This window comes from Pseudoduganella sp. (assembly GCF_041914865.1).
Lineage (GTDB): Bacteria > Pseudomonadota > Gammaproteobacteria > Burkholderiales > Burkholderiaceae_D > Rugamonas.
This window is the reverse complement of record NZ_JAYSCO010000015.1, coordinates 1-54,571: the sequence shown is the minus strand read 5'-3', so window position 1 is coordinate 54,571 and position 54,571 is coordinate 1. Positions and strand designations below refer to the sequence as shown.

General features: G+C 64.8%; 57 protein-coding genes and 1 pseudogene (1 of these 58 cut by a window edge). 38 read left to right on the top strand and 20 right to left on the bottom strand.

The features are described from left to right. From ACE3TQ_RS09760 to ACE3TQ_RS09735, 6 genes are all read right to left on the bottom strand, one after another. On the bottom strand, positions 1 to 796 hold the 5' portion of the coding sequence (locus ACE3TQ_RS09760; RefSeq protein WP_374581931.1) for a DUF2325 domain-containing protein. Its footprint begins 467 nt before the window's first position; only the first 796 of its 1,263 coding nucleotides appear in the window; its start codon is at positions 794 to 796; the stop codon falls past the left edge of the window. A 7-nt stretch (positions 797 to 803) separates the two neighbouring features. Continuing rightward, positions 804 to 1,145: a hypothetical protein gene (locus ACE3TQ_RS09755; RefSeq protein WP_374581930.1), complete on the bottom strand. Its 342-nt coding sequence runs from the start codon at positions 1,143 to 1,145 to the stop codon at positions 804 to 806. A gap of 73 nt (positions 1,146 to 1,218) precedes the next feature. Beyond that, the gene (gene hemP / locus ACE3TQ_RS09750; RefSeq protein WP_374581929.1) at positions 1,219 to 1,419 is read right to left on the bottom strand and encodes a hemin uptake protein HemP; all 201 of its coding nucleotides are present in this window, start codon (positions 1,417 to 1,419) and stop codon (positions 1,219 to 1,221) included. 140 nt (positions 1,420 to 1,559) lie between these two features. Further along, positions 1,560 to 2,372 carry a Crp/Fnr family transcriptional regulator gene (locus ACE3TQ_RS09745; protein ID WP_374581928.1) on the bottom strand — a complete coding sequence of 271 codons (813 nt, stop codon included), beginning with the start codon at positions 2,370 to 2,372 and terminating at the stop codon, positions 1,560 to 1,562. Positions 2,373 to 2,508: 136 nt separating this feature from the next. Further along, positions 2,509 to 3,153: a response regulator gene (locus ACE3TQ_RS09740; protein WP_374581927.1), complete on the bottom strand. Its 645-nt coding sequence runs from the start codon at positions 3,151 to 3,153 to the stop codon at positions 2,509 to 2,511. Between the two features lie 74 nt (positions 3,154 to 3,227). Beyond that, on the bottom strand, positions 3,228 to 3,695 hold the full coding sequence (locus ACE3TQ_RS09735) for a universal stress protein (protein ID WP_374581926.1): 468 nt from the start codon (positions 3,693 to 3,695) through the stop codon (positions 3,228 to 3,230). Between the two features lie 340 nt (positions 3,696 to 4,035). Between ACE3TQ_RS09735 and ACE3TQ_RS09730 the strand changes: the two genes are divergently transcribed. The 18 genes from ACE3TQ_RS09730 to ACE3TQ_RS09645 all read left to right on the top strand — a co-directional run bounded on the left by ACE3TQ_RS09730 (position 4,036) and on the right by ACE3TQ_RS09645 (position 24,871). Next, on the top strand, positions 4,036 to 4,878 hold the full coding sequence (locus ACE3TQ_RS09730; protein ID WP_374581925.1) for a protein phosphatase CheZ: 843 nt from the start codon (positions 4,036 to 4,038) through the stop codon (positions 4,876 to 4,878). After that, positions 4,878 to 6,764 carry a chemotaxis protein CheA gene (locus ACE3TQ_RS09725; protein WP_374581924.1) on the top strand — a complete coding sequence of 629 codons (1,887 nt, stop codon included), beginning with the start codon at positions 4,878 to 4,880 and terminating at the stop codon, positions 6,762 to 6,764. Before ACE3TQ_RS09730 ends, ACE3TQ_RS09725 begins: the two co-directional genes overlap by 1 nt. Positions 6,765 to 6,944: 180 nt before the next feature. Beyond that, positions 6,945 to 8,348: a 3-isopropylmalate dehydratase large subunit gene (leuC, locus tag ACE3TQ_RS09720; protein ID WP_374581964.1), complete on the top strand. Its 1,404-nt coding sequence runs from the start codon at positions 6,945 to 6,947 to the stop codon at positions 8,346 to 8,348. Positions 8,349 to 8,372: 24 nt separating this feature from the next. Then, positions 8,373 to 8,492, top strand: coding sequence for an entericidin A/B family lipoprotein (locus ACE3TQ_RS09715; RefSeq protein WP_342119701.1), 120 nt, complete (start codon positions 8,373 to 8,375; stop codon positions 8,490 to 8,492). Positions 8,493 to 8,557: 65 nt separating this feature from the next. Then, the gene (gene leuD, locus ACE3TQ_RS09710) at positions 8,558 to 9,205 is read left to right on the top strand and encodes a 3-isopropylmalate dehydratase small subunit (protein ID WP_374581922.1); all 648 of its coding nucleotides are present in this window, start codon (positions 8,558 to 8,560) and stop codon (positions 9,203 to 9,205) included. 20 nt (positions 9,206 to 9,225) lie between these two features. Beyond that, a complete protein-coding gene (leuB, locus tag ACE3TQ_RS09705) occupies positions 9,226 to 10,296 on the top strand; it encodes a 3-isopropylmalate dehydrogenase (RefSeq protein ID WP_374581921.1) in 1,071 nt (356 codons plus the stop codon). Positions 10,297 to 10,322: 26 nt separating this feature from the next. After that, on the top strand, positions 10,323 to 11,450 hold the full coding sequence (gene asd / locus ACE3TQ_RS09700; protein ID WP_374581920.1) for an aspartate-semialdehyde dehydrogenase: 1,128 nt from the start codon (positions 10,323 to 10,325) through the stop codon (positions 11,448 to 11,450). 251 nt (positions 11,451 to 11,701) lie between these two features. Continuing rightward, positions 11,702 to 14,548, top strand: a complete 2,847-nt coding sequence (locus ACE3TQ_RS09695) for a FimV/HubP family polar landmark protein (protein ID WP_374581918.1) — start codon at positions 11,702 to 11,704, stop codon at positions 14,546 to 14,548. Between the two features lie 70 nt (positions 14,549 to 14,618). Next, positions 14,619 to 15,422 carry a tRNA pseudouridine(38-40) synthase TruA gene (gene truA / locus ACE3TQ_RS09690; RefSeq protein WP_374581917.1) on the top strand — a complete coding sequence of 268 codons (804 nt, stop codon included), beginning with the start codon at positions 14,619 to 14,621 and terminating at the stop codon, positions 15,420 to 15,422. A gap of 10 nt (positions 15,423 to 15,432) precedes the next feature. Further along, positions 15,433 to 16,125 (top strand): phosphoribosylanthranilate isomerase, encoded by a 693-nt coding sequence (locus ACE3TQ_RS09685; protein WP_374581916.1) that lies wholly within the window; start codon positions 15,433 to 15,435, stop codon positions 16,123 to 16,125. Further along, a complete protein-coding gene (trpB, locus tag ACE3TQ_RS09680; protein ID WP_374581915.1) occupies positions 16,109 to 17,350 on the top strand; it encodes a tryptophan synthase subunit beta in 1,242 nt (413 codons plus the stop codon). Before ACE3TQ_RS09685 ends, trpB begins: the two co-directional genes overlap by 17 nt. A gap of 89 nt (positions 17,351 to 17,439) precedes the next feature. Continuing rightward, the gene (trpA, locus tag ACE3TQ_RS09675) at positions 17,440 to 18,243 is read left to right on the top strand and encodes a tryptophan synthase subunit alpha (protein WP_374581914.1); all 804 of its coding nucleotides are present in this window, start codon (positions 17,440 to 17,442) and stop codon (positions 18,241 to 18,243) included. Positions 18,244 to 18,331: 88 nt separating this feature from the next. Then, the gene (gene accD / locus ACE3TQ_RS09670) at positions 18,332 to 19,204 is read left to right on the top strand and encodes an acetyl-CoA carboxylase, carboxyltransferase subunit beta (protein ID WP_374581913.1); all 873 of its coding nucleotides are present in this window, start codon (positions 18,332 to 18,334) and stop codon (positions 19,202 to 19,204) included. Between the two features lie 66 nt (positions 19,205 to 19,270). Further along, the gene (gene folC / locus ACE3TQ_RS09665; RefSeq protein WP_374581912.1) at positions 19,271 to 20,560 is read left to right on the top strand and encodes a bifunctional tetrahydrofolate synthase/dihydrofolate synthase; all 1,290 of its coding nucleotides are present in this window, start codon (positions 19,271 to 19,273) and stop codon (positions 20,558 to 20,560) included. A gap of 23 nt (positions 20,561 to 20,583) precedes the next feature. Beyond that, positions 20,584 to 21,561, top strand: coding sequence for an SPOR domain-containing protein (locus ACE3TQ_RS09660; protein ID WP_374581911.1), 978 nt, complete (start codon positions 20,584 to 20,586; stop codon positions 21,559 to 21,561). Between the two features lie 26 nt (positions 21,562 to 21,587). Then, entirely contained in the window at positions 21,588 to 22,076 is a 489-nt protein-coding gene (locus ACE3TQ_RS09655) for a CvpA family protein (protein ID WP_374581910.1), read from the top strand. A 39-nt stretch (positions 22,077 to 22,115) separates the two neighbouring features. Further along, complete coding sequence (gene purF, locus ACE3TQ_RS09650; protein ID WP_374581909.1) at positions 22,116 to 23,642, top strand: amidophosphoribosyltransferase; 1,527 nt, start codon at positions 22,116 to 22,118, stop codon at positions 23,640 to 23,642. Further along, on the top strand, positions 23,642 to 24,871 hold the full coding sequence (locus tag ACE3TQ_RS09645; protein WP_374581908.1) for a cystathionine gamma-synthase family protein: 1,230 nt from the start codon (positions 23,642 to 23,644) through the stop codon (positions 24,869 to 24,871). The genes purF and ACE3TQ_RS09645 overlap by 1 nt, the downstream gene beginning before the upstream one ends. Before the next feature lie 21 nt (positions 24,872 to 24,892). Here ACE3TQ_RS09645 and ACE3TQ_RS09640 read toward each other — a convergent pair whose 3' ends face one another. From ACE3TQ_RS09640 to lexA, 3 genes are all read right to left on the bottom strand, one after another. Further along, positions 24,893 to 26,356, bottom strand: coding sequence for a hypothetical protein (locus tag ACE3TQ_RS09640; protein ID WP_374581907.1), 1,464 nt, complete (start codon positions 26,354 to 26,356; stop codon positions 24,893 to 24,895). A gap of 199 nt (positions 26,357 to 26,555) precedes the next feature. Next, positions 26,556 to 27,176, bottom strand: a complete 621-nt coding sequence (locus tag ACE3TQ_RS09635; protein WP_374581906.1) for a glutathione S-transferase family protein — start codon at positions 27,174 to 27,176, stop codon at positions 26,556 to 26,558. Continuing rightward, positions 27,176 to 27,868 (bottom strand): transcriptional repressor LexA, encoded by a 693-nt coding sequence (gene lexA / locus ACE3TQ_RS09630; protein WP_374581905.1) that lies wholly within the window; start codon positions 27,866 to 27,868, stop codon positions 27,176 to 27,178. The genes ACE3TQ_RS09635 and lexA overlap by 1 nt, the downstream gene beginning before the upstream one ends. Before the next feature lie 129 nt (positions 27,869 to 27,997). Between lexA and ACE3TQ_RS09625 the strand changes: the two genes are divergently transcribed. Then, positions 27,998 to 28,468, top strand: coding sequence for a hypothetical protein (locus tag ACE3TQ_RS09625; protein ID WP_374581903.1), 471 nt, complete (start codon positions 27,998 to 28,000; stop codon positions 28,466 to 28,468). Here ACE3TQ_RS09625 and ACE3TQ_RS09620 read toward each other — a convergent pair. Then, the gene (locus ACE3TQ_RS09620) at positions 28,442 to 29,464 is read right to left on the bottom strand and encodes a hypothetical protein (RefSeq protein WP_374581902.1); all 1,023 of its coding nucleotides are present in this window, start codon (positions 29,462 to 29,464) and stop codon (positions 28,442 to 28,444) included. The genes ACE3TQ_RS09625 and ACE3TQ_RS09620 overlap by 27 nt on opposite strands. A 156-nt stretch (positions 29,465 to 29,620) precedes the next feature. On the opposite strand from ACE3TQ_RS09620, the gene rpsF reads away from it, so the two are divergent. The 9 genes from rpsF (at position 29,621) to ACE3TQ_RS09575 (ending at position 35,923) form a co-directional block, all read left to right on the top strand. Beyond that, positions 29,621 to 30,001: a 30S ribosomal protein S6 gene (gene rpsF / locus ACE3TQ_RS09615; protein WP_374581901.1), complete on the top strand. Its 381-nt coding sequence runs from the start codon at positions 29,621 to 29,623 to the stop codon at positions 29,999 to 30,001. Positions 30,002 to 30,020: 19 nt separating this feature from the next. Next, positions 30,021 to 30,314 carry a primosomal replication protein N gene (gene priB / locus ACE3TQ_RS09610; protein WP_374581963.1) on the top strand — a complete coding sequence of 98 codons (294 nt, stop codon included), beginning with the start codon at positions 30,021 to 30,023 and terminating at the stop codon, positions 30,312 to 30,314. 32 nt (positions 30,315 to 30,346) lie between these two features. Further along, positions 30,347 to 30,637, top strand: a complete 291-nt coding sequence (gene rpsR, locus ACE3TQ_RS09605) for a 30S ribosomal protein S18 (RefSeq protein ID WP_057259638.1) — start codon at positions 30,347 to 30,349, stop codon at positions 30,635 to 30,637. A 34-nt stretch (positions 30,638 to 30,671) separates the two neighbouring features. Then, positions 30,672 to 31,124, top strand: coding sequence for a 50S ribosomal protein L9 (gene rplI, locus ACE3TQ_RS09600; RefSeq protein WP_374581899.1), 453 nt, complete (start codon positions 30,672 to 30,674; stop codon positions 31,122 to 31,124). A gap of 96 nt (positions 31,125 to 31,220) precedes the next feature. Then, complete coding sequence (locus ACE3TQ_RS09595) at positions 31,221 to 32,612, top strand: replicative DNA helicase (RefSeq protein WP_374581897.1); 1,392 nt, start codon at positions 31,221 to 31,223, stop codon at positions 32,610 to 32,612. A 66-nt stretch (positions 32,613 to 32,678) separates the two neighbouring features. Further along, the gene (locus ACE3TQ_RS09590) at positions 32,679 to 33,305 is read left to right on the top strand and encodes a DUF47 domain-containing protein (protein ID WP_374581896.1); all 627 of its coding nucleotides are present in this window, start codon (positions 32,679 to 32,681) and stop codon (positions 33,303 to 33,305) included. Positions 33,306 to 33,323: 18 nt separating this feature from the next. Then, a complete protein-coding gene (locus ACE3TQ_RS09585) occupies positions 33,324 to 34,334 on the top strand; it encodes an anion permease (RefSeq protein ID WP_374581895.1) in 1,011 nt (336 codons plus the stop codon). Positions 34,335 to 34,403: 69 nt separating this feature from the next. After that, the gene (locus tag ACE3TQ_RS09580) at positions 34,404 to 34,964 is read left to right on the top strand and encodes a helix-turn-helix domain-containing protein (protein ID WP_374581894.1); all 561 of its coding nucleotides are present in this window, start codon (positions 34,404 to 34,406) and stop codon (positions 34,962 to 34,964) included. After that, entirely contained in the window at positions 34,952 to 35,923 is a 972-nt protein-coding gene (locus tag ACE3TQ_RS09575; protein ID WP_374581893.1) for a GNAT family N-acetyltransferase, read from the top strand. Before ACE3TQ_RS09580 ends, ACE3TQ_RS09575 begins: the two co-directional genes overlap by 13 nt. Here ACE3TQ_RS09575 and ACE3TQ_RS09570 read toward each other — a convergent pair. Genes ACE3TQ_RS09570 through ACE3TQ_RS09560 form a run of 3 tightly spaced genes read right to left on the bottom strand, consistent with a single transcriptional unit; the run spans position 35,920 to position 39,007 of the window. After that, on the bottom strand, positions 35,920 to 36,312 hold the full coding sequence (locus ACE3TQ_RS09570; RefSeq protein WP_374581892.1) for a VOC family protein: 393 nt from the start codon (positions 36,310 to 36,312) through the stop codon (positions 35,920 to 35,922). The two genes, ACE3TQ_RS09575 and ACE3TQ_RS09570, sit on opposite strands and share 4 nt — an antisense overlap. Then, on the bottom strand, positions 36,309 to 38,117 hold the full coding sequence (locus ACE3TQ_RS09565; RefSeq protein WP_374581891.1) for a GspE/PulE family protein: 1,809 nt from the start codon (positions 38,115 to 38,117) through the stop codon (positions 36,309 to 36,311). The genes ACE3TQ_RS09570 and ACE3TQ_RS09565 overlap by 4 nt, the downstream gene beginning before the upstream one ends. Then, the gene (locus ACE3TQ_RS09560; protein WP_374581890.1) at positions 38,114 to 39,007 is read right to left on the bottom strand and encodes an MBL fold metallo-hydrolase; all 894 of its coding nucleotides are present in this window, start codon (positions 39,005 to 39,007) and stop codon (positions 38,114 to 38,116) included. The genes ACE3TQ_RS09565 and ACE3TQ_RS09560 overlap by 4 nt, the downstream gene beginning before the upstream one ends. 189 nt (positions 39,008 to 39,196) lie before the next feature. Between ACE3TQ_RS09560 and ACE3TQ_RS09555 the strand changes: the two genes are divergently transcribed. From ACE3TQ_RS09555 to cueR, 3 genes and pseudogenes are all read left to right on the top strand, one after another. Next, positions 39,197 to 39,826, top strand: a complete 630-nt coding sequence (locus ACE3TQ_RS09555) for a hypothetical protein (RefSeq protein ID WP_374581889.1) — start codon at positions 39,197 to 39,199, stop codon at positions 39,824 to 39,826. 68 nt (positions 39,827 to 39,894) lie between these two features. Next, positions 39,895 to 42,090, top strand: coding sequence for a heavy metal translocating P-type ATPase (locus ACE3TQ_RS09550; protein ID WP_374581888.1), 2,196 nt, complete (start codon positions 39,895 to 39,897; stop codon positions 42,088 to 42,090). Between the two features lie 4 nt (positions 42,091 to 42,094). After that, positions 42,095 to 42,478, top strand: a pseudogene (cueR, locus tag ACE3TQ_RS09545) (Cu(I)-responsive transcriptional regulator); the annotation flags it as partial. Here the strand turns inward: cueR and ACE3TQ_RS09540 are convergent. Continuing rightward, a complete protein-coding gene (locus tag ACE3TQ_RS09540) occupies positions 42,476 to 43,222 on the bottom strand; it encodes a sulfite exporter TauE/SafE family protein (protein WP_374581887.1) in 747 nt (248 codons plus the stop codon). The pseudogene cueR and the gene ACE3TQ_RS09540 sit on opposite strands and share 3 nt — an antisense overlap. A gap of 42 nt (positions 43,223 to 43,264) precedes the next feature. Further along, entirely contained in the window at positions 43,265 to 43,963 is a 699-nt protein-coding gene (locus ACE3TQ_RS09535; protein ID WP_374581886.1) for an FMN-dependent NADH-azoreductase, read from the bottom strand. 110 nt (positions 43,964 to 44,073) lie between these two features. Between ACE3TQ_RS09535 and ACE3TQ_RS09530 the strand changes: the two genes are divergently transcribed. Together ACE3TQ_RS09530 and ACE3TQ_RS09525 are read left to right on the top strand one after the other, a co-directional pair. Then, positions 44,074 to 44,952: a LysR substrate-binding domain-containing protein gene (locus ACE3TQ_RS09530; protein WP_374581885.1), complete on the top strand. Its 879-nt coding sequence runs from the start codon at positions 44,074 to 44,076 to the stop codon at positions 44,950 to 44,952. Next, positions 44,949 to 45,695, top strand: a complete 747-nt coding sequence (locus ACE3TQ_RS09525) for a glutathione S-transferase (protein WP_374581884.1) — start codon at positions 44,949 to 44,951, stop codon at positions 45,693 to 45,695. Before ACE3TQ_RS09530 ends, ACE3TQ_RS09525 begins: the two co-directional genes overlap by 4 nt. Here the strand turns inward: ACE3TQ_RS09525 and ACE3TQ_RS09520 are convergent. Further along, on the bottom strand, positions 45,679 to 45,879 hold the full coding sequence (locus tag ACE3TQ_RS09520; protein ID WP_374581883.1) for a heavy-metal-associated domain-containing protein: 201 nt from the start codon (positions 45,877 to 45,879) through the stop codon (positions 45,679 to 45,681). The genes ACE3TQ_RS09525 and ACE3TQ_RS09520 overlap by 17 nt on opposite strands. A 19-nt stretch (positions 45,880 to 45,898) precedes the next feature. Between ACE3TQ_RS09520 and ACE3TQ_RS09515 the strand changes: the two genes are divergently transcribed. Together ACE3TQ_RS09515 and ACE3TQ_RS09510 are read left to right on the top strand one after the other, a co-directional pair. After that, positions 45,899 to 46,744: a DUF4349 domain-containing protein gene (locus tag ACE3TQ_RS09515; RefSeq protein ID WP_374581882.1), complete on the top strand. Its 846-nt coding sequence runs from the start codon at positions 45,899 to 45,901 to the stop codon at positions 46,742 to 46,744. Further along, complete coding sequence (locus tag ACE3TQ_RS09510; protein WP_374581880.1) at positions 46,741 to 47,160, top strand: VOC family protein; 420 nt, start codon at positions 46,741 to 46,743, stop codon at positions 47,158 to 47,160. The genes ACE3TQ_RS09515 and ACE3TQ_RS09510 overlap by 4 nt, the downstream gene beginning before the upstream one ends. On the opposite strand, the gene ycaC is transcribed toward ACE3TQ_RS09510, so the two are convergent. Further along, on the bottom strand, positions 47,161 to 47,766 hold the full coding sequence (gene ycaC / locus ACE3TQ_RS09505) for an isochorismate family cysteine hydrolase YcaC (protein WP_374581879.1): 606 nt from the start codon (positions 47,764 to 47,766) through the stop codon (positions 47,161 to 47,163). 104 nt (positions 47,767 to 47,870) lie between these two features. Between ycaC and ACE3TQ_RS09500 the strand changes: the two genes are divergently transcribed. Continuing rightward, entirely contained in the window at positions 47,871 to 48,770 is a 900-nt protein-coding gene (locus ACE3TQ_RS09500; protein ID WP_374581962.1) for a LysR substrate-binding domain-containing protein, read from the top strand. A 50-nt stretch (positions 48,771 to 48,820) separates the two neighbouring features. Here ACE3TQ_RS09500 and ACE3TQ_RS09495 read toward each other — a convergent pair whose 3' ends face one another. From ACE3TQ_RS09495 to ACE3TQ_RS09485, 3 genes are all read right to left on the bottom strand, one after another. Then, a complete protein-coding gene (locus ACE3TQ_RS09495) occupies positions 48,821 to 50,599 on the bottom strand; it encodes a PhoH family protein (RefSeq protein WP_374581878.1) in 1,779 nt (592 codons plus the stop codon). Positions 50,600 to 50,840: 241 nt separating this feature from the next. Further along, positions 50,841 to 51,296 carry a peroxiredoxin gene (locus ACE3TQ_RS09490; protein WP_374581876.1) on the bottom strand — a complete coding sequence of 152 codons (456 nt, stop codon included), beginning with the start codon at positions 51,294 to 51,296 and terminating at the stop codon, positions 50,841 to 50,843. A 24-nt stretch (positions 51,297 to 51,320) separates the two neighbouring features. Then, entirely contained in the window at positions 51,321 to 51,695 is a 375-nt protein-coding gene (locus ACE3TQ_RS09485; RefSeq protein ID WP_374581875.1) for an Mth938-like domain-containing protein, read from the bottom strand. Between the two features lie 143 nt (positions 51,696 to 51,838). On the opposite strand from ACE3TQ_RS09485, the gene ACE3TQ_RS09480 reads away from it, so the two are divergent. Continuing rightward, positions 51,839 to 53,071, top strand: a complete 1,233-nt coding sequence (locus tag ACE3TQ_RS09480; RefSeq protein WP_374581873.1) for a pyridoxal phosphate-dependent aminotransferase — start codon at positions 51,839 to 51,841, stop codon at positions 53,069 to 53,071. 22 nt (positions 53,072 to 53,093) lie between these two features. After that, a complete protein-coding gene (locus tag ACE3TQ_RS09475) occupies positions 53,094 to 54,416 on the top strand; it encodes a homoserine dehydrogenase (RefSeq protein WP_374581871.1) in 1,323 nt (440 codons plus the stop codon). Positions 54,417 to 54,571: the final 155 nt, after the last annotated feature.

Genomic DNA, 54,571 nt, shown 5'->3' with positions numbered 1-54,571 from the left:
CTTCGGCCGCTTCCAGGCGGGCCTGGCGGGCGGCGGCCAGGTCGGCGCGCAATTCATGCACGCGCTGTTCGGTGTCGGCCAGCTGGCGCGCCAGCCGTTCGCGCGTGGCCAGGCCGGGGATGGTGTTGTGCAGTTCTTCCAGCTGCTGGCGTTGCGACGCGATCACGCTGTCGCGCCCGACCAGCTGGGCGCGCAGCAGCATCAGGGCGGAGGCGTGCTGCTCCTGCTCGGCGTGGCGTTCGGCCTGCCAGGCGCTGCTGCGCTGCTGCTGGCGCGCCAGCTCGCGTTCGAGCGCGGCATTGGCTTGTTCCAGTTCGTGCAGGCGGTTGATGTCGGCGCGCGTGGCGGCGCCGGCCTGGTGCTGGATCATGTGCAGGTCGCGGCACATGCGTTCCTGCAGTTCCAGCGTGCAGTGCGGATGGCTGAGGCCGGCCCAGAACGGGCCCGGCACGTCGCCGCTGGCGACGGCGGCCACCCACAGCGCTTCCAGCGCAGCGCTGTCGCGCGCGCTGCGGAAGCGCTGCACCACCACGGCGTAGCGGCGTTCCAGTTCTTTCTGCACGGCTTCCGACAGCTTGTTGCGGTGGCCGCATTCGCTGACGGCGCCGACGTGCACTTCGTAGTCGTCGGCCAGCACCTTGCCGCCGACGGCCTTGGTGACGATCTTGCGCAATACGCCAAGCGGCAGGCCGACGCCGACCAGCGGGCAGTGGCAGGTGTGGGGCAGGTCCCAGATGCGGCGGCGGCGCGCCGGTTCGGCGGCCAGGCTGGCCGCGGGCTGGTGCGTGTCACACATGGCAGCCTCAGGCGGCGAGCGGGGCCGAGTCCGGACGGCGCGGGCGCCCGATCAGGCGCGCCAGGAAGCTGGCGCGTTCTTGCGGAGGACGGGCTTGTTCGACCACGGCAGCCCATTGCTCGCACAGCTGCTGGCAGGTGGCGCGCAGCACGGGCGCCAGGTCCGGCAGGGCGGACAACGCTTTCAGGTGGCGTTCGATGACGGACGCGAGCTTGACGCAGCCGCCGTCGGCGGCGGCATTGGCAGTGTAGTGCGACATCAGGTGCAGCACGGCGGACAGCATCAGTTCCGGGTGTTGCGCGGCAGCGGGCTGGGTCTGGAAGATTGGGTCGTTGCGGTCGATAGCCATGAATCACTCCAAGAGTTCGGGGTGGCTGGCTTACCGCAGGTCACGGCTGGCTGGCGATTGGGGAGGGTAAGCCTCAGGCAGTGAGGATCAGCTTGTTCAGCTGCGTGATGCGAAGACGGTAGATGCGGCCGGCGTGCTCGATTTCCACTTCGCGCTGGTCCTGCATCAGGCCGGCGGTGGTGAAGCGGCGTACCGGTTGGCTGGCTTGCGGCGCGGCGGCAGCAGGGGCGACGGCGGCGGCGGGTTTGGAAGCAGTGGCGGGCGAGGTATGCATTGTTCTTTTTCCTTAAATAAGAATGATTCGCATTTGCATTATGCGCACGCCGTGGAAGGTTGTCAAATAAATTAATCGAATAGGTAGTCACAAAAAAAGAGGCCCGCCGAAGCGGGCCAAAGCTGGGTGAGTAGTACTCTTTACAGGGTCGCCAGCAGCGGCACCGGGGCCTCTGCGGCGGCCGCCTTGGCGCGCGCCGGCAGCTTGCTGCGCGTGCGCGATGGCGGCAGGCGGCGCAGCGATTTCAGGGCGTCGACATCCTTGATGCCGATGGTGCGCTGGTCCACGCTGATCAGACCAATTTCATTGAAAGCCGACAGGGTGCGGCTCACCGTTTCCAGCGTCAGGCCGAGGTAGCTGCCAATCTCGTGGCGCGTCATGCGCAGGTTGAACAGCTTGCTCGAGTAACCCATCTGCGAAAAACGGTCCGACAGCGTGACCAGGAAGCGCGCCACGCGCGCCTCGGCGCTGAGCGCGCCCAGCATGCCGATCATGGCTTGCTCGCGCACCAGCTCGCGGCTCATCACGCCGTACATCATGTTCTCCAGTTCCACGTGGGTACGGCCCAGCGTGGTCAGTTTCTTGAACGGCAGCAGCACCAGGTCGCAGTCCGACAGCGCCACCGCCTCCGAGGAGTAAGTCTTGTTGTGGATGCCGTCCACCCCCATCAGGTCGCCCTTCATCGGGAAGGCCAGCACCTGCTCGTTGCCGAATTCGTCGATCAGCACGGTTTTCAGGAAGCCCGAGTTGACCACGTACAGCATGTCGAACGGCTGGCCGATGGTGTGCACGCGCTGCCCGGTCTTGAACTGCACGTGCTGGAACAGCAGCTCTTCCGAATCGATCGAGATCGGCGGCAGGTGCAGTAAATCGCACACTTCCTTCAGGTTGGACCACAAACGGCCTTGCCGCTGGCGGCCGGCCTCATGGGACACGGGTTGCGTCGAGAGCATGCTGTTCTCCTGGTTCCCAAACGGAATGGTTTCAGTATGCCAACGTGGTTGTGGGAAAAATATCAGCCGTTGCTGAATATGCCCGTAGGAGAGGAGTGGGGAGGGGTAGGAATTATCCTAACGTTAATATTGTCAATCACGCCTTGAAGGGCGTCAGCAGCTTGTGCGCCACAGCGTACTGGACCATTTCCGAGAGCGAAGCCATGCCCATCTTCTGCATGATGCGCGTCTTGTGCGTACTGACGGTTTTCACGCTTAAATGCAGGCCGTTGGCGATTTCGGTGATGGATTTTCCCGACACCAGTAGCGAAAACACCTCAAATTCGCGGTCCGACAGCTGTTTGTGCAACAGCGTTTCGGCCGGCTGCATGATGTTCAGCGCCAGTTGCTCGGCCACTTCGGTCGAGATGTAGGGGCGGCCCGAGGCCACTTTGCGGATGGCGCCCACCAGCTGGGTGCCGGCGCTTTCCTTGGTCAGGTAGCCCTGGGCGCCGGCGCGGATGGCGCGCACGGCATACTGCTCCTCCTCGTGCATGGTGAGGATGAGGATGGCGAGCTTGGGCGATTCGCTGCGGATCTGGCGGATCAGGTCGACGCCGCTGCGGCCCGGCATCGACAGGTCGAGCAGGAGCAGGTCGAAGCCGCCGTTGCGGATGTGGCTGAGGACTTCGAAGCCGTCGATGGCTTCGCCTACGATGTCGATGTCAGGGGCCCCGTCGAGAATGCGCTTGAGACCTTCGCGCATGATGGTGTGGTCGTCTGCAATGACAATGCGAATCATAGTTCCTCAAAACAGTTAACAAAACTTTGCTCCCCGCGCCGGCTCGGCCGGCGCGGGTGGTAGCGCCGGGCCGGTCAGGCCGGGCGCGGGTCCTTGATCAAGCGGTGCACCAGCACCGGGATCTTGGCATGCGACAGCACCTTGTTGGTCACGCTGCCCAGCAGCAGCTGGCCCCAGCCGCTGCGCCCGTGCGAACCGATGAAGATCAGGTCGCAGCCGCACTGGTTGGCGACGTCGACGATCTTCAGCGCCGCGCTTTCGGCAAAGGCCGTCATGCCTTCGGCGCGCACGCCCTTGCGGGCGCAGGACTCGAGGATGGACTGCACATGCTCGTTGCCGGCGCGCTGCATCGCCGCCCGGTACTCCTCCTCGCTGGGATAGCTGGGCGGGATGATCTCGACGTAGATCGGGTACTGGTACTCGGGCGCCACGAACAGGGCCAGCACTTCGGCGCCGAGCTGCTGGGCGAACTCCACCCCGGCACAGGCCGTCTTGCTGGAAACGGCCGAGCCGTCCGTCGTTATCAGGATTTTCCGGTACATCTCAGCCTCCTTTAACTATTAAAAGAGTCAGGTCCTGCCTTCATTGTAGCCCCGTTTAACGGTATTGTTCTGGTGTAAAGAGTTGATAATTGTCAAGAAACTGTTGCGATGACCACGTGATTCCCGTAAAAACCCGCTATTTCAGGGGCTTGCAGCGGGTATTTCACATTGTCCGCAAATACAACAGTACACTTGGCAGACCAAGTGGCTTCGTCTAAGTGATTGAACAGAGGGGGCCGCCCCTGTTACACTCGCGTGAGTGCGGTATTTATTGCCGAGAGTCAAATTTGACAGGATTCCGGCAGCAGGAACTTTTGAAAATTAGGGAGAAGCAGGAATTATGACCGACGCCGCTGATGATTTCGACGCATTATTTGAGGAAGTATCCGCGCAACGGGCCAGTGCGCCTGCACCCGCCGCTGCCCCGGCGGCAGCTCCCGATACCAACGATTCGGACGAGCTGGAAGACCTGTTCAATGAAGTAGCCGCCGCCAGCAAGGGCCCGGCGCCTGCGGCCGGCGCCCCAGCCGCGGCCCCGGCGGCCGCAGCTGCTCCGGCCGAGGGCGGCGAGCACGCCGAAGGCGACCAGGCCGGCATGTTCGAGCGCCTGGGCGGCATCGTGCGCCTGCTGCACGATTCGCTGCGCGAACTGGGCTACGACAAGGCCCTGACCGAAGCGTCGACCCAGATCATCGATGCCCAGGACCGCCTGGAATACGTCGCCTCGCTGACCGAGCAGGCCGCCAACAAGGTGCTGAACACGCTGGACGACGGCATGCCGGCGCAGGAAGTGCTGTCGAAGCAGTCGAAGGAAATGGAAGACCGCTGGGCCGCCCTGTTTGAAGGCAAGCTCAGCATCGAAGAATTCAAAACCCTGGCCGGCGACTCGCGCGCCTTCGCCGCCAAGGTGTCGGAAGCGACCGAGGCGGAGAAAGCGCGCCTGCTGGAAATCATGATGGCGCAGGACTTCCAGGACATCACCGGCCAGCTGATCAAGAAGGTCGTGGCCATCACCAAGAAGGTCGAAACCGAGCTGGCGCAGCTGCTGAAGGACAATGCACCGGCCGATGTGCGCGAGAAGATCGCGCAGAAAGAGGTGTCCCTGATGTCGGGTCCTTCCGTGCCGTCGGAAGCCCTGAACCAGGACAGCGTCGATGACCTGCTTGCCGACCTGGGGTTCTAATGGACGATATGCTCAAGGAGTTCGTTGTCGAGGCCATGGATTTGGCCGTCAACGTCGAAGAGCACCTGCTGCGCCTCGAACGTGACCCCGACAACAAAGAAACGCTGAACGCAGTTTTCCGCTCGTTCCACACCATCAAGGGTGGCGCGGGCTTCATGAACCTGGGCGCGCTGGTGTCGGCCTGCCACCTGACCGAGAACCTGTTCGACGCGCTGCGCACCGGCGCGGCGCCGGTCACCCCGCTGTCGATCGAGGCGGCGCTGCAGGCGTCCGGCTTCGTGGCCGACCAGCTGACCGACCTGAACAACGGCACCGCGCCGGACGCGCTGGCGCCCATGCCGGCCGACCTGGAAGCGATCCTGAAGGATGCGATCGAGGGCAAGGCCAGCTCGGCGGCAGGCAAGGCCAAACCGGCGCCTGCGCCGGCCGCTGCCGCGCCGGTGGCGGCCCCGGCCGCCGCTGCGGCGGCCCCTGCGGCCGCCAGCGCGCCGTCGGCCGACGGCCTGGACTGGGAAGGCATGTACCAGGCGGTGGTGCCGCCAGGTACCTACGTGCCGCCGGCGGCCCCGGCTGCCGACCTGCGCGCCGAAGGCATCGCCGCCGCGCAGGCAGCGATTGGCGCGGCGCCCGCTGCAGCCGCGGGCGCGGCGCCGGAAGCGCGCGAACGCCCGGCCGGCGACGCCAAGCCGAGCAGCGCCCCGGCCAAGGAAGAATCGATCCGTATCGACGCCGTCAAGCTGGACGCGCTGCTGGAAGTGGCGGGCGAGTCGGTGCAGGCCGCCAACCAGGCTGCCGTGCTGCTGGAGCGCCTGCAGCAGTTCAAGTTCGAAGGCCAGGCGGCGACCCTGATGTCGGCCCTGACCGAGACCCTGGAGCGCGCGTCGCGCTACTCCACCGAGCTGCAGCGCGCCACCCTGGCCACCCGCATGCAGCCGGTCGGCCGCCTGTTCCAGAAGTTCCCGCGCCTGGTGCGCGAACTGGCGAAAGACCTGGGCAAGGAAGTCGAGCTGACCATCGAAGGTGCGGAGACCGAAGTCGACCGCGTGGTGGTGGACAGCCTGTACGACCCGCTGGTGCACATGCTGCGCAATGCGCTGGACCACGGGGTCGAGTCGCCGGAAGCGCGCATGGCCATCGGCAAGCCGCCGAAAGCCTACATCTCCCTGAAAGCGTGGCAGGAGGCCAACTCCGTCATGATCGTGCTGCAGGACGACGGCAAGGGCATGGATCCGGTCGCGCTGAAGCGCAAGGCCGGTGAAAAAGGCCTGATCTCGCCGACCGCCAATCTGACCGACGACGAGTGCTACCAGCTGGTGTTCCTGCCGGGCTTCTCGACCAAGGAAGTGGCGTCCTCCGTGTCCGGCCGCGGCGTCGGCATGGACGTGGTGAAGACCGCCGTCGAGAAGAACCGCGGCGCCATCCACATCGAATCGCAGCTGGGCAAGGGCACCAAGTTCGCCATCCGCCTGCCGATCGAACTGTCGATCGTGCCGACCATGCTGGTGTCCACCTCGGGCGCGCTGCTGGCGCTGCCGATGGCGGTGGTCGAGCGCGTGGTGGAACTGCCGGAAGTGTTCATGGAAGTGGGCGGCGCGCCGGTCCTGAAAGACCAGGGCCGTCCGCTGCCGGTGCGTTCGCTGGCCGATGCGCTGGGCTACGAGCAGTGCTCGGAGCGCGTGGGCATCGTCATCAATTCGCCGCAACCATACATCCTGGCCGTGGCCGCCGTGGACGGCACCGCCGACCTGGTGATCAAGCCGATGACCGCGCTGTCGGTGGACGGCATCACCGGTACCGCGCGTTCCGCCGAGGGCGACCTGGTCCTAGTAGTCGGCCTATCGTTCCTGATGGACGGTTGCAGGGGAAGTGTACGCATGGCGGCCTAAAGCCACCAAAGCAAAAAGTTAGACCACAAGCCTGCAGCCTCCCAAAAAGGGGCTGCAGGCTTTTTTTATTCGGCGCTGTATCGCATTTGTTAAGTTGGATTGCTCATAAGGCGAAAAACCGGCTTGCTATTGCATTGCACAAAATATGGCATAATCAATCGGATCACCTTATCAGGCAGCATCATGAAAACGCTTTACGACAAACTCTGGGAATCCCACGTAGTACGCACGGAGGAAGACGGCACCGCCCTCCTGTACATCGACCGCCACCTGGTGCACGAAGTGACAAGCCCGCAGGCCTTCGATGGGCTGCGCGCCGCCGGCCGCCAGCCGTGGCGCCTGTCGGCCAACCTGGCCGTGGCGGACCATAACGTCCCCACCACCGACCGTTCGCACGGCATCGAAGACCCGGTCTCGCGCCTGCAGGTGGAAACGCTGGACAAGAACACCAAGTCGGTCGGCATGACCTACTTCAATATGAACGACAAGCGCCAGGGCATCGTGCACGTGATCGGCCCGGAGCAGGGCGCCACCCTGCCGGGCATGACCGTGGTGTGCGGCGACTCGCACACCTCGACCCACGGCGCCTTCGGCGCGCTGGCGCACGGCATTGGCACCTCGGAAGTGGAGCACGTGCTGGCGACCCAGACCCTGCTGACCAAGAAGTCCAAGTCGATGCTGGTGCAGGTGGACGGCGTGCTGCCGGCCGGCGTGACGGCCAAGGACATCGTGCTGGCCGTGATCGGCAAGATCGGCACCGCCGGCGGCACCGGCTATGCGATCGAGTTCGCCGGCTCGGCGATCCGCGCGCTGTCGATGGAAGGCCGCATGACGGTCTGCAATATGGCGATCGAAGCGGGCGCGCGCGCCGGCATGATCGCGGTGGACGACACCACCATCAACTACGTCAAGGGCCGTCCGTTCTCTCCGGTGGGTCCGCAGTGGGAGCAGGCGGTCGCCTACTGGCGCACCCTGCACACCGATCCGGGCGCCAAGTTCGACTTCGTGGTGACGCTGGACGCGGCGCAGATCCAGCCGCAGGTGACCTGGGGCACTTCGCCCGAGCAGGTGACCTCGATCGACGGCCGCGTGCCGGACCCGGACCAGGAGAAAGACCCGGTCAAGCGCGACGCCATGGAAAAGGCCCTGGTCTACATGGACCTGACGCCGAATACCCGCATCGAGGATATCCGCATCGACAAGGTGTTCATCGGCTCCTGCACCAACTCGCGCATCGAAGACCTGCGCGCCGCCGCCGCCGTGGTGCGCGGCAAGCAGCGCGCTTCGAACGTGAAGCTGGCGCTGGTGGTGCCGGGTTCCGGCCTGGTGAAAGAGCAGGCCGAACGCGAGGGACTGGACGCGATCTTCAAGGCCGCCGGCTTTGAGTGGCGCGAACCGGGCTGCTCGATGTGCCTGGCCATGAACGCCGACCGCCTGGAGCCGGGCGAGCGCTGCGCATCCACCTCCAACCGCAATTTTGAAGGCCGTCAGGGCCAGGGCGGACGCACCCACCTGGTGTCTCCCGCCATGGCCGCGGCTGCCGGTATCGCCGGCCATTTCGTGGATGTTCGATCCATCCGCTAACTATAACTAGTAAGAGTCCAAATCATGAAAAAACTATTCGCTATCGCTATCTCCGCCATCATCCTGACCGGCTGCAACACCATTGCAGGCATCGGCAAGGACGTCCAAAGGGCCGGGCAAGTAGTAGAAAGCGCCGGCAAATAAAAGCTGGACGGCGGGCTGCGCGCACCATGGGTGCCGCCGGCCCGCCGTCGCCATCGCAGAGAATCATGGAAAAATTTACCGTCTATGAAGGTTTAGTAGCTCCCCTTGACCGCGCCAACGTCGATACCGACGCGATCATCCCGAAACAATTCCTGAAGTCGATCCACCGCACCGGCTTCGGTCCCAACCTGTTCGACGAGTGGCGCTACCTCGACCACGGCGAACCGGGCATGGACAACAGCAAGCGTCCCGTCAATCCGGACTTCGTGCTGAACCAGGAGCGCTACAAGGGCGCCTCCATCCTCCTGACCCGCAAGAATTTCGGCTGCGGCTCCTCGCGCGAACACGCGCCGTGGGCGCTCGACCAGTACGGCTTCCGCGCCATCCTGGCGCCGAGCTTCGCCGACATCTTCTTCAACAACTGCTTCAAGAACGGCCTGCTGCCGGTCGTCCTCACCGAAGCGCAGATCGATCATCTGTTCAACGAAGTCAAGGCATTCCCGGGTTACCGCCTGGTGGTGGACCTTGAACAGCAGCGCGTCAGCACCAGCAATGGCTCCATCTCCTATCCATTCGAGATCGACGCCTTCCGCAAGTACTGCCTGATGAACGGCCTGGATGACATCGGCCTGACCTTGCGTCACGCCGATGACATTCGCGCCTTCGAAGAGCGCCGCCTGGTCAACCAACCGTGGCTGGCCAACGTTATCTAATAGAACAGACAGATCGAACAATGAAAATCGCAATCCTGCCGGGCGACGGCATCGGCCCTGAAATTGTCAGCCAGGCCGTGAAAGTCCTGAACGCGCTCGACGAAAAATTTGAGATGGAAAGCGCGCCCGTGGGCGGCGCCGGCTATGAAGCCAAGGGCCACCCGCTGCCGGAGGACACGCTGGCGCTGGCCAAGGCGGCCGACGCCGTGCTGTTTGGCGCCGTGGGCGACTGGAAGTACGACACGCTGGAGCGCCCGCTGCGACCGGAGCAGGCCATCCTCGGCCTGCGCAAGAACCTGGGCCTGTTCGGCAACCTGCGCCCGGCCATCCTGTACCCTGAACTGGCCGGCGCTTCCACGCTGAAGCCGGAAGTGGTGTCGGGCCTGGATATCCTGATCGTGCGCGAACTGACCGGCGACATCTACTTCGGCCAGCCGCGCGGCGTGCGCGAGTGCCCGGACGGTCCGTTCAAGGGCCAGCGCGAGGGCTTCGACACCATGCGCTATGCCGAAGGCGAAATCCGCCGCATCGCCCATGTGGCTTTCCAGGCGGCGCAAAAGCGCGGCAAGCGCCTGACTTCCGTGGACAAGGCCAATGTGCTGGAAACCTTCCAGTTCTGGAAGGACATCGTGACCGATGTGCATAAGGAGTACCCGGACGTGGCGCTGGACCATATGTACGTGGACAACGCCGCCATGCAGCTGGTGCGCGCGCCGAAGAAGTTCGACGTGATCGTGACCGGCAATATGTTCGGCGACATCCTGTCTGACGCGGCCGCCATGCTGACCGGTTCGATCGGCATGCTGCCGTCGGCCTCGCTGGACGCCAACAACAAGGGCCTGTACGAACCGTCGCACGGCTCGGCTCCCGATATCGCGGGCAAGGGCATTGCCAACCCGCTGGCCACGATCCTGTCGGCCGCCATGATGCTGCGCTATTCGCTGGACCGCGCGGAACAGGCTGACCGTATCGAGAACGCCGTGAAGAAGGTGCTGGCGCAGGGCTTGCGCACGCCCGATATTTACGAAGACGGTACGACCAAGGTCGGCACCGAGGAGATGGGCGACGCCGTGGTGCGCGCGCTCGCATAAAGATTTCACACCCAAAGGAAAGCAAAATGAAACTCGTAGGTCTAGTTGGTTGGCGCGGCATGGTCGGTTCGGTCCTGATGCAGCGCATGCAGGAAGAGGGCGATTTCGCCCACATCGAGCCGGTGTTTTTCTCCACTTCGAACACCGGCGGCGCCGCTCCGAAGATGGCGAAGAATGAGACTACCCTGAAAGACGCCACCAACATCGACGAGCTGAAACGCTGCGAGATCATTATTTCCTGCCAGGGCGGCGACTACACGACCGAGGTGTTCCCGAAACTGCGCGCGGCCGGCTGGAACGGCTACTGGATCGACGCCGCGTCGACCCTGCGCATGGACAAGGACGCCGTGATCGTGCTCGATCCGGTCAACCTGAACGTGATCAAGGACGCCATGGCCAAGGGCGTGAAGAACTTCATCGGCGGCAACTGCACCGTGTCGTGCATGCTGATGGGCCTGGGCGGCCTGTTCAAGCAGGACCTGGTGGAGTGGATGACCTCCATGACCTACCAGGCGGCCTCCGGCGGCGGCGCCCAGCATATGCGCGAGCTGCTGACCCAGTACGGCACCATCAACGCCTCGGTCAAGCACCTGCTGGACAACCCGGCGTCCGCCATCCTGGAAATCGACAAGCAGGTGCTGGCCACCCAGCACGGCATGTCGGCCGAGGAAACCAAGCAGTTCGGCGTACCGCTGGGCGGCAACCTGATCCCGTGGATCGACAAGGACCTGGGCAACGGCCAGTCGAAGGAAGAATGGAAGGGCGGCGCCGAGACCAACAAGATCCTGGGCCGCGGCGAAGGCTTCGGTACCCAGGCCATCCACGTCGACGGCCTGTGCGTGCGCATCGGCGCCATGCGCTGCCACAGCCAGGCGCTGACCATCAAGCTGCGCAAGGACGTGCCGCTGGACGAGATCAACGACATCATCGCCAAGGACAACGAGTGGGTGAAACTGGTGCCGAACACGCGCGAGGCGTCGGTGAAAGACCTGACCCCGGCCGCCGTCACCGGCAGCCTGACCATCCCGGTCGGCCGCGTGCGCAAGATGGCAATGGGCGGCGACTACCTGTCCGCCTTCACCGTCGGCGACCAGCTGCTGTGGGGCGCCGCCGAGCCGCTGCGCCGCATGCTGCGCATCGTGCTGGATAAATAAAGTGTTATTCATCAGCTAATACCTGCTGATTAATAAACAAGTTAAGAAGTATTTTCTAAAAGCCGGATTTCAAAAGGAATTCCGGCTTTTTTCTTTGAATCAAAAAATATTTTCGGCATGAACGAAACAGAATAGGGCCTGCCAGAGGGGAAAAGCTGGTGTAATGCTTGCATGCATCATTTGGCGATGTTATGTTAGGACCTCTGGGAAAGTAACTTTTTTTCCACGTTAACTAATTTCGTCGCCCAACTATGCCTGTACAAAAACCTTCCAAGGTCGCTTCGTTCGCGTTGAAAACACTGACCGCTGCCATGCTCAGCGGCGCTGTACTCGCACCTCTTTCCGTCAACGCAGCCGGTCTTGGCAAGCTCACAGTGCTCTCCTCGCTGGGCCAGCCGCTGCGCGCCGAAATCGAGCTGACCTCTGTTTCGCCCGAAGAAGCGTCCGAACTGGTGGCCAAACTGGCTTCGCCGGAAGCCTTCCGCGCCGCCAATATCGATTTCAACCCGGCGCTGATGAGCCTGCGCTTTGAAGTAGAGGCGCGCGGTGCGCGCCAGTTCATCCGCGTGACCTCCACCCAGGCCATCAACGAACCTTTCGTTGACATGCTGCTGGAACTGACCTGGACCAATGGCCGCCTGGTCCGCGAGTACACTTTCCTGCTTGACCCGGCCGACCTGCGCACCGCCCAGGCGCCGCAAGTGGCCGCACCGGTCGATGTGCGCAGCGCGCGCCCGGCCGCCGCACCGGCCGCCGCGCCCAGTGCCGCGCCAGCGCCGGCGGCGCCGCGCGAACCATCCCGCGCCGCGCCGCGCGAGTCCGCCGTAGCCCAGGATGCGCCGGCTGCCGACAGCTACCAGGTCAAGCGTGGCGACACGCTGGGCCGCATTGCCGGCCGCCTGAAGCCGGCCGACGTCTCGCTCGACATGATGCTGGTGGCGCTGTACCGCGCCAACCCGGATGCCTTTGCCGGCAACAATATGAACCGCCTGAAGTCCGGCACCATCCTGTCGGTACCGGATGCGAACACGGTCAAGGGCACCAGCCAGGGCGAAGCGCATGGCGTGGTGGTGGCGCATGCCAACGATTTCAATGCTTACCGCGCCAAGCTGGCGGGGCAGGTGGCTGCGGCCACCCCGGCCAAGGAGGCGGAAGCCCAGCAGAGCCAGACCGGCAAGATCACGGCCCAGGTGCAGGAGCGCCCGACTGCCGTGACCGAGTCGAAAGACCAGCTGAAGCTGTCCAAGGCCGGCGAAGCGGCCAGCAAGCCGGGCAAGACCGGTGCGGTGGAAGACAAGATCGCCAAGGACCGCCAGATGGCCGACGCCAGCGCCCGCGTGAAGGAGCTGGAAAAGAACGTCAGCGACCTTGAGAAGCTGATGGAAGTGAAGAACAAGACCGCCGCCAATGCGCAGGCCAAGGCCAGCGAGCCGGCTGCAGCGGCCGCCCCTGCCGCCAGCCCGGCGGCGGAACCGGTGGCAGCGGCCCCGGCCGCCTCGGCTCCGGCCGCGCCGGCTGCGGCGGAAGCGGCACCGGCCAAGCCAAGCAAGCCGAAGCGCACGATCGCGATGCCGCCACCGCCGGCCGAGCCAAGCCTGGTCGACAGCATCATGGAAAACCTGCCGCTGGTCGGCGGCGCGCTGGCGGCCCTGCTGGGCGGCGCCGGCCTGCTGGTCATGCGCCGCCGCAAGGCGGCCGAACAGATGTCGCTGCCGAAGGCGGAAAACAGCAATGTGCTGGGCGACCCGGGCACCACCGCGCATTCCCTGTTCGCCGAAACCGGCGGCCAGAGCGTGGATACCAGCAACAGCGTGTTCAACTCCAACTTCGCACCGTCGGCCAGCCAGCTCGATACCAATGAGGTCGATCCGGTGGCGGAAGCCGACGTGTACATCGCCTACGGGCGCGACGCCCAGGCTGAGGAAATCCTGAAGGAGGCGCTGCGCGTGCATCCGGAACGCCATCCGGTGCGCCTGAAACTGCTGGAAATCTACGCCGGCCGCAAGGATGCGCGCGCCTTCGAGGCGCAAGCCAGCGAGCTGTATTCGATGACCAAAGGCCAGGGCGACGAGTGGGCGCAAGCCGCGGCGCTGGGGGCCGGCATCGATCCGGATAATCCGCTGTACGTCAACGCGGCGCAGGCGAAAGCCGCAGCCGGCCTGGGCGCCGCCGCTGCCGGTGCTGCCGCGGCGCCGTTCGTGGCCAGCGAATCGAATGAGCTGAACGACTTTGCCGCCATGTTCGCCGAACCGGCGCCAGCCGCTGAACCGGCCGCCGAAGCAGGCGGCCTGGACCTGGACCTGAGCGCGGAAGCGGCCGCGCCGGAAGCCGAAGCCAGCCTGATGGACTTCGACCTCGACCGCGACGCGACGGCGCTGCCGTCGCTGGAAGAAGAGAAGCCGGCGCCGAAAGTCGCCGACAGCAATGCGCTCGACTTCGACCTGGGTGGCCTGAGCTTTGATGAGCCGGCGCCTGCGGTGGCGGCGGAGGAAGAAACGGCCGCCCCTGCGCCCGCAGCGGAAGAAGTGCCGGACCTGGCGTTCGACCTGGGCCTGGATGCTGAGCCAGCCAAGGCGGAAACCGTGGAAGCGGCACCGGTTGCCGACGCCATGGCCGATATCGGCATGGACTTCAACCTGGACCTGCCAGGCGGCGACAGCAAGGAGGAAGCGCCGGCTGCCGCGACGGCACCGGCCGCCGACCCGCTGGCTGAGCTGGACATGATGGACTTCTCGCTGCCAGGTAGTGCGGAAGCGGCCGCGCCCGCCCCGGCGCCAGCGGAAGAGGCGCCGCTGTCGTCCGCTGACTTCGCGCTCGACCTGCCGGCCGAAGCTGCCCCGGCGCCGGCGCCAGCCGACTTCGACCTGTCCGGCATCGACCTCGACCTGGGCGGCGCGGGCCAGGAAACCGCCGCGCCGAAGGATGAGGAAGAAATGTCCGCCCTGCATATGGAAATGGACACCAAGCTCGACCTGGCGGTGGCCTACCAGGAAATCGGCGACAAGGAAGGCGCGCGCGAGCTGCTGGACGAGGTGATCCGCGGCGGCAGCGACGACCAGGTGTCGCGCGCCAGCGCCATGCGCGCCCAGCTCGGCTAATCGCGCTTAGCGCGCGGTTTACGCCGTATAATGCCCGGTCACAGATCAAACTGACCGGGCATTTTTTATTTTGAAACGCATCGCATTAGGAGTCCAGTACAACGGCGCCGACTGGCTTGGCTACCAGATCCAGCCGCACGGCCAGACCGTGCAGAACAAGCTGGAGGAGGCCATCGAGCGCTTCGCCTGCGTCAAGCTGGGCACCACCTGCGCCGGCCGCACCGACGCCGGCGTGCATGCGCTGAACCAGGTGGTGCACTTCGACACCGAGCTCGATCGCGCCGAACACGCCTGGGTGCGCGGCATCAATGCCTTCCTGCCCGAGTCGATCGGCGTGCGCTGGGCGCGCTACCTGCCGGAGGCGCCGACCCCGGAGCAGGAGTTCCATTCGCGTTTCAGCGCGCGCTCGCGCACCTACCACTACCTGCTGTACAACCATCAGGTGCGTTCGCCGCTGCTGGCCGGGCGCGCCGGCTTCACCCACTGGAAGCTGGACGTGGAGCGCATGCGCGAGGCGGTCAAGCCGCTGATCGGCACGCACGACTTCACCGCCTTCCGCGCCTCCATGTGCCAGGCCAAGACGCCGGTCAAGGAGATGCAGATGATCGAGATCGAGCGCCACGGCGACATGATCCTGTTCACGCTGCGCGCCAACGCCTTCCTGCACCACATGGTGCGCAACCTGGTCGGCTCGCTGGTCTACGTCGGCCAGGGGCGCGAAAGCACCGGCTGGATGGGCGAGCTGCTGGCCGGGAAGGACCGCACCAAGGCGGCGCCGACCTTCATGCCGGACGGCCTGTACCTGTCGCGCATCGAATACGACGCCAAATGGGGCTTGCCGTACGAAGAGCCCAGCATCCTGCCTGCCTTCTGAAGGAAAGCCCATGTCCCGTACCCGCATCAAGATCTGCGGCCTGACCCGCGAAGAAGACGTCCTGGCCGCTGTCGCGGCGGGCGCCGATGCGGTGGGCTTTGTGTTCTACGAAAAAAGCCCGCGCTATGTCACGCCGCAGCGCGCCGCCGAGCTGATTGCGCTGTTGCCGCCGTTCGTCACGCCGGTCGGCCTGTTCGTCAACCATGGCGCGGAGCAAGTGGCGGCCACGGTGGCGGTGGCGCCGGTATCGCTGCTGCAGTTCCATGGCGATGAAACAGCCGAGGAATGCGCGGCGGCGGCAAAAGCGGCGGGGCGGGCTTTTGTGCGTGTTTTCCGTGTCAAAACAGACACAAGCGGCGCTGAGCTGCTAGAATATGAGCGACTTTGCCGCGCATCCAGTGGCTTGTTCTCGGGCCTCCTGCTCGATACCTTCGTGGATGCATATGGCGGCGCAGGAAAGGTTTTCGATTGGTCCCTCATCCCAAAAGAACTCGCGCATCGGGCCGTTTTGAGTGGTGGCTTGAGCGTGCAAAATGTGACTGGCGCAGTGGCCAGCGTTCGCCCTTACGCGGTTGACGTCTCTAGTGGCGTCGAGCGCGCCAAGGGTATCAAAGATGCTCGCCTGATCGCGGACTTCATCCGCGGTGTGCGGGCTGCAGATGCCTCCCTAGAGAAAGAACCGCACCATGAAAACCCCGCTTGATGCGCCACCAGCGCACCTGTTCCACGCTTCGTCCTACCACCTGCCCGACGCCACCGGCCATTTCGGCCCGTATGGCGGCTCCTTTGTCGCCGAAACCCTGAGCTACGCGCTGGCCGAGCTGCGCGAAGCCTATGCCAAGTACAGCAAGGATGAGCTGTTCCTCGAAGAGTTCCGCTATGAGCTGAAGCACTTCGTCGGCCGTCCGTCGCCCGTGTACCACGCCAAGCGCTGGTCGCAGCAGCTGGGCGGCGCGCAAATCTACTTCAAGCGCGAAGACCTGAACCACACCGGCGCGCACAAGATCAACAACGTGATCGGCCAGGCGCTGCTGGCCAAGCGCATGGGCAAGCCGCGCATCATCGCCGAAACCGGCGCCGGCCAGCACGGCGTGGCCACCGCCACCATCTGCGCCCGCTTCGGCCTCGAATGCGTGGTGTATATGGGCAGCGAGGACGTGAAGCGCCAGGCGCAGAACGTGTACCGCATGAAGCTGCTGGGCGCCACGGTGGTGCCGGTGGAGTCGGGCTCCAAGACCCTGAAGGACGCGCTGAACGAGGCGATGCGCGACTGGGTCACCAATATTGAAAATACCTTCTACATTATCGGCACGGTGGCGGGCCCGCACCCGTACCCGATGATGGTGCGCGACTTCCAGTCCGTGATCGGCGAGGAGTGCCTGCAGCAGATGCCGGAGATGACCGGGCGCCAGCCCGATTATGTAGTGGCCTGCATCGGCGGCGGTTCGAACGCGATGGGCATCTTCTACCCCTACATCGACCAGGCCGCGACGGCGCTGGTGGGCGTGGAGGCGGCAGGGGAGGGGCTGGACACCGGCAAGCATGCGGCGTCGCTGACGGCCGGCTACCCGGGCGTCCTGCACGGCAACCGCACCTACCTGCTGCAGGACGACGGCGGGCAGATCATCGAAACCCATTCCGTGTCGGCCGGCCTGGATTATCCGGGCGTGGGGCCGGAGCACTCCTACCTGAAGGATTCCGGGCGCGCGCGCTACGAGTCGATCACCGACGACGAGGCGCTGAAGGCGTTCCACGACTGCTGCCATATCGAGGGCATCATCCCGGCGCTGGAGTCGTCGCACGCCCTGGCCTATGCGGCCAAGCTGGCGGCCACCCTGCCGAAGGACAAGATCATCCTGGCCAACCTGTCGGGCCGCGGCGACAAGGACATGCACACCGTCGCCCAGCGCGCCGGCCTGCAGTTCTAACACCAGGAACCCTGGCCCGCGACCGCCGCGTACCAGGGGTCAGGCCCTTGGGTTTGACCCCGGTTTACCGGTTTAAAAAAGGAAAGCAAATGACCCGTATCGCAGCAACCTTCGCCGCCCTGAAAGCGCAAAACAAGAAAGCCCTGGTCACCTTCATCACCGCAGGCGACCCGGAACCTGGCCGCACGGTGGAACTGATGCACGCCCTGGTGGAAGGCGGCGCCGACATCCTTGAGCTCGGCGTACCGTTCTCCGACCCGATGGCCGAAGGCCCCGTCATCCAGCGCGCCTGCGAGCGCGCCCTGGCCAACGGCGTCGGCATCCGCCACTGTTTCGACTATGTGCGCGAATTCCGCAAGACCAACAGCAGCACGCCCGTCATCCTGATGGGCTACGCCAACCCGATCGAACGCCTGGGCGTGGATGCCTACATCGACGCCAGCAGCGCCGCCGGCGCCGACGGTGCCATCGTGGTCGACTACCCGCCGGAAGAGTGCGAGGAATTCGCCGCCAGGATGCGCGCGGCAGGGCAGGACCTGATCTTCCTGCTGGCCCCCACCTCGACCGAGCAGCGCGTGCAGCAGGTGGCGCGCGTGGGCAGCGGTTTCACCTACTACGTCTCGCTGAAGGGCGTGACCGGCGCCGGCCATATCGACACGGAAGACGTGGCGCGCCGCCTGGACCTGATCCGCAAGCACGTCCAGCTGCCGCTGGGCGTCGGTTTCGGCATCCGCGATGCGCACACCGCGCGCGCGGTGGCCAGCGTGGCCGATGCGGTGGTGATCGGCAGCCGTATCATCCAGGAAATCGAGGCGCATGCCCCGGCCGAGGCGGCAAAATACGTACGTTCGTTCGTTTCCGGCATCCGCTCTGCACTGGACGAAAATCGTTGATCTGTAAGCAATTTTCTGCCTGTTTTGTTCGACAGAGCAGGCAGAAACGGCTACACTTCGGGCCTAAGTTAGTGCAAGAGGAGAAATTATGAGCTGGTTGGAAAAATTGCTGCCGCCGCGTATCCAGCGCTCGGAAGCTGCCGCTCGCAAGACAATGCCTGAAGGCCTGTGGGTCAAATGCCCATCCTGCGAGGCTGTGCTGTACCGTACCGACCTTGAGTCGAACCTGCATGTCTGCCCGAAGTGCGACCACCACATGCGTATCCGCGCCCGCGAGCGCCTGGACGCGCTGCTGGACGCCGGCGGCCGTTATGAAATTGGCCAGGAAACCCTGCCGGTCGACACGCTGAAGTTCAAGGACAGCAAGAAGTATCCGGACCGCCTGAAGCAGGCAATGGAAGCGACCGGTGAAACCGACGCCCTGATCGCCATGGGCGGCTCGATCATGAGCCTGCCGGTGGTGGTGGCGTGCTTCGAATTCGAATTCATGGGCGGCTCCATGGGTTCCGTGGTGGGCGAGCGTTTCGCCCGCGCGGCCCAGGTGGCGCTCGAGCAGAAGGTGCCGTTCATCTGCATTACCGCCACCGGCGGCGCGCGCATGCAGGAAGGCCTGCTGTCGCTGATGCAGATGGCGAAAACCACCGCCATGCTGACCAAGCTGGCCGAGAAGAAGCTGCCGTTCATTTCCGTGCTGACCGACCCGACCATGGGCGGCGTGTCGGCCTCGTTCGCCTTCATGGGCGACGTGGTGATGGCCGAGCCGAAGGCCCTGATCGGCTTCGCCGGCCCGCGCGTGATCGAAAACACCGTGCGCGAGAAGCTGCCGGAAGGCTTCCAGCGTTCCGAGTTCCTGCTGACCAAGGGCGCGATCGACATGATCGTGGACCGCCGCCAGATGCGCGAGGAAATCGCGCGCCTGCTGGCCCTGATGCAGAACCAGGCCGTCGAAGTGCTGGCCTAAGCTTTACGTTTCACCCGGCGCGCGCAGCCTCCTGCGCTGCGCGCCCAAAAATCCCTCCCTGGCGATATGTCCCAACTCCCGAATACCCTCCCTGAATGGCTTGCGCTGATCGAGTCGCGCCATGCCGAAACCGTCATCAACATGGGCCTGGACCGCGTGCGCGCCGTCAAGGAACGCATGGCGCTGGCTTTCAAGTGCCCGGTCATCATGGTGGCGGGCACCAATGGCAAGGGGTCGACCTGCGCCATGCTGGAATCGATCCTGCTGCAGGCGGGCTACCGCGTCGGCCTGTACATCAAGCCGCATTTCCTGCACTTCAATGAGCGGGCGCGCATCAACGGCGACATGGCCAGCGACGAGCTGCTGGTGGCGAGTTTTAATTTCGTGGAGCAGGCGCGGGGCGATATTTCGCTGACTTATTTCGAATTCACGACCCTGGCCATCATGCACCTGATGACCCAGGTGGAGCTCGATGTGGCGATCCTGGAAGTGGGCCTGGGCGGCCGCCTGGATGCGGTTAATGTGATCGATGCCGACGTGTCGATCGTGACCAGCGTCGACATCGACCACGTCGACTACCTGGGCGGCACGCGCGAGCAGATCGGCTTTGAGAAGGCCGGCATTTTCCGCACCGGCAAAGCGGCCATCTGCAGCGACCCGGTGCCGCCGCAGTCGCTGATCGACCACGCCACCGAGATTGGCGCCGACTTGTGGCTGATGGGGCGCGACTTCAACTACGCGGGCGACAAGCAGCAGTGGAATTACGGCGGCCGTTCGATGCGCCGCAATTCGCTGGCTTACCCCGGCCTGCGCGGCGCCAACCAGCTGCTGAACGCCTGCGCGGCGCTGGCGGCGCTGGAGGCGCTGAAGATGCAATTGCCGGTCGGCGCGCAGGATGCGCGCACCGGCCTGGTGACCGTCGAGCTGCCGGGCCGCTTCCAGGTGCTGCCGGGCCGCCCGACCGTGATCTACGACGTGGCGCACAACCCGCACGCGGCGGCCGCCCTGGCGCAGAACGTGGGCAATATGGGTTTCGCGCCGTACACCTACGCGGTATTCGGCTCCATGCACGACAAGGACATCGATGGCGTGATCGCGGCCATGGCGCCGTGCGTCGACCACTGGTGCCTGGCCAACCTGCCGTCGCCGCGCGCGGCCACGGCGTCCGAGCTGGCGGCCAAGGTGCAGGCGATCGAGCCGAAAATGGATGAAAAAACTGCCAATATTTTCGACGATCCGGGCGCGGCATTCGCAAATGCGATGAGCCGGGCGGGCGAGAATGATAGAATTGTGGTCTTTGGATCATTCCTGACCGTCGCCGGTGTCATGGCGGCGAAAAAATCCTCACTCCACTAAGCACTCGACTGAGAAGAGCACGCATGGGCTTGTTATCGAAATTTGGCAAAGACAAGCAAGATGCCGCTGGTGAAGACAGCGGCTACTACCGCGCCCAGGACGACCGCTCCCTGAGCGATAAAGCCCGTTCCAAACGCGCCTCCAGCGCAGGCGCCGACGCCGGCGCGCGGCGCAGCAACCGCAAGGATGCCGCCGATCCGGTACTTCCCGAGAAAAAACGCGCGCGCCGCCGCCTGGTGGGCGCCATTGCGCTGGCACTGGCCGTGGCCATCGGCCTGCCGATGCTGCTTGACTCCGAACCGAAATCGTCGGTGGCCGATATCGCCATCAATATGCCGTCCAAGGACAAGCCGGGCGAGCCGCTGAATGGCGGCCCGGCCGCCGCGCCGGCGCCTGCCATCGAGCAGCCGGCCGCACCGGCGCCGGTGGAAGCACCGGCCGCCAGGCCGGCCACGCCGGCTGCACCGGCGCCGGCACCGGCTGCGGCACCTTCCGCGCGGAGCGTGGCGCCGGTCGCCACCGGCGCTGCGCTGGACAAGGGCGAAGAGATTGTCCACGTGCCGAGCAAGCCGGCCGTGACGGAACCTGCCAAGCCGCCAAAAGCGGCGGAAGCGAAAGCGGCCGAGCCGAAGGTCGCCAAGCCGGAGCCCAAGCACACCGAGCCCAAGCCCGAGCCGAAAAAGGAAAGCAAACCGGACGCCAAGCCCGCCCATACCGACGAGGCGCGCGCCATGGCCATCCTGGAGGGCAAGGCGGCCGACGCCGCGCCGGCCACCAAATATGTGATCAAGGTCGGCGCCTTCGCCGCCAAGGACAAAGTGGACGAGCTGCAGCGCAAGCTGGGCGAAGCCGGCATCAAGTCCTATGCGCAGAAAGTCAGCACCGCCAACGGCGAACTGACCAGCGTGCGGGTCGGTCCCTTCCCGAACAAGGAAGAAGCCGAAAAGGTCAAAGCCAAGCTGGGCAAGCTGGGCTTGAACGGTAGCCTGACCCCGGCCTGAGAACGACGATTTGAGGCTGTGCTGACGTGACGATTTTCGATTACCTCGTGATATTCGTGCTGATCGCCTCCATCGTCATCAGTACCATGCGCGGCCTGGTCAAGGAGATCCTGTCGCTGGCCGGCTGGATCGTCGCCTTCGTCGTCGCCAACGCCTACAGCGCCGCCCTGGCCGGCATGCTGCCGGAGGCGATCCCCGGCGATGTGGTGCGCCTGATCGTTGCTTTCATTGCCCTGTTCATCGGTGTGCGCATCCTCATGGCCCTGCTGGCCATGGCGGTCGATGCGCTGGTCACCGCCGGCGGCCTGACGCTGGCCGACCGCGGCCTGGGAGGCCTGTTCGGCCTCGGCCGGGGTATTGTGATCGTGCTGGCCGGCGTCATATTGTGCGGGATGACTTCCATCCCGCAGCAGGATTTCTGGAGAAATGCGCTGTTGAGTCCCGTGGCGGAATCCGGCGTGCGAACGGTGAAACCCTTCCTGCCCGACGCGATGGCGCGGCATGTCCATTTTTAGCATTCTTTAAATCCGCAGTACCAAGTTTAGGAGCACACCATGTGTGGCATCGTCGGCGTCGTATCCCACCAACCAGTCAACCAGATGCTGTATGACGCGCTGCTGCTGTTGCAGCACCGCGGCCAGGATGCGGCAGGCATCGCAACCAACCAGAGCAACACGTTCTCCATGCACAAGGCCAACGGCCTGGTGCGCGACGTGTTCCGCACCCGTAACATGCGTTCGCTGAACGGCACTTCCGGTATCGGCCACTGCCGCTACCCGACCGCCGGCTCGTCCAGCGAGGAAGAAGCGCAGCCGTTCTACGTCAACGCGCCGTTCGGCATCACCCTGGCGCACAACGGCAACCTGACCAACTGGGAACAGCTCAAGGACGAGATGTTCCGGAACGACCGCCGCCACATCAACACCGATTCCGATTCGGAAGTGCTGCTGAACGTGCTGGCGCACGAGATCCAGAAGGCCTCGACCGACGTCACCCTGACCCCGGCCAATATCTTCCAGGCCGTGACGGTGCTGATCAAGCGCGTGCGCGGCGGCTACGCGGCGGTGGCGCAGATTGCCGGCAGCGGCATGCTGGCCTTCCGCGACCCGTTCGGCATCCGCCCGCTGTGCCTGGGCATCAACGAGACGCCGGAAGGCGTGGAATACATGGTGGCCTCCGAGTCGGTGGCGCTGGAAGGCATGGGTTTCCGCTTCGTGCGCGACGTGCTGCCGGGCGAAGCCATCTTCATCGACATGGACAACAAGCTGCACGCGCAGGTGTGCGCCGACGCGCCGAAGCTGAACCCATGCGTGTTCGAATACGTCTACCTGGCGCGTCCTGACTCCGTGATCGACGGCGCCTCCGTGTACAACACCCGCCTGAAGATGGGCGAGTACCTGGCCGACAAGATCAAGCGCGAAGGCCTGGCCGACGATATCGACGTCGTGATGCCGATCCCCGATTCCTCGCGTCCGGCCGCGATCCAGCTGGCGATGCGCCTGGGCGTGGATTACCGCGAAGGCTTCATCAAGAACCGCTACATCGGCCGCACCTTCATCATGCCGGGCCAGGCCATGCGCAAGAAATCGGTGCGCCAGAAGCTGAACGCCATCGGCGACGAGTTCAAGGACAAGGTCGTGCTGCTGGTGGACGACTCCATCGTGCGCGGCACCACCTCGCGCGAGATCGTGCAGATGGCGCGCGAAGGCGGCGCCAAGAAAGTGATCTTCGCATCCGCCGCGCCGCCGGTGCTGTACCCGAACGTGTACGGCATCGACATGCCGACGCGCGACGAGCTGATCGCCCACGGCCGCACCGTGGAAGAAGTGTGCAAGGAAATCACCGCCGATGCGCTGGTCTACCAGGACCTGGAAGACCTGAAGAAGGCCATCGCCGACGTGAACCCGGCGCTGACCGAGTTTGAAGCCTCCTGCTTCGACGGCAAGTACATCACCGGCGACGTGTCGGCCGAGTACCTGGACCGCATCGAGCAGGCGCGCCACAACCCGAAAAAGGCCAAGGTCGCGGAAGACGCGGCGCGCACCCAGCTGAACCTGAACACCGCCAATACGGAATCCTGATGAAGAACTACGGCTTCACGACCACCATCCTGCACAACGACCGCCAGAAGGGCATCGAACACGGCTCGCTGCACAAGCCGATCCACACTTCGGTGACGTTCGGCTATGCCGACGCGCGCCAGCTGGCGTCGGTGTTCCAAGGCAAGGAGCCGGGCTTCCGCTACGGCCGCCAAGGCAACCCGACGGTTGCCGCGCTGGAGGACAAGGTCAGCAAGATGGAGCAGGGCGTCGGCACGATCTGCTTCGCCACCGGCATGGGCGCCATCGGCGCCGTGTTCCAGGCGCTGCTGCGGGCCGGCGACCATGTCGTGTCGTCGTCGTTCCTGTTCGGGAACACCAATTCGCTGTGGCAGACCGTGGCCGGGCAGGGCGTGGGCGTCGATTTCGTCGACGCCACCGACGTCGCCAACGTGGCGGCCGCGCTGAAGCCGGAAACGCGCATGGTATTCGTCGAAACCATCGCCAACCCGCGCACCCAGATCGCGGACCTGAAGCGCATCGGCCAGCTGTGCGCCGAGCGCGGCATCCTGTACATCGTGGATAACACCATGACCTCGCCCTACCTGTTCCGCCCGAAGGACGTGGGCGCGGGCCTGGTGGTGAATGCGCTGACCAAGTCGATCGGCGGCCATGGCAATGCGCTGGGCGGCGCGCTGACCGATACCGGCGCCTACGACTGGACCAGGTTCCCGAACATCTTCGAGAACTACAAGAAAAACGCGCCGGCGCAATGGGGCCTGGTGCAGATCCGCGCCAAGGCGCTGCGCGACTTTGGCGCCTCGCTCGGGCCGGAAGCAGCGCACCACATCGCCGTCGGTGCGGAAACGCTGGCGCTGCGCATGGAACGCACCTGCGCCAACGCGCGCGCCCTGGCCGAGATGCTGGAGGCGGACGAGCGCGTGGCTGCGGTCTACTACCCCGGCCTGAAGTCGCACCCGCAGCATGGCATCGCGGCGGAACTGTTCAAGGACTTCGGCTCGCTGCTGAGCTTTGAACTGAAGGACGGCATCGACTGCTTCGACTACCTGAACAAGCTGAAGCTGGCGATCCCGACCTCCAACCTGGGCGACACGCGCACCCTGGTAATCCCGGTGTCGCACACCATCTTCTACGAGATGGGACCCGAGCGCCGTGCCTCAATGGGCATCGCCGATTCGCTGATCCGCGTTTCGGTCGGTATCGAGGACACGGCCGACCTGATCGCCGATTTCCGCAACGCCCTCGACTGACCCACTATTGCCCAGCCGTGATCAATATGGCTGGCCGAAGATGGCGCGGAAGCGCGCCTTCTGTTCGGCTGTCGCGGCTGGGTCGCGCAGCAGGTAGGTTTCCAGCATGCCGAATTGTTCCAGGCGCAGGCCGATATCGCGGAACAGGGGCGCCAGGTCGGGCGCTTTGCTGGTGGCGACGATGTTGTTAAGCAGCGGGTCGAGGTCGACGCCGCTGATCGCCTTGCCGATGCGGACAATGTCGGCCTGGTCGTAGGCCTTGCCCTTGTGGCCGAATTCCTTGTACATCTCTTTCAGCAGGGTATCCAGGCTGACCTTGCCCTTGCTGGCCTTGCGCAGTTCGACATCCATCGCCAGGCCGGCAATCGTGCCGCCGCCGTAGACCAGCAGCCAGTTGCGGTGTTTGTCCTTCACCGCTTCGCGCACGGTGACGGTCAGGCCCTGGACATTGCGGGCGACGTTCTGGCCGCGTGCGAGGTTTTCCAGCTGCTGGATCAGCATGCCGCGGTCGAGCAGCTTGTTGCGCGCCATGGTGATGACGGTGACGTAGTCGTTCACGCCTTCCTTGAACCATTCCTCGCTTTCATTTTTCGGCACCAGCGAGTGGCCGTCCCAGAAGTGGGCCAGTTCGTGCGCCATTACCTTGCCCCAGACCGGGCGCGACACCTCGCTGCCGTCGTCTTTCAGGTATTGGCTGAATGAGCCGGAGAAGGCGCCGCCGTCGCCGCTGTCGCCCTGGTTGATCACGACCAGGAAGCGTTGCGCCACCGGGCCGCGGCCGTACAGTTTCTGGTAGCTGTTCATCTGCTTGTCGATCATCGAGATGAAGGCTTCGCGCCGTTTCCAGTACTGCTTGCCCATCACCAGCGTCATTTCGACGCCGCCGGTTTTGAAGGTTTCGGCGCGCGCGGTGCCGAAGAACAGGGCGTTGTTGACCAGCTCGCGGCGCGACTCCGCGATGAAGACGCCGGGCTTGCCGCCGCTGCGCCATGGCGTGTTGGCCTTCCAGCCGGCGGGCAGGTCGAAGGCGACTTCGGTCTGGCCGTGCATCGCCACGCCGGGCACGATGAACAGCGGGTAGCCAACCGCCATCAGGCCTTCGTCGGTGTGGTAAGACACTTCTTCATTCCCGCCCGGCCACTGGTATTTGTCGTGCTCCAGGCGGATGTCGTAGGACAGGCGCAGGCGGCGGTCGCCATCGACCTCATATTCGCCTTCGCCTTTGTCATGCAGCTGGACGGCGTTGCCGGCCATATCGCGCACGGCCAGCTTTTCGATCAGGTCGGCCTGGCCGTTCTTCAACTGCGGAATCGGCATGACGTTGAACAGCACGAGCTCGCGGCCCTCGACCCAGACGTCGGCTTCGACGTGGGCGCGCCGCGCATCCTTGTCGATGCTGAGGCGGTAGTGGTTGGCCTGCTGGTCGAAAGCGGACGCGGACTGCGCTGCCAGCAGCGCCGCGGCGATGCATAAAGGTTTGAACATCTGGTCTCCCCGTGGGTGTTATCGGTATGTTGTGTAACTTTATGTTGCAAGCAGCCATGCGGGGAACATGCCTGCGACGAAATGCAGGAATCGCGGAACAGGCTGCGGGTTTAGCGTAGCGCTTTTTCCACAGCGGTTTTCGGGGCCGTGCGCGCCGCAGGCGATGGCGACGGGCTGCAAAAAGCCAGGGGCGGGAGGGTTAAAACGGCACCACGCCGGGCATGTCGTAAGGATGGCGCCAGCCCGGCAAGCTGCGGATGCGCTCGAGCCATGCCGCCACGTGCGGCGGGTAGCTGACGCTGGCCTGTTCCGGCCAGAACATGTAGCCGCATAGCGCGAAGTCGGCCACGCTGGGCGCATCGCCCAGCAGGAAGGCGCGGCCGTCGGCCAGCTCGTCATCGAGGCGGGCGATGTCGGCCGTGAAGCGGGCGCGCATCCATTCCAGCACGCCGGGCGGGTAGCCTTGCGGGTCGAAGCGCTGGCCGAAGCGCAGGTGGGGCAGGGAGGTGCCGATGCGGTTGGCTTCCCAGAACAGCCATTCGCGGCTGCGCGCCAGGCGCTGCGGCGTTTCCGCGCCAAAGGCTTGCGTGTGCTGCGCCAGGTGCAGGAGGATGGCGTTCGATTGGACGTAGGGCTGGCCGTCATGCACCAGCAGGGGCACTTCGCCATAGCGGGCGAGGCTGCGGAAGGGTTCCGGGCGCGCGGCGCGCTCGAGGCGTAAATCGATCTCCTGGTAGTCGTACGGCAGCGCTGCCACTTCGAGCATCAGCCGCACCTTGTAGGTGTGGCCGGATTCGGCGCTGCCGTACAGCGTCAGCATCAGTGCCAGGTCCGCATCAGGCCGACGGCCAGGCCTTCCAGGGCGAAGTCGTCTTCCGGGGTGACGGTGATGACCTTGAAGTCGGGGTTTTCCGGCAGCAGTTCGATGGTGCTGCCGGTCTTGCGGTAGGTCTTCACGGTGACGTCGTTGCCGATGCGGGCGACCACGACCTGGCCGTTGCGGGCGGTATCGGTCTTTTTCACGGCCAGCAGGTCGCCGTCCATGATGCCGATGTCGCGCATCGATTCGCCGCGCACTTTCAGCAGGAAGTCCGGTTTGGCGGAGAACAGGTTGGGGTCGACGCTGTAGGTGGTTTCCAGGTTTTCCTGGGCCAGGATGGGCGAACCGGCGGCGACGCGGCCAATCAGGGGCAGGCTGACCAGCATGCCGGCGGGGACCGCCGGCATGTCGTCGAATTCGACCTTGGCGCGCGGGGCCGGCGCGCTGGCGGCGCCGGTGCCGGTGGCGGTGCCGCCGAAATTGCCGGTCAGGCGGATACCGCGCGAGGTGCCGGCGGTGATTTCAATCGCGCCCTTGCGCTGCAGCGCTTTCAGGTGCTCCTCGGCCGCATTGGCCGATTTGAAGCCCAGCTCTGCCGCAATCTCGGCGCGGGTCGGCGGGAAGCCGGTGTTTTCGATCGCATCCTTGATCAGGTTGAGGATTTCTTCTTGGCGTGCTGTGAGCTTGATCATGGCGCTATGGTGAACTGTGAATATAGACAGTCTGTATTTTTGTACAGTATGAAACGAATTGCAAGCAATTTGTTGCACACGCAGAAAAATTTCGGCTTAATGTCGATTCGACAACCAATGGAGGGCGGGATGGGACGGTGTGCTTTCTTGCTGGCGGCGGGGATCTGTTTGTTCGGCGCCTTGATCCATTTTGTGGCGCCATTGCTGGGGCCTGACTGGTATGCCTTCCTGCAGGCGCCGCCCAAAGTCGTGGCGTCGGCCCAGGCCGGCGGCTTGCTGGCGCCGGCGGGCGCGCTGGTGATCGGCTTGCTGATGCTGGTCTGTGCGCTGTACGGGCTGGCCGGTGCCGGCTACCTGCGCTGGCTGCCGTTCGCGCAGATGGTGCAGGGGACGGTGGCGGCGGTGTGCCTGCTGCGCGGCTTGCTGGTGTTGCCTTATTTGTACAAATTCCCGGATCGCTTGCTGGCGTTTGATGTGGTGGCGTCGGTGGTCTGGTTCGCGGCCGGGCTTGGGTTCCTGGTGGGCATTTTGCGCTCGGCCCGGCACCCGGGGCTGGCCGATGCGGCAGGGGCATCAGACGCGCAGGCCCGCGGCGCGTAAGGCTTCGGCGGCCGATTCCGCGTCGAGCAAAGCGATTGCCAGGCGCTCGAGCTGGGCGGCGTTGGCGCGATCAATGGCGCGCAGCACGTTCTTGCCGGGCGGGCCGAATTTCACTTCCAGCTGAAGTTTGAGGGTCTGCGCCTGGCCTTTTGCCAATCCTATGGCTTCGCCCTTGGCTTTGCCCATCGCTTCACCTTTCGGGAAGCCATGCTTCATGCCTTGCTCGATGCCTTGCTCGATACCTTGTTTGATACCTTGCTGGATGAAGTGTTCGGCAATTGCGTAGTTGAGGCTGTTTTTATCCCACTTCTTGTGGTCTTCAAGAAAGTTATCGACGTCCATGGTGAATCTCCTTTGCCAGGCGGGCGGTAGCGGCAACAACCAGTCTAAGACCTCCTGTATCTCGGTAAGTTCCTTTAATTTTCCCCGCAAGGCATACAGGGGAAGCATCAATTGGAGCTTGTCGGCGCAGCGCCGGCCTGGGTTGCGGCGGGTCGCCAGGGCAATCAGGTGTGCGGCGATGGCGATCGATACCGGATCGAACGTGCGGCGCAAATCGCTGAGCGCGGCGCGATAGTCGAGCAACTTCGCAATCTGGAACTGGAACGCCATGCCGCAATGGTCGTCGCTCGAGTAGGGCCGCCAGCCCGGGCTGGGGTCGCCCAGGATGGCGAGGCTGATGACCGGCATGCCGAAGCGGTCGACCAGGCGCGCATGGTATTGCGCCACGCGCGCGGGGAATCGTGCCTGCCGGGAGCATTGGATTTCACAATGCAGGCATGCCTGGCTGCCGTCGCGCAGCGTCACAATGGCCACGAAGTCGGGCTCGCGTTCGCCGCTGTGGCTGTCGGCGCTCCGGGGCAGCAGGCACTTGTCTGGAAGGTAATATTGTTCGCCCCAGTCGATCAGGGCGTGGAGCGCCGGGAACAGGCGCGCCAGCACCGTGGGCAGGTGGCGCTGCAGAAGCAGTTTCCAGGCGCGGTCGGGGTGGTCCATGGCTTAGCATGCCAGCGGCGGCGGCGCGGCGGTTTGCGCGGCGTCAGTAAAGCTTGAGCTGGCCGGCAAAACCTGCTATATTTGCGGGCTTACCTCTTCCCACACCCGTCTTGACGCCGGGGTGGGCTATATTCACAGTCCTTAAGGGAGTTATTAATGCGTCACTACGAAATCGTATTTATCGTCCACCCGGACCAAAGCGAGCAAGTGCCCGCGATGATCGAACGTTACAAAGCCAGCGTGACCTCGCGCGGCGGTAACGTGCACCGCGTAGAAGATTGGGGCCGCCGTCAAATGGCTTACTCGATCCAGAAACTGGCCAAGGCACACTACATCTGCATGAACATCGAGTGCGACAACGAGACCCTGGTCGAACTGGAAACCGCATTCAAATTCAATGATGCCGTGCTGCGTCACCTGACCGTCAAGATGAAGAAAGCGGAAACCGCTCCTTCCCCGATGATGAAGTCGGTTCAGCGTGAAGACGCGGCCAAGAGCCATCGCGCCGAAGCCCCAGCAGCTCCTGCAGCGGCCTGATTCCTGAACAGGAGACGGTCTGTACAACCAGCTCCGGGTTACCGCCCTGATCGCCGAACGGGATGAAATACGTTACACCCCGGCCGGCCTGCCGATTGTGAATGCAAGCTTGCAGCACAGTTCGCAGCAGACAGAGGCAGGTATCGCCCGATTGACCGAGTTTGAAATCCCTGCCGTTGCGGCAGGCGAGCTTTCAAGACGATTCAGTCAGGCGCGCCTCGGCGGTTTGTACGAATTCACCGGTTTCCTGGCCAAGAAGAACCGCAATAGCAGAACCCTGGTGTTTCACATCATTGATTTTCGTGCTGTCTAAACAGCGCACTTTTTTAGATACAGGAGCCAAAAATGGCATTCGGTAAAAAGTTCGACAAAAACAAGCTCAAGCTGAAAGAAAAGCGCAAGCAACAAAACCCTCTGTTCAAGCGCAAGAAGTTCTGCCGCTTCACCGCCGCTGGCGTTGAGCAAGTGGACTACAAAGACGTAGATACCCTGAAAGATTTCATCCAGGAAAACGGCAAGATCATGCCAGCACGCCTGACCGGCACCAAGGCGCACTACCAGCGCCAAGTTGACACCGCGATCAAGCGCGCCCGCTACCTGGCCCTGCTGCCATACACCGATCTGCACCACGCTTAATTAGCGGCTCAGATCTAAGTACCTGGAGAAAACTATGCAAATCATCCTGCTGGAAAAAGTTATCAACGTCGGCAACCTGGGCGACGTGGTGAAAGTGAAAGACGGCTACGCCCGTAACTTCCTGATCCCTCAGAAACTGGCACGCCGCGCTACCGCTGCTGCCGTGGCTGAATTCGAAGCCAAGCGCGCCGAACTGGAAAAAGCTGCTGCCGCCAAGCTGGCCGCTGCCCAAGCCCAAGGCGAAAAGCTGAACGGCATGACCGTGACCGTATCGCAGAAAGCCGGCGTTGACGGCCGCCTGTTCGGTTCCGTGACCAACTTCGACATCGCTGAAGCCCTGACCAAAGCCGGCTTCGCAGTGGAAAAAGCTGCTGTGCGCCTGCCAACCGGTCCGCTGAAGACCGTGGGCGAGTTCCCAGTGGCCGTGTCCCTGCACACCGACGTGGTGGCTGAAGTGACCGTGGCTGTGGTTGGCGAAGCTGCTTAATCAGCGTCGTAAATACAGCAAAAAAGCCGGGTTCTCCCGGCTTTTTTTATTTCCAGGGATTATTCCGACCCTGCCGAAGCAGGTATAATGCGCGCCATGAACGCCGCACCCCAGTCCGACCCACAAGTCGATTCCCTCCGCATCCCGCCGCACTCGATCGAGGCAGAGCAATCTGTTATCGGTGGTTTGTTGCGCGATAACGCGGCGTGGGACCGTATTGCGGACTTCATGCGGGCGGAGGACTTTTACCGCTACGACCACCGCATCATCTTCGAGCAGATGATCCGCCTGATTAACTCGGGCAAGCCGGCCGACGTGGTGACCGTGTCGGAGGCGCTGAACATGCTGGGCAAGGCGGAAGAGGTGGGCGGCATGGCCTACCTGAACGCCATGGCGCAGAACACGCCCTCGGCCGCGAATATCCGCCGTTACGCGGAAATCGTGCGCGACCGCGGCGTGCTGCGCAAGCTGATCACCGTGGCCGACGAGGTGTCGGGCAACGCCTTCAACCCGCAGGGCAAGGAAGTCAAGCAGATCCTGGACGAGGCCGAGGCGAAGATCTTCGCCATCGCCGAAGCCGGCGCCCGTGGCGCGGCGGGCTGGCTGCCGGTGCAGCCGCTGCTGACCCAGGTGGTGGAGCGCATCGACGAGCTGTATTCGCGCGATTCGAGCTCCGAAATCACCGGCGTGCCGACCGGCTGGACCGACCTGGACAAGATGACCTCCGGCCTGCAGCCGGGCGATATGGTGGTGGTGGCCGGCCGTCCATCGATGGGCAAGACCGCCTTCTCCATGAATATCGCGGAGAACGTGGCGGTGGAAGCCGGCCTGCCGGTGGCCGTGTTCTCGATGGAGATGGGCGGCGTGCAGCTGGCCATGCGTATGCTCGGTTCGGTCGGCCTGCTGGACCAGCACCGCCTGCGGACCGGTAAACTGATCGACGAGGATTGGCCGCGCCTGACGCACGCCATCCAGAAAATGAACGATGCCCAGGTCTATATCGACGAGACCCCGGCCCTGAACCCGATCGAGATGCGCGCCCGCGCGCGCCGCCTGGCGCGCCAGTGCGGCAAGCTGGGCCTGATCGTGGTCGACTACCTGCAGCTGATGCAGGGCAGCCAGCCGGGCGACAACCGCTCGGCCGAAATTTCCGAGATTTCGCGCTCGCTCAAGGGCCTGGCCAAAGAGCTGCATTGCCCTGTCATTGCCCTGTCCCAGCTGAACCGCTCGCTGGAACAACGCCCCAACAAACGTCCCGTCATGTCCGACCTGCGCGAATCCGGCGCTATCGAGCAGGACGCGGACGTGATCATTTTCCTGTATCGCGACGAAGTCTATAACCCCGACTCGCCGGATAAAGGCACCGCCGAGATCATTATCGGCAAGCAGCGTAACGGTCCAATCGGCGCGGTGCGCCTGACCTGGATCGGTGCGTATACCAAGTTTGGCAATTACACCGGTAACCTGTCGATCTACCAAGGCGACTGATTACCAGGCTGGCCACGCTGGGTGGCCTTGCTGCAGTATCTACGAATCAACCAACGGAGAACAAAAATGTTTGGACGCTTGATGCCCACCGAGGGCAAATTCTTTGACATGTTTAACCAGCACGCCGAACTGTGCGTGAAGGGCGCCAAAGAAATGCTGGGCCTGATGACCAACTTCGACGACCTGGAAAACCGCGTGCACGCGATCGAAAGCATCGAGAAGGAAGCCGACAAGATCACCTACACCGCCGTCGACCTGCTGCACAAGACTTTCATCACTCCGCTGGACCGCGACGACATCCACAAGCTGATCACCAAGATGGACGACATCCTGGACCTGATGGAAGACGCAGCCCAGACCGTGTCGCTGTACGACCTGCACTCCGTGACCCCGGAAGCCAAGCGCCTGGCTGAACTGGTACTGGCCTGCTGCGAGAAGGTGAAAGCCGCCGTGGCCATGCTGTCGAACATGGACAACGCCTCCGCCATCGTCGGCATCTGCGAAGAGATCGACCGCCTGGAATCGGACGCCGACCACGTGATGCGCGCCGCCATGTCCAAGCTGTTCCGCGACGAGCCGGACGTGCGCAACCTGATCAAGATGAAAGCTATCTACGAAATCCTGGAAACTGTCACCGACCGCTGCGAAGATGTTGCCAACATCATCGAAGGCATCATCGTCGAAAACGCATAACTAAAAAAAGACAATTTCATGAGCCATATCGAAATTAGCTTCTGGGCGCTGTTCGCACTGGTCGGCCTCGCCCTGATCTTCGACTTCATGAACGGCTTCCACGATGCCGCGAATGCGATCGCCACGGTGGTTTCCACCGGCGTGCTGAAACCGCAGACCGCAGTGGCGATGGCCGCCTTCTTCAACTTCATCGCGATTTTCGTGGTCGGCCTGAAGGTGGCAACCACCATCGGCAAAGGCACCATCGAGCCTTCGGTGATCGACCATTACGTGATCTTCGGGGCGCTGGTCGGGGCCATCGTCTGGAACGTGATCACCTGGTACTACGGCATCCCGTCCTCGTCCTCGCACGCCCTGATCGGCGGCCTGGTAGGCGCGGCGGTGGCCAAGTCGGGTACCGGCGCGCTGATCTCCGGCGGCCTGATCAAGACCGTCACCTTCATCGTGGTGGCGCCGCTGCTGGGCTTTGTGCTTGGTTCGCTGATCATGCTGATCGTCTCCTGGGTGTTCGTCAAATCGACGCCGCGCAAGGTCGACACCTGGTTCCGCCGCCTGCAGCTGGCTTCCGCGGCCGGCTACTCGCTGGGCCACGGCGGCAACGACGCGCAAAAGACCATGGGCATCATCTGGATGCTGCTGATCGCTTCCGGCCACGTGGCGGCGGACGCCAAGGCGCCGCCTGACTGGGTCATCATCTCCTGCTATGGCGCGATTGCCTTCGGCACGCTGTTCGGCGGCTGGCGTATCGTCAAGACCATGGGCCAGAAGATCACCAAGCTGAAACCGGTGGGCGGCTTCTGCGCCGAAACCGGCGGTGCGATCACCCTGCTGATGGCGTCCTTCTGGGGCGTGCCGGTCTCGACCACCCACACCATTACCGGCGCCATCGTCGGCGTCGGCTCGGCGCAGAAAATGTCGGCCGTGCGCTGGGGTGTGGCGGGCAATATCGTGTGGGCCTGGATCTTCACCATCCCGGCGTCGGCCTTCGTGGCGGCGGTGGCCTGGTGGGTTGGCAAGCACATCATGTAATACGGAACCCGGCTGCGGCCGGGTTTTTTTTCGTGGCGCGCATCCCATAATTGGGATATATTCCCAATTATGGGAAATTCATTCGAAGACCGCCTGGTGCGGCGCCTGGCGGCCTTGCGCGAAGAACGCGCGCTGTCGCTGGAAGAACTGGCCACGCACAGCGGCATCAGCCGGGCCACGCTGTCGCGCCTGGAGCGCGGCGAAACCAGCCCGACGGCCGAGATGCTGGGCAAGCTGTGCGCGGTGTACGGCATGCCGATGTCGCGCCTGATCGCGGAAGTGGAGGCGGCGCCGGTGCAGCTGATCCGCCGCGCCGAGCAGGCCGAGTGGCACGATCCGGCTACCGGTTTCGTGCGGCGCATGGTGTCGCCGCCGGCGCGCGGCTTCGCGGCCGAGCTGGTGGAAGGGCGCCTGCCGCCGGGCGCCGTGATCGACTATGCCCAGCCGCCGGTGCGCGGCCTCGAGCAGCATATGTGGATGCTGTCCGGCGTGCTCGATTACACGGTGGATGGCGCCACCCACCGCCTGCAGGCGGGCGACTGCCTGCGCTTCCACCTGTACGGCGCGACGCGCTTTTCCTGTCCCGGCCCGGATGCGGCCCATTACCTGATCACGCTATGCGAACCGTAGAAGAACTGGACGCGGCCGGCCTGCGCGCGCACGCCGGCGAACTGGCCGATATCCTGCGCGCCTGCGTGCTGGGCGGCGCCAGCGTGGGCTTTGAGCTGCCATGCCCGCAGGCGGAGGCGCTGGCCTTCTGGCTCGGGCTGGAGGGCGGCGTGGCGCGCGGCGAGCGGCGCCTGTTCGTGCTGCGCGATGGCAGCGGCGCCCTGGCCGGCACCTTGCAGCTGGTGCTGGCCGGCATGCCGAACGGGCGCCACCGCGCCGAGCTGTCGAAGATGCTGGTGCACCCGCGCGCACGGCGGCAAGGCCTGGCGCAGGCCCTGCTGGCGCATGCGGAGGCGCTGGCATGCGCCTTGGGCCGCACCCTGCTGGTGCTGGACACCTGCAGCGGCGAGCCGGCCGAGCGCATGTACCTGAAGCTGGGCTACCAGCGCTGCGGCGAGATCCCGCAGTTCGCCACCATGCCGGACGGGCGCCTGGGCGCGACCACCTTCATGTACAAGCTGCTGCCGCGGGTGGCGGCGGCCGATCCGGACGAGCCGGACGCGCGGGCGCTGCTGGCGGAGCTGGACGACACGCTGCAGGCCATCACCGGCGACAGCGGGCGCACCCAGTTCAGCGCGGCCGACGTGCGCAGCGCCGCCGGCCGCTTCGCCCTGGCGCGCGATGCGCAGGGCCGCGCGCTCGGCTGCGGCGCCTTGCGGCCGCTGGCGGCGGGGGAGGGCGGCGTGGCCGAAGTCAAGCGCATGTATGCGCGGCCCGGCAGCCAGGGCGTGGGCAGCGCGCTGCTGGCCTGGCTGGAGGCGGAGGCGCGCCGCATCGGCTACCGCGCGCTGCGGCTGGAAACGCGCCTGGTGAATACGCGCGCCGTGCGGTTCTACCTGGCGCACGGCTACCGCCGCATCGACAATTTCGGCCGCTACGCCGGCAACCCGGCGGCGGCCTGCTTCGAAAAGCTGCTTTAGGCCGGATCGTGGCAGCAGACGGCCAGCTTGTTGCCGTCCGGGTCGCGGAAGTAGGCGCCGTAGTAGTTGGCGTGGTAGTGCGGGCGCAGGCCCGGCGCGCCTTCGCAGCGGCCGCCGTTGGCCAGCGCCGCGGCGTGGGCCGCGTCGACGGCGGCGCGCGTGGGCGCCAGCAGGGCGGTCATCTGGCCGTTGCCGGCGCTGGCTGCTGCGCCGTCGAAGGGATGGCCGATGATGAACAGGGGGCGGCCGCCGCCGGCCGGCTGCCAGGCGGCCCAGGGCTTGCTGTCGTCGCGGAAGCGCTGCGCGTGGCCCAGCGCCGCCATGACGGCGGCGTGGAAGCGGTAGGCGGCGCCGAATTCGCCGACGCCGAGGAAGACGTGCGAAATCACAGCGCGGCCCGCACGGCTTTAACGTCGGTCAGGCCGGCCAGGATTTTCTCGATGCCGTCCATCTTCAGGGTCTGCATGCCTTCCGCCAGCGCGGCGTTGCGCAGCTGCGGCGCCGGGGCGCGCTCGCGCACCAGCTGGCGCGTGCGCTCGCCCGGCACCAGCAGTTCATGCAGGCCGATGCGGCCCTTGTAGCCCTTGCTGCATTCCTTGCAGCCGACCGGCCGGTACAAGGTGAAGTGGCCGCGCGCATCGCCGAAGCGTTCGCGCCAGCCGCTGACGATGCGCAGCTGGGTGGCGCGCGATTCGGCGCGGTAGGCGTCGGTCTTCTGCAGCTCCTCGACGTATTCGGCCAGCAGCAGCTGCAGTTCCGCTTCGCCCGGCTGGTACGCCAGTTTGCAGTGCTCGCACAGGCGCTTGGCCAGGCGCAGGGCCAGCACGCCGAGCAGGGCGTCGGCCAGGGCGAAGCGCTCGCAGCCCATTTCGTGCAGGCGGCTGACGCTGTCGCTGGCGCTGCCGGTGGGCAGGGCGCCCAGCACCATACGGCCGCTGAGCGCCGCTTCGACGGCCAGCAGCGCGCTCTCGCTGTCGCGCATATCGCCGATGGCCACCTGGTCGGGGTCGGCCTGCAGCACGGCGCGCAGGGCGGCGGCGAAGTCCATGCCCGCTTCGCGCTGCACCGCCACCTGGCGCGCGCCGGGCTGCGTGATTTCCACCGGTTCTTCGATGGTCCAGGTCTTGGCGTCCGGGCGTTCCAGCTGCAGCAGCAGCGAGTGCAGGGCGGTGGTGCGGCCCGAGCCGGCCGGACCGCACAGCAGGAACAGGCCGTGCGAGGTGTCGATGGCGGCGCGCAGGCGGTCCTGCAGCGCGGCCTGCATGCCGAGGCGTTCGAGCGGCAGCGGCGCGCCGCTGCTGAGCAGGTGCAGCACCACGTCCTCCATGCCGCCGGCGGACGGGATGAAGGTGGCGCGCAGCTCCACGTCCAGCTGGCTGAACTCGCGGAACAGCAGCTTGCCCTGCACCGGGTGGCTGGCGGCTGCGGCAGGCAGGCCGCACATGGTTTTCAGGCGCGCCACCAGGGCCGTGTGCATGTCGAGCGCCGCTTCGGCATAGGGCTGCAGGGCGCCGTCGCGGCGCAGGCGCAGCACGCTGATGCCGCGTGCCGCATGCGGTTCGATGTGGATGTCGGAGGCGTCCAGTCGGCAGGCTTCGACGATGATCTTTTCGGCCAGGGCGGCGGCGGCATCGGCCTCGCCGCCGCTGGCTGCGGCGCGCGGCGCGGCGGATGCGGCGAAGCGCGGCGACTGGCGCGCTGCCAATGCCACCGCCAGCGATTCGCACAGCACCTGCAGGCATTCGACCTGCAGCTGGGTGAAGGGCGCGCCGCTGCGGGTATTCACCAGCTGCAGAACCCCGAGCAGCTCCTTGCCCTGGGCATCGGCGATCGGCACGGCCAGCACCTGGCGCGTGCGGTAGCCGGTGCGCTGGTCCACGCCGGGATGGAATTGCAGCTGCGGCGAAATGTCGCGCAGCTGCGCAGCGTCGTACACGTCGGCCAGGTTCAGGGTTTGCTGGGTCACCGCAACGTAGCCGGCGATGCTGGCGGGCGTGACGGCGACCCGGCTGTCGCGCGCCACCAGGTAGTCCTTCTCCTGGTCCATCACATACAGCAGGCAGCGGTCGCAATCGAACAGGTGGCACAAATCGGCCGGCACGCTGGCCATCAGGCCATCCAGGCCGCGCGTGGCGTGCAGGCGCGTGCTGACGGCCTGCAGTTTGCGGTACAGCTGCAGTTCGGCGTCGCTCATAGCGCCACCTCCAGGCCTTCATAGGCGAGCATGACTTCCAGCCCGCCCAGCGACGCGGCGTGGCGCGCCATCACGTCGGCGAAGACGGCCTCCAGTTCGTCGTCGCTGCGGGTCGGTTCGTGGTGCGTGCACAGCAGGCGGCGCGCGCCGCAGCGCTGGGCCATGGCGATGGCGTTGTCGAAGGTGCCGTGGCCCCAGCCCACTTTGGCGGGGTACTCGTCGCGCGTGTACGAGCAATCGATGACCAGGGCGTCGACGCCGCGGATCAGTTCGTCCACTGCCGCGCTATGGCTGGCGATGCTTTCCTGCAAGCTGGCATGCATGGGGTGGCCTGCCGGGTAGATATTGAAGGGCGGCTCGTAATCGCCGGAGAAGAACATCGACTTGCCGTTGCAGTCGATGCGGTAGCCCAGGTTGGTGACCGGGTGGCTCATCACCGTGTTGCGCACGGTGGCATCGCCGACGCTGACCGTCTCGCCGACTTGCAGGGTGCGCGCGGACAGCGTGGCCGACATTTCCGCTTCGCCAACCGGGAAGTAGCTGTACTGCAGCTGCACGCCCATGACGTGCTCGATGCCCTTGCCGCTCACCGGATCGGCGGCGCCGTACAGGCACACTGTGCTGTCCTTGACGAACAGCGGCGAGAAGAAGGGCAGGCCATGGATATGGTCCCAGTGGCTGTGGGTGATGAAGACATGGGCTTCGATCGGGCGTTGCGGCGCCGCCACAAGCGCTTGCGCCAGCGGGAAGATGCCGGTGCCGGCATCGAGGATGAGCAAGGTATCGTTATCGGTGCGGACTTCAATGCAGGTGGTGTTGCCGCCATAGCGCACGGTACGCGGGCCGGGCGACGGTATCGAGCCGCGCACGCCCCAGAACTTGAATTTCATTGTTGCCCAATCCCCATTTTTTGTTGTCTATCTTCCAAGCATGCCAATGATAGCGCCAAATACGCAACACTCAACCGTGCAGCTGGGCGCGGGAGTAAAATAAAGCTGTGATTTTGGCTATGTCGTCCTAAACTGAGAGTAACAACAGTTGCTCGTTAGCTAGGCATAGTGATTGCCGGGAGTGCGAAGATGAACAGCCCCGCGCCGCGTATTTTGGCATTGGCCACCCTGGCCTGTGCTTGTGGAACCCTGGCCGCCGCCCCGCTGCGAGCGGAGCGGGAGCGAGCGCCAGGCACCGCATTCGACCTCAGCGCGAGCCAGACCCGGCTGACCGACTGGCCTGGCAATCCAGGATCCAATAATGTCACAGTGCGCCTGGCGGCGTCGCTCACGCAATCGCTGCCGCGCGACTGGCAGGTGCGGGCCAGCGTCAACACCCAGTACAACTCGGCCGACCTGACCCTGCAGGATGCGCTGGCGCCTTCCGCCTCGACCTCGCTGCGCCTGATGCGCGACCGCGATGTGCTGCGCGATGGCGGCATCGGCAGCAATGTGGAGCTGTATGCGCCGAATATGTGCGCTTCGCTGCTGCGCAAGTGCCGCGCCTTGCTGTTCTATGACCGCAACTACGTGCGCTACAACCGCAATTATGCCGGCCAGCTGCGCAGCGGGCGGGTCGGCAGCCTGGGCGTAGGGCTGCGCATGCAGCTCGATAAGCACTCCAGTTTGCAGCTCGACTATGGCCGCGTGGTGCGCTCCGACCAGATGCCGGAAGATGCGCGCAACAGGGTGACGCTGCGCTACGGCCTTAACTGGTAAAAAGCCCTTGACCTTCCCATCGTGGGATACTTGATACTGGTCGCCAGAACATAGGCGAGGAGTATCCCATGAGTCAGTTCCAACAAACCGTCCGCATCGAAGGCATGAGCTGCGCGTCCTGCGTGCGGCGCGTCGAAAAAGCCCTGGCCACGGTGCCGGGCGTGTCGCATGCCGCCGTCAACCTGGCCACCGAAACCGCGCGCGTCGATTCCGATGCGCCGCTGGCGTTCGCCGCCCTGCAGCAGGCCATCGGCAAGGCCGGCTACAGCGCCAGCGAAGTGGCGGCGCCGGCCGCCGAGCACGCCCCCCTGGTGCCGGAAGGGCTGGCGGTGCTGCTGGCCGCCATCCTGTCGGTGCCGCTGGTGGTGCCGATGGTGGCCGACTGGTTCGGCCTCCACCTGATGCTGCCGGTGTGGCTGCAATGGGCGCTGGCGACGCCGGTGCAATTCGTGTTCGGCGCGCGCTTCTACCGCGCCGGCTGGAAGGCATTGAAGGCCGGATCGGGGACGATGGACCTGCTGGTGGCGCTCGGCACTTCCGCCGCGTATGGCCTGAGCGTCTACCTGGCGCTGGCGCCGCAGGCGGGCATGGCGCACCTGTACTTCGAAGCGTCGGCGGTGGTGGTGACGCTGGTCTTGCTGGGCAAGTGGCTGGAGGCGCGCGCCAAGCGCCAGACCGCTTCCGCCATCCGCGCGCTGCAGGACCTGCGGCCGGTGACGGCGCGCGTGCGGCGCGAGGGCGAGTCTGATGCCGACCTGCCGATCGGGCAGGTGCGGGTGGGCGATATCGTGGTGATCCGCGCCGGCGAACGGGTGGCGGTGGATGGCGAGGTGGTGGATGGCGCCAGCCATGTGGACGAGTCGCTGATTACCGGCGAGAGCCTGCCGGTGGCCAAGCACGTTGGCGACCGCGTGACGGGGGGCGCCATCAACGGCGAGGGCCTGCTGCTGGTGCGCACCAGCGCGACCGGGGCGGAAACCATGCTGTCGCGCATCATCCGCCTGGTGGAGGATGCGCAGTCGGCCAAGGCGCCGGTGCAAAAGCTGGTGGACCAGGTGGCGGCGGTGTTCGTGCCGGTGGTGCTGGTGATCGCGGCACTGACTTTCTTTGGCTGGTGGCTGTACGACGGCAATGCGGAGCAGGCGCTGATCAATGCGGTGGTGGTGATGGTGATCGCCTGCCCGTGCGCGCTGGGGCTGGCAACGCCGGCGGCGATCATGGCCGGCACCGGTGTCGCGGCGCGGCACGGGATCCTGATCAAGGATGCGGAGGCGCTGGAAACGGCGCGCCAGGTCGATACCGTGGTGTTCGACAAGACCGGCACCCTGACGCAGGGCAAGCCGGTGCTGGCGCAATTGCTGCCGCACGGGATCAGCGCGGCGCGCGCACTGCAGCTGGCCGCCGCCATCCAGCGCGGCAGCGAACACTCGCTGGCGCGCGCGGTGCTCGACGCGGAAGCGGCGGCCAGCGCGTCCGCGCCGGCCGGCCAGGATCTGGCCGCGCTGGCGGCTGGCGAGGTCGTGACGCTGGCGGGGCGCGGGCTGCAGGCGCGGGTGGACGGCATCGAGCTGCTGCTGGGCAGCGGGCGCCTGATGGCGGAACGCGGCATCGATTGCACGCCGCTGCAGCAGCGCGCCGCCGAACTGGAAGCGCAGGGCCACACCATTTCCTGGCTGGCCGATGCCGGCAGCGCGCGCCTGCTTGGCCTGCTGGCCTTTGCCGACCAGCCAAAGGCCAATGCGCGCGCCGCGGTGGAGCGCCTGCATGCGCGCGGCATCGCCACCGTGATGCTGACCGGCGACAACCAGGGCAGTGCGCAGGCCGTGGCGCAGGCGCTCGGCATCGGCGCGGTGGAGGCCAACCTGCTGCCGGCCGATAAAACCAGCGTCATCGCCCGCCTGAAGGCTGAAGGCAAGCGCGTCGCCATGGTGGGCGACGGCATCAACGACGCGCCGGCCCTGGCCGCGGCACACGTGGGCATCGCCATGGCCACCGGCACCGACGTGGCGATGAACGCCGCCGGCATCACCCTGATGCGCGGCGAGCCGCTGCTGGTGGCGGACGCGATCGACATCTCGCACCGCACCTTCAGCAAGATCCGCCAGAACCTGTTCTGGGCCTTCATCTACAATGTGGCGGGGATTCCGCTGGCGGCGCTGGGCATGCTGAACCCATTGCTGGCCGGCGCCGCCATGGCATTCAGCTCGGTCAGCGTGATCAGCAACGCGCTGCTGCTGCGCCGCTGGCAACCGTCGAAGGAGTAAGGGAATGAATATCGGACAAGCCGCCGCCGCATCCGGCGTCAGCGCAAAAATGATCCGCTACTACGAGAGCATCGGCCTGGTGCGCGAAACGGCGCGCACCGACAGCGGCTACCGCATCTACGGCGAGAACGACCTGCATACGCTGCGCTTCATCAAGCGCGCGCGCAACCTGGGCTTTGCGCTGGAGCAGATCGGCGACCTGCTGTCGCTGTGGCAGGACACCGGCCGCGCCAGCTCGGACGTGAAAAGCATCGCCATGTCGCACGTGGCGGAACTGAACCAGCGCATCGTGGAGCTGACCGAAATGCGCGACACGCTGGCCAGCCTGGCGAAAAGCTGCCACGGCGACGACCGGCCCGATTGCCCGATCCTGCAGACGCTGGGTTCAGCGCAGGAACATGTACACGGTGAGCACTGCGCCCACCAGCACGACAAAGATGCGCATCAGGCGGGGCGGAAGGCGATAGATCAGCCACGAGCCCAGAAGCCCGCCCGCAATACCTCCCGCGCATAAGGCGATGGCGGCGGCCCAGCTGATCATGCCGGAGAAGGCGAAGATCAGCGTGGCGGAGGCGTTCATGGCCATGGCCAGCATGTTCTTGGTGGCGGTGGCGGCGCGGATCTGCTGGCCGGCGATGGTCAGCGCGGCCAGCATCAGGAAACCGATGCCGCCGCCGAAGTAGCCGCCGTAAATGGCGATGCAGCCCTGGATCACGGCCAGCATCCATTTCGGCATGCTGGCGCTGGCCTGGAGCGGCTGGCTGCGGAAGGCGCCCCAGGCGAACATGGCGGTGGCGAACAGCACCAGCCAGGGCACCAGCCTGGCGAAGAAGGTGGGCGGGGTAATCCACAGCAGGACGGCGCCGGCGATGCCGCCGACGAAGCTGATGATGAACAGCTGGCGGAAGGTCAGGCCGCTGACGCCTTCCGCGATCTTGCGGCCGGCGATGGCGGAGGTGGCCTGGGCCGGGAACATGGCGACCGTGGAAGTCATGTTGGCGGCCACCGGGTTCAGTCCGGCCAGCAGCAGGGCGGGGAAGGTGATGAAGGAACCGCCGCCGGCCAACGCATTCTGCGTGCCGGCGAACAGGCCTGCTGCGGCGAGCAGCAATATCGTTTGGATGTCGGGCATCGGACCATTATAGCCAAGCCGCCCCCGGCTTGCCGGAGCCGCTCAGGCGGCGCGGCGCGTTCCCTCCGCGCGGCTGGCGGCGATGGTTTCCGCCAGGCGGTCGGCCGCATGCTCGGCCTCGGCGATGGAGCGCGCCAGCCGCTCGCCGCCGAATTCGTCGTACTCGATGGCGGCGCCGAAGGCCTCGGTCACGCCGATGTAGCGGAAGGCGCTGCGCACCGAGGCTTCGACGTGATTGATGGCCTCCAGCCGCTGGCCGGGACCGTAGCCGTAATCGCCGCGCGAGGACAGGATGACCAGCTGCTTGCCCGCTCCGGCCAGCAGGGGCCAGTACGGCTCGCCTGGACGCGATCGGTCAAAGCCGAAGGTGCGGCCGACGCGCACGATGTTGTCGATCCAGGCTTTGAACTGCGCGGGCGGGCCGAAGTTATACATCGGCACGCCGGCCACGATGATGTCGGCGCGCAGCAGCTCGTCCACCAGCTGGTCGCTCTGGGCCAGCACCTGCACCATCCACGGCGCGCGCGCGGCGGGCGGCGTGAAGGCGGCGTGCACCCACTCGCCGGTGACGGGCGAGGGCGGCTGCGCCCCGAGGTCGCGATAGATGACTTCAATTTCGCTATCGAGCTGGCGGTAGCGCTCCACAAAACGGGCCGTCAGGCGGCGCGTGTGCGAGCCGTGCGGCTGCGCGCCGGAGCGGCCGGGACGGGCGCTGGAGTCGAGGTGCAGGATGGTGGTCATATCGTTTCTCCGTTGGTTTGCGATGACCATACTGTGGACCCGCCAGCGGCGCCCGACAAACGATCATTTCTCAGCTCATGGGTGAATGGAATTCATGTATAGTGATTTATATGAAACGCCGCCTGCCATCCCTGTCCGCCTTGCACAGCTTTGAGGCCGCCGCCCGCCTGCAAAGCTTCAAGCTTGCTGCCGAGGAGCTGTCCGTCAGCGCGACCTCGATCAGCCACCAGGTGCGGGCGCTGGAAGAGGCGCTCGACGTGCGGCTGTTCCTGCGCAAGACGCGCGCCGTCGAACTGACGCCGGAGGGGCGCATTCTGCTGCAGGCGGCCGGGACCGGCTTCGACGCCATTGCGGCCGGGGTGGAGCGCCTGCGGCGCGAGCAGCGGCGCACGGTCACCTTGTCCACCACGCCGGCCTTCGCCGCGCGCTGGCTGGTACCGCGCCTGGCCGCATTCAACGCGGCCCATCCTGGCATCACCCTGAACGTCCATGCCAGCAACCAGGCGGTGGACCTGGCGGGCGGCGCGGCCGACCTGGCGGTGCGCGGCGGCGGCGGCCATTTCGCCGGACTGCACGCGCGGCGCCTGATCCAGACCGGCTTCGCGCCGGTGGCCAGCCCGCGCCTGAAGGTGCGCAAGGCCAGCGACGTGGCGCGCCATACGTTGCTGCACTTCGACTGGCAGCGCGGCAACCGGCACGCGCAGACCTGGGAGAAGTGGGCCAAGGCGGCCGGCGTGGCGCTGGAAGCGGCGGCCAGCGTGCGCTTTTCCGAGGAATCGCATGCGGTGCAGGCCGCCATCGCGGGACAGGGCATCGTATTGACGGCGGTGCCGCTGGTGCGGCAGGAAATCAGCATGGGGCTGCTGGAGGCGCCGGTCGGTCCGGTGCTCGGCGGATTCGACTTTTACGTGGTGCGGCCGGAGGGCGACGAGGTGCGCGCGGAAGTGCGCGCCGTCGAGGACTGGCTGTTGTCGCAGGAGGAGCAATGATGGAACCGTACCTGCTGTACTACTGGCCGACGATCCAGGGCCGTGGCGAATTTGTGAGGCTGGCGCTGGAGGAGGCCGGTGTGCCGTACATCGACGTGGCGCGCGGCAAGGGCGGCATGAAGGCCATGCATGCGGTGATTGCCGGTGGCGGCGATGGCCATGCAGCGTTTGCGCCGCCGGTGCTGCGCGCGGGAGAGCTGCTGCTCGGGCAGACTGCCAGTATCCTGATGTTCCTGGGGGCGCGCCACAAGCTGGCGCCGCGTGCGGAGGCCGGGCGGTTATGGTGCAACCAGCTGCAGCTGACCATTGCCGATATGGTGGCGGAGGCGCACGACACGCATCATCCGATTTCGGTCAACCAGTATTACGAGGAGCAGGCGCGCGAGGCGCGGGCGAGGGCGCGGGATTTTGCCGTCGAGCGTATTCCCAAGTTCCTCGACTACTTCGAGGCGGTGCTGCGGGCGAATCCGGGCCGGGGCGGCTGGATGGTGGGTTCGCGCCTGACTTATGTGGACCTGTCGCTGTTCCAGCTGCTGGACGGCCTGCGCTACGCCTTTCCCAATGCCATGGCGGCTTACCAGGGCCGCTGGCCGGGCCTGGAGCGGCTGGCCGGGCGGGTGGCGGCGCGTCCCCGCATCGCCGCCTACCTGGCCTCGCCGCGTCGCCTCCCCAACAACGAGGACGACGTGTTCCGGCACTATCCGGAGCTGGAGCGCGGGGTGCGCGTCAGTTGGCGCGGGTGACCGGGTAGCCGGCGTCCACGATGGCGGCCTTGATCGGTTCCAGCGCGGCAGCCGAGTTGACTTTGACGTGCTTGCCCTTCAGGTCGACCTCGACCAGCGCGGCCGGGTCGACGGTGTGCACGGCTTCCGTCACGGCCGAAACGCAGTGGCCGCAAGTCATGTTTTCTACAGTGAGTTCGTACATTTGGAGGTCCTTTCGAGTAATGGATAAACGTACTTTAATCCTTCCCACCATTGTAAAGTCAAGCGTGCTGGCGCTGGTGCTGCTGTCTGGGCTGCAGGGCTGTTCGCGCCCCGCCGATGTCGGCATGCAGCGGATGGCGGAAGTCGCGGCCGAGTACAGTACGGCGGATAGCGCCGCCGGCGGCGCGCAGCAGGAACAGCGCGGCAAGTACCTGGCTTACGAGCATTCGGTCACGGTCGATGCGGCCGAGGGCGACGTCAAGCCCTTGCTCGACAAACTGGTCGCGGCCTGCCACGCCGATGTGGCGAACCAGTGCACCTTGCTCGCCTCCGGCGTGCAGGGCGGACGCGAATCCAGCGCGAATGTGCGCGTGCGCATCAAGCGGCCAGGCGTGGACAAGCTGGTGGCGCTGGCCGCAGCGGGTGGCGAGGTCGCCTCGCGCAATACGGCGGCGGAAGACCTGGAAGGCCCGATCCGCGACAACGCCAAGCGCCTCGACATGCTGCGCTCCTACCAGCAAAAGCTGCAGGCGCTGGAAGCGAAGAGCAGCAACAACGTCGAGGCGCTGGTCAAGCTGTCGCAGGAGCTGGCGTCCGTGCAGAGCGAACTGGAAGCGGCCACCGGCGTGGAAGCGCGCCTGATGGAGCGCGTCAATATGGACTTGCTCAACATCGCCATCCAGTCGCGCACCCAGCGCGGCTTCTGGTCGCCGGTCAAGCGCGCGCTGGGCGACTTTGGCAGCAACCTGTCGGAAGGCATTGCCAGCGCAGTGACCGGCGTGGCCTACCTGATCCCATGGGCGCTGATCCTGCTGGTGGTGGGCGCACTGGGGCGCAAAATCTGGCGAAAGGCGCGCAACAAATGAAACAGTCGATTGTGCATATCGCCCTCGTGGTGCGCGACTACGACGAGGCGATCGATTTCTATGTCAACACGCTGGGCTTTGAGCTGCTGGACGATACATACCAGCCGGAGCAGGACAAGCGCTGGGTGGTGGTGGCGCCGCCCGGCGGCAGCGGCACCACCATCCTGCTGGCGCGCGCTTCGAAGGCGGAGCAGGAGCCGTTCATCGGCAACCAGGCCGGTGGCCGCGTGTTCCTGTTCCTGAAAACGGACGACTTCTGGCGCGATTACGAGCGGTTGAAGGAGCGCGGTGTGCGGATCGTGCGCGAACCGAAGCAGCAGGACTACGGCATGGTAGCCGTGTTCGCGGACCTGTACGGCAACCTGTGGGACCTGCTGCAACTGAACCCGGACCACCCGATCGCACGCCGCGCCTGATCAGCCTTTGTTGAAGCTGGTGATCAGGTTGCGGTAGTCGGGGATGTGGTTGGAGAACAGCGTGCCCAGGCCCTCGATATCGTTGCGCCAGTCGCGGTGCAGCTCGCAGGCCACGCCGAACCAGCTCATGAGCTGGGCGCCGGCTTCCTGCATGCGCGCCCAGGCCGCGTTGCGCGTGATTTCGTTGAAGGTGCCGGAGGCGTCGGTCACCACGAACACATCGAAGCCTGCCTCGATGGCCGACAGGGCAGGGAAGGCGACGCAGACTTCGGTCACCACACCGGCGATGATCAGCTGCTTCTTGCCGGTGGCCTTGACCGCCTGCACAAAGTCCTCATTGTCCCAGGCGTTGATCTGGCCGGGGCGGGCGATGTAGGGCGCATCCGGGAACTGCGCTTTCAGCTCCGGCACCAGCGGGCCGTTCGGGCCCGTTTCGAAGCTGGTGGTGAGGATGGTCGGCAGCTTGAAGTATTTGGCCAGGTCACCCAATGCCAACACATTGTTCTTGAACTTGTCCGGGTCGATATCGCGGACCAGCGACAGCAGGCCGGCCTGGTGGTCGACCAGCAGGACGGCGGCGTCGTTCTTGTCGAGGCGTTTGTACATGGTGTCTCTCCTTTAGGGTTGGTGAAGCTGTTTCAGGATAGTCACGCATCAATCGTTGCGGTAGTGCCTTAAAATGGCCTCAATGTTCTTTTGGCAGGACAATGATGGATGACCTGAACGACCTCTATTACTTTGTGCAGGTGGTGGAACATGGCGGCTTTACGCCGGCCGGGCGCGCGCTGGGGATGCCCAAGTCCAAGCTGAGCCGGCGCATCGCCGCGCTCGAGCGGCAGTATGAGGTGCGCCTGCTGCAGCGGACCACGCGCCATTTTTCGGTAACGGACACAGGGCGCGAGTTCTACCAGCATTGCCTGGCGGTGCTGGTGGAAGTGCAGGGCGCGCGCGAGGTGATGGAGCGCCAGCGCCGCGAGCCGCACGGCACGGTGCGGGTCAGCTGTCCGACCGCGCTGCTGGAGTACCGCATCGGGCCGCTGGTGGCGCGCTTCATGAAGCAGTGGCCGAAGGTGCGCGTCATGCTGGAGGCGACCAACCGGCGCGTCGATGTGCTGGGCGAAGGGCTGGATATCGCCCTGCGCGTGCGCTTCCCGCCGCTGGAGTCAAGCGAGCTGGTGATGCGGGTGCTGGCAAGCAGCCCGCAGCGCCTGGTGGCCAGCCCGGCGCTGCTGAAGCCGCGCAAATCGTTCGGGCATCCCGATGCGCTGGCGGTGGCGGGCCTGCCCAGCCTGGACTGGGGGCCGGCGCGCGAGCACGCCTGGCAGCTGGAAGGGCCGGCTGGCGCGCAGGCCACCGTGGCGCACCAGCCGCGCTACATCACGGACGACATGACGGCGTTGCGCCAGGCGGCGCTGGAGGGCGTCGGCGTGGTACAGCTGCCCTGCATGGTGGTGGAGGATGCGCTGGCCAGCGGCAAGCTGGTTGACGTGGTGCCGGGCTGGGCGCCGCAGGCGGGACTGATCCATGCCGTGTTCCCGTCGCGGCGCGGCTTGCTGCCGGGCGTGCGGCTGCTGCTCGATTTCCTGGCGGAGAACATCCAGCAGGACTAAATAAAAAGCCCCGCACTTGGCGGGGCTTCGCGGATGATGCGGGGACGGGCTTACAGCACGTCGCTCGCGTGGTCGGCCAGGCGCGAACGCTCGCCGCGCGCCAGAGTGACGTGGCCGCTGTGGGCCCAGCCTTTGAAGCGGTCGACCACGTAGGTCAGGCCGGACGAACCTTCGGTCAGGTACGGCGTGTCGATCTGCGCGATATTCCCCAGGCACAGGATCTTGGTGCCGGGACCGGCGCGCGTCACCAGGGTCTTCATCTGCTTCGGCGTCAGGTTCTGCGCCTCGTCGATGATGAGGAACTTGTTGACGAAGGTGCGGCCGCGCATGAAGTTCAGCGACTTGATCTTGATGCGCGAGCGGATCAGGTCCTGCGTCGCCGCACGGCCCCATTCGCCGCCTTCGCCGTCGGACTTGTTCAGCACTTCCAGGTTGTCGTCGAAGGCGCCCATCCACGGGCCCATCTTCTCTTCCTCGGTGCCGGGCAGGAAGCCGATATCTTCGCCCACCGGCACCGTTACGCGGGTGACGATGATCTCGTTATACAGCTTGGTCTCCAGCACCTGCGCCAGGCCGGCGGCCAGCGCGAGCAGGGTCTTGCCGGTGCCGGCCTGGCCCAGCAGGGTGATGAAGTCGCACTCCGGATTCATCAACAGGTTCAGCGCGAAGTTCTGTTCGCGGTTGCGGGCCGTGACGCCCCACACGCTGTTCTTGTTGTGCGAGTAGTCGCGCAGGGTTTGCAGGACGGCGGTCTTGCCGTTGATCTGCTTCACCTGTGCGTAGAATGGCGCCTCGCCGCTGTTCGGTTCCAGGAACACGAACTGGTTCACCAGCAGGGACGGGATGAACGGGCCGGTCACGCGGTAGAAGGTGCTCGACTGGCCGTGCTTGTTCTCCTGCCAGGACTCCATGTCCTTGCCGTGCTTGTTCCAGAAGTCGTCCGGCAGCTGGACGATGCCCGAGTACAGCAGGTCGGTGTCTTCCAGCACGTGGTCGTTGAAGTAGTCTTCCGCCGGCAGGCCCATGGCGCGCGCCTTGATGCGCATGTTGATGTCTTTCGACACCAGCACCACGGCGCGCCCCGGCTGCTCCGCTTCCAGTGAACGCACCACGGCCAGGATCTGGTTGTCGGCCTTACCTTGCGGCAGGCCTTGCGGCAGGTCGGCCACCTGCACCTTGGTCTGGAAGAACAGGTGGCCCTTGGCGTCCTTGTTACCCAGCTTGTTGAGCGGGATGCCGGCGTCCATGGCGTCGTCGTCGGTGTTGCTGACCAGGGCATCGAGGGTGCGCGAGACCTGGCGCGCATTGCGCGCGACTTCGGACATGCCCTTCTTGTGGTTGTCCAATTCTTCCAGCGTCATCATCGGCAGGAAGACATCGTGCTCCTCGAAGCGGAACAGCGAGGACGGGTCGTGCATCAGCACATTGGTATCGAGCACGAACAGCTTGGTGCTGCCCACCACGTCGGCCTTGCGGCTGGTGGCGGACTTGAGCACCACCTCGTGCGCCTTGTGTTTGGCCGGATGCGGCGCATCGGCCTTGATCGGCGTGACCTTGGCGCGCGCCTGCGGCGCGGCTTTGGTGCGCGGCGGGGCCGGCACATCGTCCGGCAGTTTGACGGCCTTCAGTTCGGGGGCCTTCTTCGCAGCGGTCTTCTTGGCTGCGGGTGCTTTTACTGCTTTGGCAGCAGTCTTGGTCGCCGCTTTCTTCGGCGCTGGTGCTGCCTCTTCTTCGGTAGGGAAGGGAACCGGATTTGCTCCGCTCGCCTTCGGATAATCTTTAGCCAGCAGCAGGGTGGCTGGCTTGCTAGGCAGTTTTGGCAGTGGCATCAGGATCTCAATCTCAAAAAGGATGCGCCCACGCAAAGGCTCACGCCTGGCATGGACGAACGCGGGGGTGAATCGGAAAAACTAAAGGATGCCTGGCGGGCGTCTGCGTCGCCCGAAAGCCGGTGGGCATTGTGCCACCGGGGACAGTGGGTGGAAGGACTTACTCGACTCAAAATCTGGCTGACACGATCAAATGACAAGCTCCCGTTGAGCTAACACATTCGTGGCGAGGGCCTTGCCATCAGCCCAGGTTTGCCACGAATTCCAGCACTTCATCGACGTGACCTGGTACTTTCACGCCTCTCCATTCTTTCACCAATCGGCCTTTTGCGTCAATCACAAACGTGCTGCGCTCAACGCCGCGTACATCTTTACCGTACATTTTTTTCATCTTCATGACATTGAAGGCAAGGCACACCGCTTCGTCCGGATCGGAGATCAGTTCGAAGGGAAGGCCCAGCTTGGCCTTGAAGTTCTCGTGCGAGCGCAGCGAGTCGCGGCTGATGCCGTAAATTTCGGCACCGGCGGCGGTGAACTTGTCATGCAGGTCGCGGAACGCCATGTTCTCGGTGGTGCAGCCCGGGGTGTTGTCCTTCGGGTAGAAAAAAAGCACGGTGGATTTGGCTGGACGGCCCAACAGCTGGAAGGTCTGGCCGCTGGTCATGGCGGCGCTGAAGTCTGGGATGGTTTGGCTCATGCGCGTTTATGTGAGGGCAATATTTTACTTTTCAATGATCAGTGCCAGCAGGGCTTTGCGGCCTTCACCCATCAGGATGTTGTAGGTGCGGCAGGCGGCATTGGTGTCCATGCATTCGACGCCGATCTGCTTCGACAGCAGCGGCGCGGTCAGGCGCGGGTGCACGAAGCGCTGGCGTTCGCCGGTGCCGAGGATGACCACGTCCGGCTGCTCCGCCAGCAGCTGCTCGAAATGTTCGGCCGTCAGCGCTTCGAACTTGTCGACCGGCCAGGCGCGCGGCGCGGTCTCCGGCAGGACCAGCAGGCTGTGGGCGAAAGGTTGGCCGTTGATTTCGACTCCACCGTCGAAATAGCCGGAGACGGTCTGGTACTGGCCGGTGGTAGAAGAATGGAGCTTCATAAGGAAAACGTACTAAGCGCTATATTTAAATGCAATAGAGATCTTATTGTAACGTTTTGCGCATATCGATGGTTGATTAAACCAATTTAATTCGGCAGAATGGGTATTTTCGCAATGCAGCATTTATACGTAAGGGATTGATTTTGCGTCCGGTTCAGAAATCCAACAAGCTAAACGAGATTTGCTACGAAATCCGCGGCCCGGTGCCCGAAAAGGCCCGCCTGATGGAAGAAGAGGGCCACAAGATCATCAAGCTGAACATCGGCAATATGCAGCCGTTCGGCTTCGACCCGCCGGATGAAATCGTCCACGACATGATCCTCAACCTGCCGAATGCGGCCGGTTACACCGACTCCAAAGGCTTGTTCGCGCCGCGCAAGGCGGTCATGCACTACACCCAGCAGAAGAATGTGGCCGGCGTCACGATGGAAGACATCTACCTGGGCAATGGCGCCTCGGAACTGATCGTCATGTCGATGAACGCGCTGCTGAACAACGGCGACGAAGTGCTGGTGCCGGCGCCCGATTACCCGCTGTGGACCGCCGCGGTCAGCCTGTCCGGCGGCAAGCCGGTGCACTACATCTGCGACGAGCAGCAGGACTGGTTCCCGGACATCGACGACATGCGCAAGAAGATCACGCCGAACACCAAGGCGATCGTCGTGATCAACCCGAACAACCCGACCGGCGCGCTGTACCCGGACGAAGTGCTGCTGCAGATTATCGAACTGGCGCGCCAGCACCAGCTGATCATCTACGCCGACGAAATCTACGACAAGGTGCTGTACGACGGCGTGCAGCACACCTCCATCGCCGCGCTGTGCGAGGACGTGTTCTGCGTCACCTTCAACGGCCTGTCCAAGAGCTACCGCTCGTGCGGCTACCGCGCCGGCTGGATGGTGCTGTCGGGCGAGAACAAGAAATATGCGAAGGATTACATCTGGGGCCTGAACATGCTGGCCTCGATGCGCCTTTGCGCCAATGCGCCGGGCCAGTTTGCGATCCAGACTGCGCTCGGCGGCTACCAGAGCATCAACGACCTGGTGGCTCCCGGCGGGCGCCTGCTCAAGCAGCGCGACCTGGCATACAAGCTGTTGACCGAGATTCCGGGCGTCAGCGTAGTCAAGCCAAAAGCTGCACTCTATATGTTCCCCCGCCTCGATCCGAAGATCTACCCGATCGCGGACGACCAGCAATTCGCCTATGAACTGCTGGAAGAAACCAAGGTCCTTATCGTGCAGGGCACGGGCTTCAACTGGCATAGCCCGGACCACTTCCGCGTGGTGTTCCTGTCCAATTCGGACGATATGGAAGATGCTTTCGGCCGCATCGCGCGCTTCATGGAAGGCTACCGAAAACGGCACGGGCACGGTTAACACAATCCAGGGAATTTGAAAGATGAAATCGATTAAAGTAGGTTTGCTGGGCGTAGGCAATGTAGGCGCCGGCACGTTCAGCGTATTGCGTCGCAACCAGGAAGAGATCCGCCGCCGCGCCGGCCGCGGCATCGAAATCGTGGCCGTATCGGCCCGCAACCTGGAGCGCGCAAAGGAGCGCACTGAAGGCCAGTGCAAAGTCGTGGCAGACCCGTTCGCGATCGTCAACGATCCGGAAATCGATATCGTCGTGGAGCTGATCGGCGGCTATGACACCGCCAAGGAACTGGTGATGCAGGCCATCGCCAACGGCAAGCACGTGGTCACCGCCAACAAGGCGCTGCTGGCGCTGCACGGCACCGAGATCTTCGCCGCAGCCCAGGCCAAGGGCGTGATGGTCGCTTTTGAGGCGGCTGTCGCCGGCGGCATCCCGATCATCAAGGCGCTGCGCGAAGGCCTGACCGCCAACCGCATCGAATGGATCGCCGGCATCATCAACGGCACCACCAACTTCATCCTGTCCGAGATGCGCGACAAGGGCCTGGACTTCGCCACCGTGCTGAAGGAAGCGCAGCGCCTCGGTTACGCCGAGGCCGACCCGACCTTCGACATCGAAGGCGTGGACGCGGCGCACAAGGCCACCATCCTGTCGGCGATCGCCTTCGGCATCCCGGTGCAGTTCGACAAGGCGCACATCGAAGGCATCACCAAGCTGCAGGCGATCGACATCAAATACGCCGAGCAGCTGGGCTACCGCATCAAGCTGCTGGGCATCGCACGGCGCGCCAAGGTGAATGGCGGCGAAGGCATCGAGCTGCGTGTGCACCCGACCCTGATCCCGGCCAAGCGCCTGATCGCCAATGTGGAAGGCGCCATGAATGCGGTGCTGGTGCAGGGCGACGCCATCGGCGCCACCATGTACTACGGCAAAGGCGCCGGCCCCGAGCCGACCGCCTCCGCCGTGATCGCCGACCTGGTCGACATCACCCGCCTGGCCACGGCCGACCCGGAACACCGCGTGCCGCACCTGGCCTTCCAGCCGAACGCGATGACCGACATCACCATCATGCCGATGGCGGAAATCACCACCTGCTACTACCTGCGCATGACCGTGGCCGACCGCCCGGGCGTGCTGGCCGAGCTGACCCGCATCCTGGCCGACGGCAGCATCTCGATCGACGCCATGATGCAGAAAGAGCCGGCGGAAGGCGAAACCCACACCGACATCATCCTGCTGACGCACCTGACGCAGGAGAAGAATGTCGTGGCAGCGATCGACAAGATCGAAGCCCTGTCCAGTGTGGTAGGCAAGGTCACCAAGATCCGCCTGGAAAACCTGGCTTAAACCAAAATTCGGGGTCAGGTCTGACAATCGTAAACCAAAATTCGGGGTCAGGTCTGACAATCGGACAAAAAAAATGGGGAGCGGGAGTTTTGTGGGTATGGGGGTCCCGGCCCCCACATTTCATTAGTGCAGTGTGCCGGAGTTTTTGCTGCGGG

Bases quoted from the DNA above. Each gene is read 5' to 3' on its own strand.
- ACE3TQ_RS09755 (WP_374581930.1), bottom strand. From the start codon at position 1,145: ATGGCTATCGACCGCAACGACCCAATCTTCCAGACCCAGCCCGCTGCC.
- hemP (WP_374581929.1), bottom strand. From the start codon at position 1,419: ATGCATACCTCGCCCGCCACTGCTTCCAAACCCGCCGCCGCCGTCGCC.
- ACE3TQ_RS09745 (WP_374581928.1), bottom strand. From the start codon at position 2,372: ATGCTCTCGACGCAACCCGTGTCCCATGAGGCCGGCCGCCAGCGGCAA.
- ACE3TQ_RS09740 (WP_374581927.1), bottom strand. From the start codon at position 3,153: ATGATTCGCATTGTCATTGCAGACGACCACACCATCATGCGCGAAGGT.
- ACE3TQ_RS09735 (WP_374581926.1), bottom strand. From the start codon at position 3,695: ATGTACCGGAAAATCCTGATAACGACGGACGGCTCGGCCGTTTCCAGC.
- ACE3TQ_RS09730 (WP_374581925.1), top strand. From the start codon at position 4,036: ATGACCGACGCCGCTGATGATTTCGACGCATTATTTGAGGAAGTATCC.
- ACE3TQ_RS09725 (WP_374581924.1), top strand. From the start codon at position 4,878: ATGGACGATATGCTCAAGGAGTTCGTTGTCGAGGCCATGGATTTGGCC.
- ACE3TQ_RS09715 (WP_342119701.1), top strand. From the start codon at position 8,373: ATGAAAAAACTATTCGCTATCGCTATCTCCGCCATCATCCTGACCGGC.
- leuD (WP_374581922.1), top strand. From the start codon at position 8,558: ATGGAAAAATTTACCGTCTATGAAGGTTTAGTAGCTCCCCTTGACCGC.
- leuB (WP_374581921.1), top strand. From the start codon at position 9,226: ATGAAAATCGCAATCCTGCCGGGCGACGGCATCGGCCCTGAAATTGTC.
- asd (WP_374581920.1), top strand. From the start codon at position 10,323: ATGAAACTCGTAGGTCTAGTTGGTTGGCGCGGCATGGTCGGTTCGGTC.
- ACE3TQ_RS09695 (WP_374581918.1), top strand. From the start codon at position 11,702: ATGCCTGTACAAAAACCTTCCAAGGTCGCTTCGTTCGCGTTGAAAACA.
- ACE3TQ_RS09685 (WP_374581916.1), top strand. From the start codon at position 15,433: ATGTCCCGTACCCGCATCAAGATCTGCGGCCTGACCCGCGAAGAAGAC.
- trpB (WP_374581915.1), top strand. From the start codon at position 16,109: ATGAAAACCCCGCTTGATGCGCCACCAGCGCACCTGTTCCACGCTTCG.
- trpA (WP_374581914.1), top strand. From the start codon at position 17,440: ATGACCCGTATCGCAGCAACCTTCGCCGCCCTGAAAGCGCAAAACAAG.
- accD (WP_374581913.1), top strand. From the start codon at position 18,332: ATGAGCTGGTTGGAAAAATTGCTGCCGCCGCGTATCCAGCGCTCGGAA.
- folC (WP_374581912.1), top strand. From the start codon at position 19,271: ATGTCCCAACTCCCGAATACCCTCCCTGAATGGCTTGCGCTGATCGAG.
- ACE3TQ_RS09660 (WP_374581911.1), top strand. From the start codon at position 20,584: ATGGGCTTGTTATCGAAATTTGGCAAAGACAAGCAAGATGCCGCTGGT.
- purF (WP_374581909.1), top strand. From the start codon at position 22,116: ATGTGTGGCATCGTCGGCGTCGTATCCCACCAACCAGTCAACCAGATG.
- ACE3TQ_RS09645 (WP_374581908.1), top strand. From the start codon at position 23,642: ATGAAGAACTACGGCTTCACGACCACCATCCTGCACAACGACCGCCAG.
- ACE3TQ_RS09640 (WP_374581907.1), bottom strand. From the start codon at position 26,356: ATGTTCAAACCTTTATGCATCGCCGCGGCGCTGCTGGCAGCGCAGTCC.
- ACE3TQ_RS09635 (WP_374581906.1), bottom strand. From the start codon at position 27,176: ATGCTGACGCTGTACGGCAGCGCCGAATCCGGCCACACCTACAAGGTG.
- lexA (WP_374581905.1), bottom strand. From the start codon at position 27,868: ATGATCAAGCTCACAGCACGCCAAGAAGAAATCCTCAACCTGATCAAG.
- ACE3TQ_RS09625 (WP_374581903.1), top strand. From the start codon at position 27,998: ATGGGACGGTGTGCTTTCTTGCTGGCGGCGGGGATCTGTTTGTTCGGC.
- ACE3TQ_RS09620 (WP_374581902.1), bottom strand. From the start codon at position 29,464: ATGGACCACCCCGACCGCGCCTGGAAACTGCTTCTGCAGCGCCACCTG.
- rpsF (WP_374581901.1), top strand. From the start codon at position 29,621: ATGCGTCACTACGAAATCGTATTTATCGTCCACCCGGACCAAAGCGAG.
- rpsR (WP_057259638.1), top strand. From the start codon at position 30,347: ATGGCATTCGGTAAAAAGTTCGACAAAAACAAGCTCAAGCTGAAAGAA.
- rplI (WP_374581899.1), top strand. From the start codon at position 30,672: ATGCAAATCATCCTGCTGGAAAAAGTTATCAACGTCGGCAACCTGGGC.
- ACE3TQ_RS09595 (WP_374581897.1), top strand. From the start codon at position 31,221: ATGAACGCCGCACCCCAGTCCGACCCACAAGTCGATTCCCTCCGCATC.
- ACE3TQ_RS09590 (WP_374581896.1), top strand. From the start codon at position 32,679: ATGTTTGGACGCTTGATGCCCACCGAGGGCAAATTCTTTGACATGTTT.
- ACE3TQ_RS09585 (WP_374581895.1), top strand. From the start codon at position 33,324: ATGAGCCATATCGAAATTAGCTTCTGGGCGCTGTTCGCACTGGTCGGC.
- ACE3TQ_RS09580 (WP_374581894.1), top strand. From the start codon at position 34,404: ATGGGAAATTCATTCGAAGACCGCCTGGTGCGGCGCCTGGCGGCCTTG.
- ACE3TQ_RS09575 (WP_374581893.1), top strand. From the start codon at position 34,952: ATGCGAACCGTAGAAGAACTGGACGCGGCCGGCCTGCGCGCGCACGCC.
- ACE3TQ_RS09565 (WP_374581891.1), bottom strand. From the start codon at position 38,117: ATGAGCGACGCCGAACTGCAGCTGTACCGCAAACTGCAGGCCGTCAGC.
- ACE3TQ_RS09560 (WP_374581890.1), bottom strand. From the start codon at position 39,007: ATGAAATTCAAGTTCTGGGGCGTGCGCGGCTCGATACCGTCGCCCGGC.
- ACE3TQ_RS09555 (WP_374581889.1), top strand. From the start codon at position 39,197: ATGAACAGCCCCGCGCCGCGTATTTTGGCATTGGCCACCCTGGCCTGT.
- ACE3TQ_RS09550 (WP_374581888.1), top strand. From the start codon at position 39,895: ATGAGTCAGTTCCAACAAACCGTCCGCATCGAAGGCATGAGCTGCGCG.
- ACE3TQ_RS09540 (WP_374581887.1), bottom strand. From the start codon at position 43,222: ATGCCCGACATCCAAACGATATTGCTGCTCGCCGCAGCAGGCCTGTTC.
- ACE3TQ_RS09535 (WP_374581886.1), bottom strand. From the start codon at position 43,963: ATGACCACCATCCTGCACCTCGACTCCAGCGCCCGTCCCGGCCGCTCC.
- ACE3TQ_RS09530 (WP_374581885.1), top strand. From the start codon at position 44,074: ATGAAACGCCGCCTGCCATCCCTGTCCGCCTTGCACAGCTTTGAGGCC.
- ACE3TQ_RS09525 (WP_374581884.1), top strand. From the start codon at position 44,949: ATGATGGAACCGTACCTGCTGTACTACTGGCCGACGATCCAGGGCCGT.
- ACE3TQ_RS09520 (WP_374581883.1), bottom strand. From the start codon at position 45,879: ATGTACGAACTCACTGTAGAAAACATGACTTGCGGCCACTGCGTTTCG.
- ACE3TQ_RS09515 (WP_374581882.1), top strand. From the start codon at position 45,899: ATGGATAAACGTACTTTAATCCTTCCCACCATTGTAAAGTCAAGCGTG.
- ACE3TQ_RS09510 (WP_374581880.1), top strand. From the start codon at position 46,741: ATGAAACAGTCGATTGTGCATATCGCCCTCGTGGTGCGCGACTACGAC.
- ycaC (WP_374581879.1), bottom strand. From the start codon at position 47,766: ATGTACAAACGCCTCGACAAGAACGACGCCGCCGTCCTGCTGGTCGAC.
- ACE3TQ_RS09500 (WP_374581962.1), top strand. From the start codon at position 47,871: ATGGATGACCTGAACGACCTCTATTACTTTGTGCAGGTGGTGGAACAT.
- ACE3TQ_RS09495 (WP_374581878.1), bottom strand. From the start codon at position 50,599: ATGCCACTGCCAAAACTGCCTAGCAAGCCAGCCACCCTGCTGCTGGCT.
- ACE3TQ_RS09490 (WP_374581876.1), bottom strand. From the start codon at position 51,296: ATGAGCCAAACCATCCCAGACTTCAGCGCCGCCATGACCAGCGGCCAG.
- ACE3TQ_RS09485 (WP_374581875.1), bottom strand. From the start codon at position 51,695: ATGAAGCTCCATTCTTCTACCACCGGCCAGTACCAGACCGTCTCCGGC.
- ACE3TQ_RS09475 (WP_374581871.1), top strand. From the start codon at position 53,094: ATGAAATCGATTAAAGTAGGTTTGCTGGGCGTAGGCAATGTAGGCGCC.